This window comes from Nocardioides sp., assembly GCF_047602075.1.
Classification (GTDB): Bacteria; Actinomycetota; Actinomycetes; order Propionibacteriales; family Nocardioidaceae; genus Nocardioides.
Genome location: NZ_JASGIF010000001.1, coordinates 1,016,314 through 1,073,440, shown reverse-complemented (window position 1 = coordinate 1,073,440; position 57,127 = coordinate 1,016,314). Strand labels below are relative to the sequence as shown.

Below are 57,127 nucleotides of genomic sequence, written 5' to 3'. Positions count from 1 at the left end.
ACATGGCGCGCCACTCGAACGGCCCACCGATGGCCCCCGTGCTGAAGGCGACGGCGATCAACCGGTAGGCCACCGAGCTCATGAGTTGGGCCGACGGTTGATCGGAGCCGAAGGCAACGCCGACCTGGAGGTAGATCACGAGGTAGGCGACGGCCAGGACGCCGTGCGCAACGACTCCGGATCGGTAGCGGCGCTTCCATAGGCCGACGACCCGGTCGCCCAGGGTCCCGGTGGCGAACCAGCAGAGCGCCACGAGGGCATAGACGCCGAACAGGATGAACGTCTTCTCGTAGAACGCCAGCCCGAACAGAGTCCAGGCCAGCGTCACGACGAGCGGACGCCACCTCCCGGTGCGGAGGTACTCCAGATGGGCGTGCAACCCAAACGCCAAGGCGATCTGCAGGGGCAACTGGTTGATGCCCGCGGCAAACCAGACGCCGGCGGGCACCGTGAAGATGTAGAACAGGTATCCGGCGAGCAGGGCGAGCACGACCCGCGTCTCCCCGAACATGCTGCGCAGCAGGCGGAGCATGCCGACGGCTGCCACGACCTGCATCAGCACCAGGACCCCTGCCCAGACGGGCCAGCGATAGGGCGCCCAGGTCGCGAGAGCCTTGATGACGAGCCAGCCCGCAGGCATGACGTGACCGGCGTACACCCGGCTGACGAAGTCCCAGTCGAGAGGGTCGTTCATCCCTGCCGAGAGGAAAGCCAGGTCATCGAAGTAGAACCAGGATCGGCTCAGCGCCCAGACTCGGAACGCCACAGCGGCGAACACCAAGAGCAGCCCGAGACGGGTCACCCGCGAACTGGCTAGCGGGCGGACAGCCGCGCGGAGCAACGGGCGGGCTGACACTCGGGGGAGTATGTCACAGGGCCGAGTCGCCAGAGAGGCCCTTGTGGGCGGATCGCGCGGACCGCGTTTCCACGGTCAGGGCGGCGGACATCGCCGGCAGGTGGCTGCTACTCTCCCCCCAACCTGAGTGGGGGCTGGGAGGACTGAGGTGCCATGAAGAAGGTCTTGATCGCGTGGGTGCTGCTGCTCCTGGGCGCGTTCTTGTTAACCACCGCAGTGTTGGCCAGGTTCTGGGGGACCCCCAACTCGGAGCGAACTCCGCTGAACACCGACAACCGGACCTACCTCACCGGACAGGCACAGGTGCTCGACCCGGCCACCGGCAAGGTCAACGACAACCCGGTCAAGATCACCAACATCACCCAGGTCGACGCCAAACGGTCCTCGGACAGCGTGATCGTCTTCGTGACCGCGACCTGTGTGAACGTGGATGAGGACGACCCGGCCGACTGTCTACCGGACTCCGACCCTCGGATGATCAGCGTGAGTCAGTCCAACTTCGCCACGGATCGGCACACCGGCGAGGCCGTCAACGACTCGAAGTACGTCACGACCGACACGCCGATGGAGGGTCTCGTCAACAAGTGGCCCTTCAACCCCGAGCGGAAGACCTACCAGGTCTGGGACAGTCTGACCGCGTCCGCGCATCCCGCGGAGTACGTCGGCACCGACACCATCGATGGCCTGAAGGTCTACCAGTACCACGAGGTGATCACCGATGCCCCCATCGACCTGGGCAACAACATCGACGCGCTCTACAACCTCGACGAGACCTACTGGATCGATGCGCGCACCGGGGCCATCATCAAGCAGGAGCTGCACGACGTGCGGACGCTCAAGGACGGCGGGGACACTGCCCTCGACCTGACCGCACAGTACAGCGACAAGACCGTGTCCGCGAATGTGTCCGACGCCAAGGCCAACGCGAAGAAGCTGAACCTGGTCAGCAAGACGATCCCGCTGGGGGGCCTGGTGACCGGGCTGATCGCGCTGCTGGGTGGCGCCGCGCTGCTGCTGAGGGGTGGCAGATCGGCGTCCTCCGAGTCCGAATCGGAGACAGAGGACAGCTGAAGAGGTGGTGGCCCGGCCCAGGGCTACCTGGTCTAGACCGGCCCACCCGGCGCGCCGTAGACATGGCGGCTGCCGACCGGGACCACCAGTGGCCGTCCCGAGGCCGGGTCCTCGATCACTCGGGCAGTGAGTCCGAACACCTCCTGCAGCAACTCGGCGGAGATCACCTCGTCCGGGGCGCCGGCCGCGACCACCTGGCCGTCCACCATGGCCACCAGGTGGTCGCTGTAGCGCACTGCGAGGTTGAGGTCATGCAGGACCATCACGACGGTTCGACCGAGGTCGTGATGCAGCTGGTCGACCAGGTCGAGCACGTCGATGGCGTGCGCGAGGTCGAGATAGGTCGTCGGTTCGTCCAGCAGCAGGAGTCCGGTGCCCTGGGCGAGCACCATCGAGATCCAGACTCGCTGGCGTTGACCACCCGACAGCTCGTCGACCGGGCGGTCGGCCAGGTCCAGCATCCCGGTCAAGGACAGCGCCTGGGTCACCTCCGCTTGATCGCCAGATGACCATTGTCGGAACCAGGACTGGTGTGGATGGCGGCCGGTGGCTACCAGGTCTGCCACGGTCAGCCCCTCCGGCGCGACCGGTCCTTGCGGCAGCATGCCCAGCACCCGGGCCACGTCCCGCGTCCGCATCGAGGTGATCGCCTTGCCGTCGAGCAGCACTCGCCCTGAGCGCGGTGTCAGCAGTCGGCCGAGGGCACGCAGCAACGTCGACTTCCCGCAGCCGTTCGGCCCGATGATGGTGGTCACGCCGCCGGTCGGGATGGTGAGCGTCAGGCCGTCGACGACGACCAGGTCGCCGTACGCGAGCACCAGCTCCTCCGCGCTGAGGCGACTGGTGGGCTGCTCGTCGGTGGTCATCGGCCGAACCTCCGATTTGCCCGAATGATCAGGTACATCAAGAAGGGTCCCCCGATCGCCGTCGTCACCACCCCCACGGGCAGGTCGCCCGGGAGCAGGGTTCGAGCGGCGAGGTCGCTCCCGACCAGCATCAGGGCGCCCATCAGGGCCGACGCGACCAGCGGTGGGCGGGGTGTGCGCACCAGGCGTACGGCGAGCTGAGGTGCCACGAACGCGACGAACCCGACCGGCCCTACCGCCGCTACGCTGATCGCGGCCAACGCGACCGAGGTCAACAACAGCACGGCCTGACTCATCCGCACCCTCTCACCCAGCGCGGTCGCGGCGTCGTCGCCGAGCATCAGGGCGGACAGACCGAAGGCGGCGACGACGATGACGGCGGTCCCGCACGCCACGGCGAGGAGAACGGGTCCGGCATCGAGCCAGTCGACCTCTTCGAGCGATCCGTTGAGCCAGAGGTTGGCGCGGGCCACATCGTTGAGATCGGCAGAGACCAAGATCCACTCGGTCGCCGCAACCAGCAGCGCGTTGAGGCCGATGCCGACCAGGATCAGGCGGAAGCCCTCCACTCCGTTGCGCCACGACAACAGGTAGACCGCCACAGCGGTGACCAGGCCGCCGACCAGGGCGGCCAGAGGCAGCCCCCACCACACGGCGGCGAGTGCGCCGCCGTAGACGATCACCGCGACCGCGGCAGCGCTCGAGCCCGCAGTGATGCCGAGCATGTCCGGGCTGGCGAGTGGGTTGCGAGTGAGCGCCTGACTGATCGCTCCGGACGCGCCGAGCGCCAGCCCCACCAAGAGGCCGACCAGTGATCGGGGCAGACGAAGGTCGACCACGATGAACCGATCCACGGTGTCCCCGCCACCCAGCAGCACGCGGGCGACGTCCGTCGGCGGAATCGGAAAGTCCCCGTGGCTGACGTTGAGACAGAGCAGCACGAAGCCGACGGCGACCAGGACCAGGTTGACCACGATCATCCTCGGCCGCCACACCAGTGAGACCGGACCAACTCTGAACGCCGGGCGCGTGGACAAGGTGGTCACAGGGAGGCCAACTTCCGACGCCGCACCAGGGCGATGAAGCAAGGTGCTCCGACTACGGCGAGCACGAGCCCGACCTGCAGCTCGCCGGGACGAATCACCACGCGGCCGATGACATCGCAGGCAACCAGCACCAGCGCGCCGATCAGCGCCGAAGCGGGGATCAGCCAGCGATAGTCGGGCCCCATCACGATGCGTGCCAAGTGGGGCACCATCAGACCCAAGAAGGCGATCGGACCGCAGATCGCGGTCGCCGTGCCCGCCAGCACCGTGATCCCGACCACGCCGACCACCCGCTGCACCCACACCGTGCTGCCCAGTCCACGTGCGACATCCTCGCCGAGGGCAAGAAGGTTCAGGCTCGGTGCGCTGACCAGGGCGATGAGTAGCCCCAGACCGAGAAACGGTGCCATCGGCAGCCAGACGTCGAGACCGCGGCCGGCGACGGAGCCCACGATCCAATGACGGTAGGCATCCAGCGTGGCGCGGTCGGCCAGCACGATCGCGCTGGTCACCGAGCTGAGGAAGGCGCCGAGCGCACAACCGCCCAGGACCAGCGACAGCGGTGCGCTGCCACCGCCGCCGATCGAGGAGAGACCGAAGACGAGCGCGGTGGCCAGGAGTGCTCCCGCGAAGGCGAACCACACGTAGTCGGTCGGCCGGGTCAGCCCGAGAGTGTAGATCGCCACGACCACGGCGCAAGCGGCCCCTTCGCTCACCCCGAGGATGCCCGGATCGGCGAGCGGATTGCGGGTGTGCCCCTGGATCAGCGAACCACTGACGCCCAGGGCGGCACCGACGGACAGGCCGACCAGCACACGGGGCAGGCGCTGGTCACGGACGATGATGTCGGTGTCCGTCGGTGCGACGTCGTAGGCGTCGACGAGATGGGTCCACCACGCTGACCAGCCAGCGACGGGGTGGCTCACCAGGGTCTGCACGTCGGTCCAGCTCAGTGCCGACGGCGGGAGCAGGGCGTGGCCGATCTGTGCGATCGACATCGGTCGGGCACCGATGGCAACGCTGGCCAAGACGGTGACGGCCAACAAGACAAGCAGGGCTGCCAGGGCAGCGATCCGTCGTCGTCGGATCGCGGCCGGACCGCGCTGGATCGTGAATGGGGTGAACCCCTCGTCGACCGCGGTGGCGCGCCAGACCACCTCGGTCCGACACCACGTGTCGGCAAGCGTCGCGCGGTCAACCCGCCAGAGCGGCCGCAGCGTGCCCACGACGGTGACGAGATCGACCGTGCGGGCAAGTTGCCGGATCAGGCTGCGGCGTGCGCCGGTGGGGCCGCGACTGGCGCGGTCGCGGACGACCAGACCGCACCAACGCTGCCCGACGCTGGCCCCGCGGCGACCTCGACTCACCCCGAGGTTGACGATCCACCACCAGCTGATCGCCCCAGCAAGGACGCCGCCGAAGACGACCCGGTCGGCCTGCCCGCCGCCGTTCTCGTCGGCCAGCGCACGCAGGACCTGCAGCCCGAGCAGGACGGGCAGGATGTGCGCAGTCAGGTCGACCAGACCGGCGAGCACCCGCCTCGTGGGTGGCGCCGGCCCGCGCGGCACCTCCCGGCGTGTGTGGTCCTGCCGTGAGGGCCTGGCAGGTTCGAGCTCGGCGAGCGACGTCTCCAAGGGCCTCAGGCCGCCGCTTCGAAGACGTCGACCTTGGTGCCCGGGTCGCCGTCGGCGGCGTTGGCCAGCTGGGGCGCGATCTGGTCGAGTGCATAGAGCAGTGCCTGCGGGCCGCTGAAGGACATCGCGCCCGCGAGGGTCGAGTCCCAGCTGATGTAGACCGTGCGGCCCTCGGAGACCACGTCGAGCGAGGTGAACGATCGGTCGCCGGCGAGGTCGTCGGGAAGGGCTCCGAACACGACGAGAACGTCCTCGTCGAGGAGATCCAGGCGCTCGGTGCTGAGGTCGCCCTCGTGCTCTTGCGCCTCGAAGCCGAGCGCATCGAAGAGGGCACGACGCGGATCGCCCGCGGGCACCAGCCAGTGACCTTCGTCGCTGGGACCGTAGTCGACCACCAGCGTCTGACCCGCGAACTCGGGATGGTCGTTCTTGACCTCGTCGATCCTGTCCTCGACCTTGGTCACCAGAGCATCGGCCTCGTCCTCCAGCCCGAGCACCTGGCCGGTGATCCTCGTCTGGACATCCCAGGGCAGCGCATCGGTGCCGTACTCGGTGGGCTGCAGCACGGTGGGCGCGATGGCGGAGAGCTTCTCGTAGGTCTTCTCGCTGATCTCGTCCCAGGTCGCCAGCGCCAAGATGACATCGGGTCGGGCGGCGGCGATCTTCTCGTAGTCGATCTCGTCACCGAACGTCGGCAGCTCGGCGCCACCGGTCACCTCGGTGACCCAGGGATAGGTGGCGTACTCCTCGAACCAGTCCCGGATGCTGACCGGCACGAGGCCCAGCGCCAAGACGAAGTCCTGATCGTTCCAGCCGACGGTGACGATCCGCTCCGGCTCGGCGTCGATCGTGGTCGAGCCGAACCGGTTCTCCAGCGTGACGGGGAACGCGCCCGGTGTCGACGACTCCGTGGCGGGGTCGTCGGTGTCCGCCTTGTCGGTGGATCCGCACGACGCCAGCAGGACAACCACGGCGACGATGGCGAGGCAGGCAGGAAGGCGGGTGAGAGGCACGAAGTGTCCTTGCTGACCAGAGGGCTCGACAGAGAACGAGTAGGTAAGGCTAGCCTAACTCTGAACGCCCGCCTCCCGAGGTCGTGTCTCACGTTCGCGGCCCCGACGAGATGCTGGGGCTCTCAGCGTGGATCGTGGCCGTGCCACCGGGCGGCCATGATCGCGGTGCCCGGGGTGAGAGCTCCGCGGAGTCGGGACCAGCCGCCCCAGATCCGTTCGTGGCCGTCCGGCCACTCCGGCTCCAAGAACTGCTCGAGGAAGAACCCGGCGCCGGTCAGCAGGGCCACCCAGTCGCCGAGGGTGCGATGGTGCTCGACATAGCTGACCTGTCCGGAGTCGTCGTCGATCTCGACGTACGGCGTCCGGTCCCAGTAGGACTGCGAGGCGGTCAGCCCGTCTGAGCCGGGATCGTCGGGAAACATCCAGCGGGTCGGGTGGGTGATCGAGAAGGCGAAGCGCCCGGCGGGTCTCAACACGCGTGCGGTCTCGTGGACGGCGGCCTCGATGTCGGCGACGAACTGGAGCGCCCCGAAGGAGCAGAAGACCACGTCGAAGCTGTCGTCGGCGAAGGGCAGCTGGGTCGCCGTGCCGAGCACCGACGGCACGCTCACCCCGGTCTCCTGGTCGATCCGGCGCGAGTGCTGCAACTGCCGCCACGACAGGTCGAGGCCGACCGGCCAGCCGCCGTGGGTGGCCACCCACCGAGAGCATTGGCCGGCTCCGGAGCCGACCTCGAGCACGTCGCGCCCCGCGACATCGCCGAGCACGTGCGCCTCGGCCTCGGTCAGGCCCTCGGGTCCCCACACGAAGCCAGCGTCGCCGAGGAAGACGCCGTGGGTCGCCTGGTACTCATCGGAGTAGCGATCCCACTCGCTGCCGTTGGCGCGGCGGGACTCGTCCTCGTCGACGCTCCGACGCTCGACCCGGACCCGCTGCGGGAGGTGGTCGGCCACGGAGCGAGACTACGACCTCGGGCCGGGCGGTGGCGGGTCAGCCGCGGGTTGGACGTGGGCGCGCGCGGGCAAGTACGCTGGTCTGTGCGTCAGAAGTCTGCCCGCGTCCCAGACGGAGCGGACTCGTGCTCGCTATCGCCGGCCCCGGTCGGGGCACACGATCCATCGGTAGTGAAAAGGGCTTGTGGCGCGTCCGCACGACTCCCATCCACCCAAGGAACCAGATTCCCTTATGACGAGCAGCATCACCACCCCTCTGAGTGAGATCGACGCGCCCCAGGTGGCCGTCAACGACATCGGCTCGGAGGAGGACTTCCTCGCCGCGATCGACGAGACCATCAAGTACTTCAACGACGGTGACATCGTGGATGGCACCATCGTCAAGGTCGACCGGGACGAGGTCCTGCTCGACATCGGCTACAAGACCGAGGGTGTGATCCCCTCCCGCGAGCTGTCGATCAAGCACGACGTCGACCCGCACGAGGTCGTCAACGTCGGCGACAAGGTCGAGGCCCTGGTCCTCCAGAAGGAGGACAAGGAAGGCCGCCTGATCCTGTCCAAGAAGCGCGCTCAGTACGAACGCGCCTGGGGCACCATCGAGCAGGTCAAGGAGGAGGACGGCGTCGTCGAAGGCACCGTCATCGAGGTCGTCAAGGGCGGCCTGATCCTCGACATCGGCCTGCGCGGCTTCCTGCCCGCCTCGCTGGTGGAGATGCGCCGGGTGCGCGACCTGCAGCCCTATGTCGGTCAGACGCTCGAGGCCAAGATCATCGAGCTCGACAAGAACCGCAACAACGTGGTGCTGTCGCGCCGCGCCTGGCTGGAGCAGACCCAGTCCGAGGTGCGCCACGGCTTCCTCACCCAGCTCGGCAAGGGCCAGATCCGCAAGGGCGTGGTCTCCTCGATCGTCAACTTCGGTGCGTTCGTCGACCTCGGCGGCGTGGACGGTCTGGTGCACGTCTCCGAGCTGTCCTGGAAGCACATCGACCACCCGAGCGAGGTCGTCGCCGTCGGTGACGAGGTCACCGTCGAGGTGCTCGACGTCGACATGGACCGCGAGCGGGTCTCGCTGTCGCTGAAGGCGACCCAGGAGGACCCCTGGCAGCACTTCGCCCGCACCCACCAGATCGGCCAGATCGTGCCCGGCAAGGTCACCAAGCTGGTGCCGTTCGGTGCGTTCGTCCGGGTCGAGGAGGGCATCGAGGGTCTGGTGCACATCTCCGAGCTGGCCGAGCGTCACGTGGAGATCCCCGAGCAGGTCGTCCAGGTCAACGACGACGTGATGGTCAAGATCATCGACATCGACCTGGAGCGGCGCCGCATCTCGCTGTCGCTCAAGCAGGCCAACGAGACCGCCACCGCGAGCGACGTCGAGGAGTTCGACCCCACCCTCTACGGCATGGCGGCGACCTACGACGACCAGGGCAACTACGTCTACCCCGACGGCTTCGACCCGGAGACCGGCGAGTGGCTCGAAGGGTACGACGACCAGCGCGCCGCCTGGGAGGAGCAGTACGCCCAGGCCCACGCCCGCTGGGAGGCCCATGTCAAGCAGCAGGCCGAGGCCAAGCAGGCCGAGGTCGAGGCCGGCGAGGCGACGTCGTACTCCTCCAGTGGCGACGAGGTCGCCCCGGCCGAGTCCGGCGCCCTGGCGACCGACGAGGCCCTGCAGGCTCTGCGCGAGAAGCTCACCGGCGGCAACTGAGGCTGGCCGTCCGGGCCGACCCTGACCGCTTTCGCTGACCCGGCGTCAACCGACGCCGGGGCAGCGTCATTTCTGCGTCAGCGGCCGTAGCCGGTCAGCCGGACGTAACGCTCGCGGGAGCCGAGCTCGTCGTAGTGGTGCGTGGGACGGGTGCCCGACGGCACCGCGAAGGCCAGCGCGTCAACGTCGGGTCGCGAGCACACCCGGAGGCACCGGATCGTGTGTCGTTCGCGACTCCGCGGCCCTATCGGACCGAAACCCCGGAGACCTTGACTTTGTCCCGTCGTTACCGAGAGCATCAAGCCACCACAGGGTTGGCGCAAGTTCGCCCAAAGCGTAGGGAGAAGCAAATGTACAGTCTCGGGAGCCGCGTGAGGGCGCGGTGGCTTCTTGTGGGGATGGTCGTAGTCTCGGTCATCGCTGCCATTGCATGTGCGCAGGTGGGGGCGATCGACACAGCCCGCGCCAACTCAATGGCATTCGAAGCCGCAGCCGCAAGCGACGACGCCGCCACGCTCGCGAAGGAGACGGGCATGACGTTGGAGGATGCATCGGCTGCACTTGCTGATCAAGCGAAGTTTGGCGACTTGACCGCCCAGCTGCGGAAGCAATTCGCGGACGACTTTGCCGATGCATGGTCGGACTTGGGAGCAAACGGGGCGTCCAGGCATGTCGCCTTCGTTGGTGATGTTCCCGCGGGCGCGCAAGGTATGGTTGAAAGTTCTGGCCTAGAGATCGAGTTGCACAAGGACTATCCAGTGTCCGAAGCGACCCTCATTGAACGATCACAGGACATAGCACGTTTCCTTCATGAGGAATTGAGCGAGGAAGCGACGTTCTCGGTCGGTTTCGACGCCCTGGACGGGTCGCTTCATGTGACCCTTCCTGAGAGTTACCGCGAGGAGGCTGCTGTCAGAGCCGTTGAAGCCCAGGATGATGTCCAGGTTCTCTTCCAGGCAGCTGACCAGGTCGCGTCGCCACATACGAATCAGGGCCCCGGAAAGGTCGTATCTCAGCAGGTCAGGGTGCATGTGAGGGCTCGTTCTGGGTCGCGTGAGTGATGTCTGGTCGCGGCGGCGATGTCGTCGTACCCGGTCAGGCGCAGCAGGTTGAGCGCGGTGTTGCGCAGCGTGGCCATGACGCGGGGAAGGACGCCGGTGCGGACCTGGGAGCGGTCTTCGTCGTAGGTCACGTCGCGGACCCAGTGGAGCTTGTTCTCGATGGCCCAGTGGCCTTGGACCCAGGCGGCCAGGAGAGCGGGCGCGGCATCGCGAGCGTGGGCGGAAGTGATCAGGTAGACGACCTCGACGCTCTTCTTCCCTGCCTTGGTCACGGTGCGCCGGAGTTGAGCGACTTGAGAGACGCCGGTGAACTCGGGCCAGCCTGGCAGTGTCGGTGCGTCGATGACCTTGATGGTCCGGGTCGCGCGCCGTCCGTGACCACGGTCGGTCGAGCGGGCGCCGGCCGGGACCTTGTTCCAGGGCAGCTTCTTCAACGCTGCCAGGAGCTTGGGACGGTTCGCCTTGACCGTGAAGACGTAGTCCGCGCCCGCGTCGAGGATGACCTTCGCGGTGTCGTCTTGAGTGTGCATCGCGTCAAGGGTGATCACGCATCCGCGCAGGTCAGAGGGCGTGAAGGCAGCGAGCAAGTCGCGCACGGCCGGGATCTCGTTGGACTTCGCTTCGACCTGATGTTGGCCCACCACGACACCGGTGGCATGGTCGAGCGCTGCGATCAGATGAGGCGCCGAGGTCGCTGCCGACCTCGCGCCACGCACGGTCTTGCCGTCGATCGCGATCACCCGACGACCAGTGCTGTGACGGACTCGGCACCAGGCGTAGAGCGCCAGGGCAGCATCGAGTGCGGCCGCGTCCAGGCGAGCAAAGAGCTTGCGCAACGTCGACTCCACCGGTGCCGCATCCATACCGAACCGGGCGAGTTGGCCGGTGTCGAGGTCGGCAGCGAACTCGCCGATCGCGGCGAACGACTTCGCGCCCGCGACCACCGCGCACACTGCGACGGCGAGCATCCCGGCCAGGGGGAACCTGACTCCGCGAGGGTCACGCGGGTCGGGCACACGGGCAAGAGCGGTGAGCAGATCGGCGCGTTCATCGATGTTCGCGCCGGCCATTGGGGAAGATGGCATCGACGGGTGGGGCTCTCTGGTCCGGACGGTTGTGTGAGAACTCCCATCCCAGTCCCGCCGGCCCCATCCGTCACAGCCGCCACGCCGGTCTCACCCACACGTTTCCCCAGGTCACAGCCCCGCCAGCCGACCTTTCCGGGGCCCTGCGTGGTCAATAGGCACTATCTGCGTCGTGCGCTAGGTCGAGTGCCCGCAAAGCAGCGTACTGCTCTGGTTCTTCGCTACTACCTTGACTTGGACGACTCCCGGATCGGGGAGTTGATGGGCTGCTCTAGAGCCACCGTCCGCAGTCATATTCACCGCGGCCTACAGAGTCTTCGAGGGGCCATCAGCGAATGAGGAGGCTAAGTTGACGAGAGATCACGGGCGGCTAGAACGCGATCTTCGGGTCGCGCTGAGGAGCGTTGAATGGGATGACTGTGACACCGCCGAACTCAAATCGCGTATCGCGATGTCCATAGCCCGGGAAGCTCGAGGGAAACAACCCTTCCTTATGCCTGCGATCCTGACGGCGATTACGGTCGCGGTGATCATTTCAGTGGTGGCAGCGGTGGTTTCCGAGGGCGACAGACCCGCAAGTCCGGTCCCGGTCACTGGAGAGACTGACCCTGCCTTGAATCTCAGCACGTGGCGCGTCGGCGACGATCGGCGTCACATGATGGTTGCCGGTGTGGTTGCGATCGGTGACGGATGTGTATACCTCCGCTCAGCGACCGGCGAAAAGTACGACGTGGTCTGGCCCGCGGGGTGGGCAGTCGAGCGAGGCGGGACCGGCGGATGGATGGTGGTGTCAGCCGATAGGGGTGTCGTTGTGTCAATGGGGGATGAGGTTCGCGGAGCGGGGGGAACCTACTCTGGCGACTTGGCGTGTCATGTGCCCGGTGCCTCTCCAATGGTATTGGCCCTGGATGGCGCACCTGTCGTCTTCCACAGCAACTGATCGGTGGCCTCCTGTCTTGGTCAGCGGCCGTAGCCGGTCAGCCGGACGTAACGCTCGCGGGAGCCGAGCTCGTCGTAGTGGTGCGTGGGACGGGTGCCCGACGGCACCGCGAAGGCGTCGTTGCGGAGGTAGTGCGTGACCAGCCCGACGCCGGTCACGGTCGACAGGATCCGGGCGACGCTGGGGTGGTGGGACCGGGTGTGGTTGGCTGTGTGCGTCATGTCAGTAATCATGCGGTAGTCTGGTTTCTGCCACGAGTGGCAGGAATGCCATTGTGCATCGAATTCCTGCCACTCGGCCGAAAGGAGTCACCCATGCTCACCAACGTCGCGGTGCTGGCCACCGATCAGGTGGCCGCGTTCGAGCTCGGCCTGCTCTGCGAGGCGTTCGGGATCGACCGGAGCGAGGACGAGGTGCCGACGATCGAGTTCGCGGTGTGTGGACCGACTCGCGGGCCGATCCGGTGCGCCGGCGGCTTCTCGATCTCCCTCGACCATGGCCTGGAGCGGCTCGCCGATGCCGACCTGATCGGCATCCCGGCGATGCCCTGGAGCAGTACCCCCGACCCGGCGGTGCTGGAGGCGCTCCGGGCCGCCCACGACCGTGGCGCCAGGCTGTTCTCGGTCTGCTCGGGCGCCTTCGTGCTCGGTGCGGCGGGGCTGCTCGACGACCTCGAGTGCACCACCCACTGGAAGCACGTCGACGAGCTCGCCGCGCGATTCCCCCGGGCGCGGGTGGTGCCCGAGGTGCTCTACGTCGACTCCGGCCAGATCGTCACCAGCGCCGGCACCGCCGCGGGCCTCGACGCCGCTCTGCACATCTGGCGCCAGGAGTACGGCGCCGCCGTCGCGACCACCGTCGCCCGCAGGATGGTGGTGCCGCCGCAACGCGACGGCGGCCAGGCCCAGTTCATCGCCCGTCCGGTGGTCGAGTGTGCCGCCGAGACGCTGGGGCCGCTGCTCACTTGGATCACCGAACACCTCGAGGACGATCTCGGAGTCGAGACCCTGGCGGCCCGAGCGCACATGTCGGCCCGCACGTTTGCCCGGCGATTCCGCGAGGAGACCGGCACTACGCCGCATGCCTGGGTGACCGCCCAGCGGCTATACGCCGCCGAGGAGCTCCTCGAACGGACGGACCTCTCGGTGGATCAGGTGGCGGCCCAGGTCGGTTTCGTCAACGCCGCCACCCTGCGCCACCACTTCGCTCGCGCCCGAGGCGTCAGCCCCCAGCAGTATCGCCGCGCCTTCGCCTGCTGACAGCGCTCGACGATGACCTGGCGGTCGGCTTGCTAGTCGTCGGCGGTGCTGGCCGATAGGCAGTGACGACCGGCGAACGCCGCCGTGGTCGAGGTCGCTGTCCGGGTTGCTGGTGTTCTCGAGCTCTGCTCGGCCGGAGCGGTTCTGGTCGTCTGCTGCGGGGTTGTGGCGTTCTATGGGTGCTGGGTGCCGGCTCTACCGGTCACTCAGCCCCGACAACCGCGCACCAGACGGGTCCGAGCACCCACAGGCCCGCGGCAGATGAGCATCCGGCACGATGCCCGCCAGGAACCCGGCCGATAGCCGAGGCCGCTCAACAGGCAAAGCAGCAGAGCTAAGCACGCCGGACGCCCGGTCTCGTATCCTCACCCCATGCTGAAGGTCGAACCTGACTTGGGTCACGCGCTTGGGTTGTGTCGGGTCGTAGGCCTGTGACCTGTGGTGATGCGGTGGGTTTGGTGGGTTTCCACGCACTAACGGGGTCGGTTTAGGGTCACTGGATGGCGTTCATCCGACGGGTCCGAACGGCGTCGGGCGCGACGGCGGTGCAGGTCGCGGAGTACGCCGGCCAGGGCCGTCAGCGGATCGTGAAGCACCTCGGCTCGGCCCATACCGAAGCCGAGCTCGGGCTGTTGCTGGAGCAGGCCCGCGAACTGCTGGCCGATCCGTCACAAGGACTGCTGCCGCTCGAGGTCGAGCCAACGCCGGCGGTGGCTGGGCTGGTGCCCGAGGTCGGCGAGCCGCTCCTGTTCGACGTTGCCGGGCGTGACTCGGGTATCGAGGAGGACCGTGTTGCTCGGGGTGCTGGCAGGGACCGGCCCGGCCGGGTGGTGGCGACGGGGTCACGGCTGCTGTACGAGGCTCTCACGGCGGTCTACGACGAGCTGGGATTCGACGTGCTGGGCGACGAGACGTTCCGGAGCCTGGTGGTGGCGCGGATCGTGGAGCCGACCTCGCTGCTTGACAGTGCCCGGGTGCTGGCCGACCTGGGTGTTGCTGCGTCGTCGTATTCGACGATGAAACGCACCCTGCGACGGGTCAAGACCGCCAAGTACCGCGACCAGATCGCCGCCAGGTGCTTTGCCCATGCCCTCTCGGCCGGGGACGTCTCACTGTGCCTGTACGACGTGACGACGCTCTACTTCGAGGCCGAGAACGAGGACGCGTTTCGCAAAGTAGGCTACTCCAAGGAGCGTCGCATCGACCCACAAATCGTGGTCGGCCTATTGGTCGACCGGCAGGGATTCCCCCTGGAGATCGGCTGTTTCGAGGGCGACACGGCAGAGACGACCACGATCGTCCCGATCATCGAACAGTTCGCTGACCGGCATGGCATCGCTGACATGGTCATCGTCGCCGATGCCGGGATGCTCTCGGCGAAGAACCTCACCGCTCTGGACGGGGCTAACTTGAGGTTCATCGTCGGCTCCCGCACCACGAAGGCACCCATCGACCTGGCCTCCCACTTCCGCTGGCATGGGGACGCGTTCACCGACGGGCAGATCATCGACACCACCACACCCAAGAACGCCCGGGTCATCGACAACGACGAACTGGAAAGGGTCGAACCGATCTGGGACCGGCAGCAGCATCCGGGATCGTGGCGGGTGGTGTGGGCCTACTCGGCCAAACGCGCGGCGCGTGACAACAAGACGCTCACCATTCAGGAGAACCGGGCCAAGGACGTCATCGCCGGTGAGAAGAAGGCGAAGGCCACCCGGTTCGTCAAAACCAGCAAGGGCAAACCCACCCTGGACGAGGCATCACTGGCACGGGCTCGCCGGCTGGTCGGGTTGAAGGGCTACGTCACCAACCTCGACGCCACGACGATGCCCGCCGCCGAGGTCATCGCGAAGTACCACGACCTGTGGCACGTCGAGCAGTCCTTCCGCATGTCCAAAACCGACCTGCGCGCCAGGCCGATCTTCCACCACACCCGCGACGCGATCGAGGCCCACCTCACCGTCGTGTTTACCGCACTGGCCGTCGCCCGCGAGGCCCAGAACCGCACCGGGCTGGCGATCGGCAACATCGTCCGACAGCTACGCCCGCTGCGCAGCGCGACCATCGCGATCAACGGTGCCCGGCAGACCTTCAGGCCCGAAGTCACCTCAGGGCACCAAGAGATCCTCGACGCACTGAACTCGCCCGGCGTCACGCACTAACGCGTTTGGCCCAACTCAGGAGCTAAGCACGCCGGACGCCCGGTCTCGTATCCTCACCCCATGCTGAAGGTCGAAGGTCTGGTCGGGCTGGTGGTGCTGGCCCTGTGGATCTACTGCGTCATCGAGGTCATCGGCACCCGGGAGGACGAGGTCCGCAATCTGCCCAAGTTCGCCTGGGTGATCATCGTCCTACTCTTCCCGCTGGTTGGCTCGATCGCCTGGCTGGCATTGGGACGCCCGGAGCCCGGTGGCGCCACGAGGCGTCCTGACCCAGGAGCGACCGCCTATCCGGAGCACGACCGACCCGGCCGGATGCAGGCCAGCAACCCCGACGACGACGAGGCCTTCCTGCGCTCGCTGCGCGAGCGGGCCGAGGAGCAGCGCCGGCGCTACCAGGAGCAGCAGACCGACCCCGAGCAGGACCCGCCCGCCTGAGCTGAGGTCAGGCGGCCAGCTCGTCGGCATACACCCCGGCGCGGACCAGGGCGGCGTACTGCCCACCGAGGAGCAGCAGTTCCTCGTGGGTGCCCAACTCGACGACCCGGCCGTGGTCGAGGACGGCGATCTGGTCGGCGTCGCGGACGGTGGACAGGCGGTGGGCGACCACCAGCGTGGTCCGGCCCCGCGCAGCGACTTCGAGAGCCTCCTGGACGGCCCGCTCGGTGCTGTTGTCCAGTGCGCTGGTGGCCTCGTCGAGCACCAGCACCCGGGGGTCGCGCAGTAGCGTGCGGGCGATCGCCAGGCGCTGCTTCTCGCCGCCGGAGAAGCGGTGTCCTCGGGAGCCGACCACGGTGTCGTAGCCGTCGGGGAGGCTGCTGATCAGGTCGTGTACCTCGGCCAACCGACAGGCCCGCTCGATCTCGGCATCGGTGGCGTCCGGTCGGGCGTGCCGAAGGTTCTCCCGCACGCTGGCGTGGATCAGGTAGGTCTCCTGGGAGACCACTCCGACGGCCGCTGCCACGTCGGCCAGGGCGAGATCGCGCAGGTCGATGCCGTCCAGGGTGACCCGTCCGTGCCTCGGGTCGTGCAGTCGCGCGACCAGGCCGGCCAGGGTGCTCTTGCCGCTCCCGGTGGCGCCGACCAGGGCCAGGCTGGTGCCGGCCGGGATGTGCAGGTCGATCCCGTTCAGCACGGCCGCACCGTCGGGGTCGTAGCCGAACCACACGTCCTCGAAGCGGACCTCACCGGTCGGCTCGGCCAGCGCCCGAGGCTCCTCGGGATCGGCGATCTCGACCGGCAGGTCGAGGTATTCGAAGATCCGGCTGAACAGGGCCATCGAGGCGGTCACCGAGACACTCACGTCCAGCAGACTCAGCAGCGGCCGGAAGAGTCCGGCCTGCAGGCCGGTGAAGGCCACCAGGGTGCCGATCGTCATCCCGCCGGAGGTGGCCGGCAGCCCGGCCGCGAGGTAGATCACCGCGGGGATCGCAGCGAAGAGCAGGTTCATGGTGGCCATCCGCCACCGGCCCGCGAGTTGGGAGGCCACCTCGAGGCCGACCAGGCCGGCGCTGGTGTCCTCGAAGCGGGCGCTCATGGCCGGCCCAGCGCCGAGTGTGCGGGTCAGCAGTGCGCCACTCACCGACAGGCTCTCCTCGACCTGCACGTGGAGGTCGGCGAGCGCGGCCTGGCGCCGGGCAGTGACCTGCTGGCGCAAGCGGGCCACGCGACGAGTGAGCAGCACGGCGGGGGGTACGACGACCAGTGAGATCAGCGCCAACCGCCACGACAGGGCGGCCATCGCGACCGCCGTCCCGATCACGACGGTGGTGTTGGAGGCGATCGAGGTCGCGGTCGAGGTGACCACGCCCTGCATGCTGTTGATGTCGTTGGTCAGCCGGGACTGGACCTCACCACCGCGGGTGCGGGTGAAGAAGCCCAGCGACTGGCGCTGGAGGTGGCTGAACAGGTCGGAGCGGAGCCGATGCATCACCTGCTGACCGACCGTGGTCGACAGCCAGGTCTGTGCCACGCCGAGGGCGGCGCTGGTCGCGGCGGCGGCCATCATGGCCAGCACCAGCGTGAGCAGCAGCCGCACGTCTTGGGCGGGCAGGGCGTCGTCGATCACGTGCCGCACCAAGAACGGCTGCGCCAGTCCCACCAGGGAGCTGGCCACGATCAGGCCGATCACGGTGGCGAGTGAGGTTCGATAGGGGGAGAACAGGGCGACGATCCGGGTCAGCGACACCGGGAAGTCGACCAGCTGCTGTCGGTCGGCGGGATCCGGGCGACCCGTCCGGCTGGGGCCGCGTCCCTCGCGGCGTGGGATCTCGGGGCTGGCCATCTGACCACCTGCCCTTCTCGTGGGTGTCAATGTCGAGATCAGCTCATATGCTGGGGTTACCTCATAATGAGGAATTTCTCAAGTCGGCTATCCTGCCTGCCATGGGCGATCGCACCGGTGACCGGCTGATGGGGGCCGCGCGTCGGCTGCGCCGCCTGCTGTTCGAGGCGATGGCCGAGATCGGCGTGACGCCGGCTCAGGGGCGCGCACTGCGTCTGGTCACCGAGCTCGAGCCGGTCCGGCTCACCGCGCTCGCCGACCACCTGCACATCGCCCCACGCTCGACGACCGAGGTGGTCGACGCTCTCGAGACCGCTGGCCTGGTCGTTCGAGTGCCCGACCCGCATGACCGACGGGCCACCTGTGTGGAGGTGACCCCGGCCGGCCGGGTCCGGGCCGCCGAGTTGGACGAGATCCGCGATGCCGTCACCGAGGACTTCCTCACCCCTCTGTCGCCCTCGCAACGACAAGCGCTGGACGGGCTGCTGACCATGTTGGTCGAGGACTGAGCCTGATGCGGGTCGGATTGACCGGGGGAGTGGCGGCCGGGAAGAGCACCGTGTCGACCCTGCTGGCCGAGCTTGGCGCGGTCGTCATCGACGCCGACGTGCTCGCCCGCGAGGTGGTCGCGCCCGGGACGTCCGGCCTGGGCGAGGTCGTCGAGGCGTTCGGTGAGCGGGTGTTGACGGTCTCCGGCGAGCTGGATCGGCCGGCTCTCGGTGCCCTGGTGTTCGGCGACGAGGCGAAGCGTCGGACGTTGGAGGCGATCGTCCATCCGCGGGTCCGCGCCCGAGCGGCCGAGCTCGAGGCCGCCGCTCCGCCAGGCGCCGTCGTCGTGCACGACATCCCGCTGCTGGTCGAGACCGGCCAGGCCGATGCCTTCGATGCGGTGATCGTGGTCGACGTGCCCGTCGAGACTCAACTCGATCGGCTGGTGCGGTTGCGCGGACTCACACCAGACGAGGCGCGGGCCCGGATCGCCGCCCAGGCGACTCGGGAGCAGCGCCGCGCGGCCGCGACGTACGTCATCGACAACACCGGGACACTCGAAGACCTCCGCCACCAGGTGACGGAGGTCTTCGAGCTGCTGTCCGGTTCCGGCGCGGACAGCTGACAAGGAGCTTCAGGCGGCGAGGTCCGGATCGGCGAAGCGGCGCAGCTTGGCGAGCGCCTCGCGCTCGAGCTGACGGACCCGCTCGGCAGAGATCCCGTGTCGAGCGCCGATGTCGGCGAGCTTGTGCTGGCGGCCGTCCACCAGGCCATAGCGCGACCTGATGATGTCCGCGGCACGCTCGTCGAGCTGACCGACCAGGCTGTTCAGCCGGTCGCGCGACTCGACGTCGAGGACGGTGAGGTCGGGGCCGGGTGCGGTCTCCTGAGCCATCAAGTCGCCCAGCGAGGTGTCCCCATCCTCGTCGACCGGAGTGTCCAGGCTGACGTGGTCGCGACCCCAAGCCATCAGGTCCAAGACCCGCTCGACGGCCATGTCCAGCTCGGCGGCGATCTCGTGCGGCTCGGGCTCGCGGCCCAACTGCCGTTCGAGAGTACGTCGAGCGCCGCCGACCTGGTTGAGCTCCTCCACGACGTGCACGGGCAGTCGCACGACGCGGGCCTGCTGGGCGATGCCACGAGTGATGGCCTGCCGCACCCACCAGGTCGCGTAGGTCGAGAACTTGTAGCCCTTGGTGTAGTCGAACTTCTCGACGGCGCGGATCAGGCCGGTGTTGCCCTCCTGGATCAGGTCGAGCATCGGCATCTGGGCGCGGCCGTACTTCCTCGCGATCGACACCACCAGGCGCAGGTTCGCGGTGATGAAGGTGTCGACGGCCTTGCGGCCCTCCTCGGCCAGCCACTCGAGCTCTTCCTTGGTGGCGCGTCCCGGGGCACCGCCCTTGCGACGACCCCAGCGGCCCTCGGCGAGCAGCTGCTCGGCGAGCAGACCGGCTTCGATGGTCTTGGACAGCTCGACCTCGGTGGCCGCGTCGAGCAGTGGGTTGCGAGCGATCTCGTCGAGATAGAGACCGACGCTGTCGCGGCCCTCGATCTCGCGTGTGCGGGACGTTGCGGTGCTTGTTGCCATTGCGGCGTCCTCCTCCTTGGTGGAGTCCCGGTATGCGCCGGTTTCCACGGACAGTTCAACGTTGAGAACCCCGCAGAGATTCCCGGCGGGAGGCTCACCTGACCTGACGATCGGTAACCACCTGGAGTTGCCTCGAAACAGAACTTTCAGCGACTTCTCAGCCTGGGTCCGCCGGTCGACGGCGACGACCGGCGGACCAGGCTCAGCCTGGATCTACGAAGCGAGCCCCATCCGGTCCAGCATCCAGGCCAGCGCGAAGGCGCGGTCCCGCCACGCCTGGTAGCGCCCGGAGACTCCGCCGTGACCGGCCGCCATCTCGGTGCGGAGCAGGAAGTCCCGCCTCCCGACGGCGGTGGCCCGCAGCTTGGCGACCCACTTGGCCGGTTCGGTGAACAGCACCCGGGTGTCGTTGAGCGAGGCTTCGGCGAGGATCGGCGGATAGTCGATCGCCGCGACGTTGTCGTAGGGCGCGTAGGCGCGGATCGTCCGGTAGGCCTCCGGGTCGGCCTCGGGATTGCCCCACTCGTCGTACTCCGTCACGGTGAGCGGCAGGCTCGCGTCGAGCATGCTGGTGAGGGCGTCGACGAAGGGGACGTCGGCCACGATTCCGGCGAACAGCTCCGGGGCCTGGTTGGCGACGGCGCCGACGAGCAGTCCGCCGGCGCTGGCGCCCTCGGCGACCATCCGATCCGGAGTCGTCCAGCCCGAGTCGATGAGATGGCGCGCGCAGGCGACGAAGTCGGAGAACGAGTTCTGCTTGGCAGCGAGCTTGCCGTCGTCGTACCACCGCCGGCCCAGCTCACCACCGCCGCGCACGTGCGCCAGCGCGAAGGCGGCACCACGATCGAGCAGGGAGAGGCGCGCGACGGCGAAGTAGGGGTCGAGGGAGTGCTCGTAGGCGCCGTATCCGTAGAGGAGGAGGGGCAGCGGACCTTCCGCGGGCAGACCCTTGCGAGCGACCACCGAGATCGGCACCCGCTCACCGTCCTCGGCGGTGGCCCACAGACGGTGCTCCTCGTAGTCAGCGGGGTCGTAGCCGCCCAGCACCGGCGTCCGCCTCAGCAGCTGGAGCCTCCGACTGCGGACGTCGTAATCGTAGACCGAGGACGGCACGGCGAGCGACACATAGCCGAGGCGGACGGTGGGCTGGTCGAAGGCGGGGTTGCCGCCGGCGCCGACGGTGTAGACCTCCTGGTCGAACTCCACGAGGTAGTCGTCGGCCACGCCCTCCTCGCCGAGCTCGAGGATGCGCAGCTGGGTCAACCCGTTGCTGCGCTGATGCACCACCAGATGCCCGACGAAGGCGTCCACCGACTCCAGCCGAACCTCCGGGTCGTGGGCCACCAGGGGCCGCCACGCGTTGCTCGCCGTGAGGGTGATCGGCGCCGTCGAGATCTCGAAGTCCGGTCCGGTGGCGTTGTGCAGGACCAAGAAGACGTCCTCGCCGGCGAGGATCGCATGCTCGAGGGAGTACTCCACGCCCTCCTGGCGCTCGCAGAAGAGCTGGAGCCCACGCTCGGGGGCGTCGAAGTCGAGGAAGCGATACTCCGTGGTGGTCTTGGAGCCGGCCGCCACCATCAAGAAGCGCTTCGACCGGCTGCGGCCCACGCCGACCCAGAACCGCGCGTCGGGTTCGGCGAAGATCAGCTCGTCGTCGGACTGTACGTCGCCCAGCCGGTGTCGCCAGATCCGGTCTGGGCGCCAGGAGTCGTCGAGGGTGGCGTAGTAGAGCTCCTCGCCGTCTCGGGACCAGGTCACCCCGCCGGCGACCTGGGTGAGCTCGTCGGTCAGCAGATCTCCGGTCCGGAGGTCCTTGACGCGCACCGTGAAGCGCTCGTCGCCGGTGGTGTCGGTGCCGTAGGCGAGCAGGTGACCGTCCGGACTCACCGACGAGCCGCCCAGGGCGAAGAAGTCGTGTCCCTCGGCCAACTGGTTGAGGTCGAGCAGGAGCTCCTCACCGGGCAATGCCGGTTGGTCCGGCCCCAGGTCCTCCGCAGGCGCGGGCGGAGTCCAGTCCGTCTCGTCGCGGACTGGGACCCGGCAGCTGGCGCCGTACTCCTTGCCCTCGAAGCTGCGGGCGTAGTACCAGTAGCCGTTGTTGCGGGTGGGCACCGAGAGGTCGGTCTCTTGGGTGCGCGCCTTGATCTCCTCGAAGACGGCCTGGCGTAGGTCGGCGAGGTGTGCGGTGCGTGCCTCCGTGTAGGCGTTCTCCGCCTCAAGGTAGGCGATCACCTCGGGGTCGTCCTTGTCAGCCAGCCACGCGTAGTCGTCGGCGCGGGTCTGCCCGTGGTGTTCGGCGCTGACAGGTCGGCGGGCGGCCACGGGCGGTTGCATGAGGTGGAGCGTAGCGACGGGGTCGGTGGTGTCGCGAGAATGGCGGCCATGGCCTCTCCGCCGCAGGCACCGCGTGCGATCGACCTCAACGCCGACCTCGGCGAGGAGGTGACCGACGACGAGGGCCTGCTCGCGGTGGTGACCAGCGCCAACGTGGCGTGCGGCTATCACGCGGGCAACCCCGCGATCATGCGGGCGGTCTGTGCCGACGCGGTCCGGCTCGGGGTCTCTATCGGCGCCCAGGTGTCCTATGCCGACCGCCCACGGTTCGGTCGGGTCGAGCTCGACGTCGCCGTCGATCTGTTGACCGAGCAGATCCTCGACCAGGTCGGCACGTTGGTCGAGATCGCGGCCGCGGAGGGCGGCACCGTGCGCTACGTCAAGCCGCACGGTGCGCTCTACCACCGGGTGGCCCGTGACCCGGATCAGGCCGGTGCCGTCCTGGTCGGCTCGGGCGATCTGCCCGTGCTCGGCCTGCCCGGCGCCGTGGTCCTCGAGCTGGCACAGGCCTCGGGCCGGCGGAGCCTGCTGGAGGGCTTTCCCGATCGGGCCTACACCCCCGCGGGTGGGCTGGTGGCCCGCGACCAGCCGGGTGCCGTGTTCACCGACTCGGCGCTGATCGCCGCCCGGGCGGTCGAGCTCGCGGCCGCCGTGGACTCGGTGTGTGTGCACGGTGACACTCCGGGTGCCGTCGACCATGCTCGGGCTTGTCGGGACGCGTTGGAGACCGCCGGCTTCGAGCTCCACGGCCTGTGATCCGGCCGTCTCTCTCCACAGGCTGCGGCCAGGATCTGTGGAGAAGGGCCGGTCATCTGTGGACGCCCGGACGGGTTCTGTGGACGACACGCCGAAGACGGAGAACTCCTCGAAATTCCTTCCCGCCAACCCTTGTGTCGACCTCCGGCGAGGCGTAGAACTTCTCCTACCAACACCGCTTGCGGAGTTGGTGATCGGACCGGAGAGAAGATCCGCACGGAGGGTTCGCCCACCGCGTCGGCCCAGTGACGGGGCCGCGGGATTGGAAGGCCGGAGCGATCGATCGGACGTCACAGAGCCGATCACCCGAGGGGCTCCTGATGCTCATACCATCTGGAGCCCCTCACTCTATTTCTGGCCTTGTCTCTGGCCCGGCCGCGGATCCACCGATCGATCGAGATACCGATCGATCGGGATACTGGTCGATCGAGATACTGGGATCGTGGCGGGAGTGCTGGTGACCCATCCGGTGGGGGAGCACGCCGTCTTGGCGGAGACCGGTGACGTGGGCCGATCACTGTCCCTGGCGCGCTGGGCCAGGAGTGCCGGCGTCTCGGCGACCGAAGTGGTGCCGGCAGCGCGCACGGTGCTGTTCGCCGGAGTGGCCGACCCAGCCGGGCTCGCGGCAACACTCGCGGACTGGCCCGGCGACCCGCTCGACTCGACCGAGCACGAAGTCACCGTGCCGGTGGCGTACGACGGCGCCGACCTGGACTTCGCGGCCCGACGCTGGGGGATGACCAGAGCCGAGGCGATCGCCACCCATGCGGGCCTCGCCTTCGTGGTCGCATTCTGCGGCTTCGCGCCCGGCTTCGCCTACCTGACCGGGCTGCCGGTCGAGCTGGCGCTGCCCCGGCTCGAGACGCCGCGCACCAGGGTGCCGGCCGGGTCCGTCGCGGTGGCCGACCACTGGACCGGCGTCTACCCGTCGGCCTCCCCGGGAGGCTGGCGGCTGCTCGGCCACACTCCGATGACCCTGTTCGACCCAGACCTGCCCGCTCCCGCACTGTTGGCTCCCGGCACCCGGGTCAGGCTGACCGTGGTGGAGACGAGCGGAGAGCAGGTCCGGTGAGCCTGACCGTCACCCGCGCCGACGGCTTGGTCACCCTCCAGGACCGGGGTCGGCACGGCTATGCCCACCTCGGGGTGCCGGCAGCAGGCGCCCTGGACCGCCCGGCGGCCGCGCTGGCCAACCGCCTGGTCGGCAACACCGACGACGAGGCGGTGATCGAGACCACCCTGCTCGGCGTCGCCTTCACCACCGACCGCGCCCTCACCTTCTCCGTCACCGGCGCCCACGCCTCGATCCAGGCGAGCGGCCGAGCTCGACCGCATGGGGAGCCGGTGACCGTGCCAGCGGGAGCGACTGTGGAGATCGGTCCGGCCAGCGAGGGCGTGCGCACCTACGTCGCGGTGGCCGGCGGCATCGCCGTCGCTCCGGTGCTCGGCTCGCGGTCCACCGACACGCTGGCCTGGCTCGGACCACCACGGGTCGTCGCCGGCACCGTTCTGCCGGTCGGACCCGCTGGGAGGCCTCGACCCGTGGACGCCCCGGCGGCCAGCCGTCTGCGCACGACGATCCGACTGACCCTGGGACCGAGAGCGGACTGGTTCACTGACGAGGGGGTGCGTGCACTGACCCGAACGGCGTACGTCGTCGGGCCGGCGGCGAACCGGATCGGCCTGCGACTACGGGGCCGGGGGCTGACCCGGCGGCGCACCGACGAGTTGGCCAGTGAGGGGATGGTGGCCGGAGCGATCCAGGTGCCGCCGGACGGACAGCCCGTCGTGCTGTTGCGCGACCACCCCACGACGGGCGGCTATCCGGTCATCGGCGTCGTGGTCGAGGAGGACCTGGCCCACTGCGCGCAACTGCGCCCTGGTGACGAAGTGCGCTTCACGACTTCTCAGGGCTGAGGTCGGGGTCGGTCACCGAGAACGATCGCACCGGTCCCACCGGTGACTCCCGGGTCTCGAACCTGACCGTCACCACACCGCGACCGGATCCCCAGACCCACCCGGGCCCGAGCTCTCGATGCGTCACATCCATGCCGGGCGCCCAGGTGCGCTCGCGCGCGGTCGGGATGGTGGGCGTCTCCTCGGGCAGCTCGTCGTCCTCGCCGGTCTCCCCGAACAGGTCTTCCTGGATCCAGTCGGCGAGCCCGGAGACACCGACGCCGAGCAGCCGCACGCCGCCGGTGGTGTCGAGGTCGGTCAGCAGTCCGCAGGCGAGCCGGGCAATGGTCGCCGCGCGATCCGTCGGGGAGCCGAGGGTGGTCGATCGGTTGAGGGTGGTGAAGTCGTGCAGGCGGACCTTGATGGTGACCGTCCTGCCCGACAGGCCGTGCCTGCGGAGCCGCTCGGCGACCTCACGGGCCTGCCGGGTGAGCAGGCCCTCCATCAGGCGGCGATCGGTGAGGTCGGTGTCGTAGGTGCCCTCGACGCTGACCGACTTGGTCTCGCGCTCGGCCACCACCGGGCGGTCGTCATCGGCGCGAGCGAGCGCATGCAGGCCGAGTCCGTGGGCGCGACCGACCAGTCGGATCAGTTCGTCGGCGCTCACCGACTCCAGGTCGGCGACCGTGTGGATCCCTGCTCGCCGTAGCCGCTCGGCCGTGGCGGGACCCACGCCCGGGATCACCGAGACGTGCATCGGGTGGAGCAGGGCCTGCTCCGTGCCAGGGGGTACGACGACCAGACCGTCCGGCTTGTCCAGATCGCTGGCCACCTTCGCCACGAACTTCGAGCTCGCCACTCCCACCGAGGCGGTGAGCCCGTGGGTCACCTCGTGGACCCGCTCGCGCAGCTCCTCGGCCAGCATGGTCACGGTGGGCACCTCGAGGTCTGGCAGGTCCGCACTGGCCAGGTCGACGAACGCTTCGTCGAGGGAGAGCGGCTCGACCAGGGGAGACACCTCGCGCAGCGCACCCATCACCGCCTCACTGGCCTCGCGATAGGCAGGGAAACGGCCGCTCAGGAAGGCGGCATGGGGACATCTGGCCCTGGCCTCCCGGGTGGACATCGCCGACCGGATGCCATAGCGCCGCGCCTCGTAGGAGGCCGTCGCGACAACTCCCCGACCGCCGACCCCACCGACCACAACCGGCTTGCCCCGCAGGGATGGCTTGTCGCGCTGCTCCACCGCGGCGAAGAAGGCGTCGAGGTCGAGGTGCAGCACCGAGGCGGTGGTGCGCCTCATCGCGCTGTCCTCCCCAGCGGGTGCCCGCACGACATGGCGGCAACCTACCCGTCGGCGCCGACAACGTGCCCGAACGGCCCACCTGGCTGCGTTCGAGGTGTGGACAACGGCACCATTCACAGCGGGAGTGCGGACGGTCAGCAGGGCGTGCTCGCCGCGGTCAGGCTGCCTCCATGACAGCCCAGCGCTCGCCTTCCGGATCCACCCCCTCCCGACCCAACCTGATCGCACGGTGCCCCGAGGACCTGCTGGCCATCGTCCCGGTCGTGCTCGGCTTCCACCCCGAGGAGTCGATCGTGATGCTCACCTTCGGCCTGCCGCGGTGCTTCCACGCGCGCATCGACCTACCGCGCACCCCGCGAGATCTGGCCGAGGTCGTCGACGCACTGCTCGATCCGGTCCGCCGCCACGGTGTCCCCGAGGTGGTCCTCGTGCTCTACACCGAGTCCGGTCCCGCGGCGCGCCGAGCGTTCGACACTGTCCAGCAGGCATTGCGCCGAGAGGGTGTCCAGGTTCGCGATGCGCTGCGGGTGACCAACGGCCGCTGGTTTCCGGCCCTGGTCGGCACCCGCCCGCGGCGCGGCACGCCCTACGACATCTCGCACCACCCGTTCCTCGCCGATGCCGTCCTCCGCGGCCAGGTGACGCTCCCGTCCCGCGAGGCTCTCGGTCAGTCGATCGCACCAGATCCCGAAGCGATCGAAGCGGTTGTCAGCGCGTTGCAGGCGATCCCCGAGTCGGGCGACGGCTCCGATCAGGGTGCGTCCGACGAGCAGCACATCGAGGAGGTTGCTTGGCTGAGCGCCACCGTCGAGCAAGGGACGGCCGGCACCGACCTGTCGCCGGACGACCTTGCCCGGCTGCTGACGGACCTACGAGACGTCCAGCTGCGTGACCATGCCTGGTTCGCCCTCGACCACTCGCTCGCCGATGACCAGGTGCGCTTCTGGACCGAGGTGGTGCGGGCCGCGCCACCGGGCTACGTCGCCGCGCCGGCGGTGCTGCTGGGCTTCGCCGCCTGGTTGGCCGGGCACGGCGCGTTGGCCTGGTGTGCCGTCGACCGGTGCTTCGACGAGGCGCCCCGAGACGCGCTCGCCGGCGCCCTGACCGAGGCACTGATGCGCGCCGTGCCACCGTCGACCTGGGCCAGCGGCTCGGCAGTCGACCCGGAGTGATCAACCGCCCCTGGATCAAGCTGGTGCCGCTAGGGTCAGGCCATGGGAGAAGACGTCCCCGCCCAGGAGTTCTCGCGGGCAGATCGCACCAGGCACCGGGAGAAGGTGCGCCGCTGTCTCGATGTCTTCGAGCGGATGCTGCGGGAGTCGAGGTTCGACACCGACGACCCGATGACCGGTCTTGAGGTGGAGCTCAACCTGGTCGACTGGGAGGGCGACCCGGCGCTGAAGAACGCCGAGGCGCTGGAGGCGATCGCCGACCCGGACTTCCAGACCGAGCTCGGACAGTTCAACATCGAGATGAACGTGCAGCCCGCGAAGCTGCGCGAGGGCGGGCTGACCACCTTCGAGCAGAGCCTGCGCCGCAGCCTCAACGATGCCGAGCACAAGTCGTCTTCGATCGGCGCCCACCTGGTGATGATCGGAATCCTGCCGACACTCGCCGAGGGGCACATGGCACCGAGCTCGATCAGCGCCAATCCGCGTTACGCCCTGCTCAGCGAACAGATCCTCCAGGCGCGCGGCGAGGACATCACCATCGACATCGCCGGCCCGGCGGAGCGATTGCGCACCACCACCGACTCGATCCTGCCCGAGGCCGCCTGCACCAGCACCCAGTTCCACGTGCAGACCGCCCCGGAGGACTTCGCGGACTATTGGAACGCCTCCCAGGTCATCGCCGGCGTGCAGCTCGCGCTCGCGGCGAACTCGCCGTACCTCCTCGGCAAGCAGCTGTGGCAGGAGACCCGCATCCCGCTCTTCGAGCAGGCCACCGACACTCGCAGCGAAGAGCTCAAGGCTCAGGGGGTCCGGCCGCGGGTGTGGTTCGGCGAGCGGTGGATCACGTCGGTCTTCGACCTGTTCGAGGAGAATGTCCGCTACTTCCCGGCCCTGCTGCCGATCACCGACCCGGAGGATCCCGTCGCCGTGCTCGAGGCTGGCGGGATCCCTGCGCTGCACGAGCTCCGGCTCCACAACGGCACCATCTACCGCTGGAACCGTCCCGTCTACGACGTCCAGGGCGGGGTGCCGCACCTGCGCGTCGAGAATCGCATCCTCGGCGCCGGCCCGACGGTCTGCGACCTGATCGCCAATGCCGCGTTCTACTTCGGACTCGTGCGCTCCCTCGCGGAGGACGATCGCCCGCTGTGGACCCAGATGTCCTTCAGCGCCGCAGAGGAGAACTTCCACGTTGCCGCTCAGCTCGGCATCGAGGCGCAGCTCTACTGGCCGGGCATCGGCCAGGTGCGTGCCACCGAGCTCGTCTTGCGACGCCTCCTGCCGCTGGCCCATCAGGGGCTCGACTCGTGGGGTGTCGACTCGGCTGAGCGGGATCGGCTGCTGGGGATCATCGAGCAACGCTGCCTGACCGGCGTCAACGGCGCGTCGTGGTTCGTGGACAAGATGGCCGCCCGCAGCGACATGAGCCGCTATGACGCCCTGCGCGCCGTGCTGGCGGAGTATTGGGAGAACATGCACACCAACCAGCCGGTGCACACCTGGTCCTGACCGAGCACGCAGACCGAGTCCGCCGGCCGGTCAGCGCACGCGGGGTCGCTTCCAGTGCCTGTCGAGATCGCTGCGCGGGTCCCACCAGGCACACCGGGTGACGCTCACCCAGATCAGCGGCACGCCCGCCTCGTCGTACGCCATTCGGGCGGCGGGCAGCCACAGCGCGTCGAGCTCGTGCCAGCTGGGGTGACCCGAGCGGGTCAGCCAACACACCGGCGTGCCGGTCACCGCCCGGGCACGCAGCAGCAGTGCGGCCACCAGCTCGGCCCGCAGCGCGGTGTCCGTGGGCGCGGTCGGGATCGACCAGACCAGTCTCGGACCGCCCGGGACACCCAGGCTGAGCAGCGCCGGGAACGCCTTGCTGCGACCCAGGTCGCGCAGCTCGAACACCGAGGCACGCAGGCCGCGGCGAAGCCAGCGGGGGAGCGGCTCGGTGAGTCCGGCGGACACTCCGGTCGACACCGAACCAGCCTGCCGCACGACGGCCGAGGACGGTGGCCCCCCTCCACAGGCTGCGCGCCGACTCCGCGTTCGATACCGTGCAACCGTGGGCTCGACTGACGGGCCGCACGTGACGAAGGAGTGGTGGATGGGCACCGTCGTGGTGGGATACGTCTTGAAGCCGGAGGGCGAAGCGGCCTTGGTGCGCGCGATCGACGAGGCGAAGCTGCGCGGCAGCAAGTTGGTCGTGGTCAACTCCCACCGCGGTGGCGACGAGTTCGACGGCAGCGAGGCCCGCAAGGTCGAGGTGGCCATGGACCGGATCGGCAAGATGCTCGACGACGCCGGCCTGGCATACGAGATCCGTGAGATGGTGCGCGGCTTCGAGCCCGCGGAAGACCTGATCAGCATCGCCGAGGCGAACGGCGCCGAGCTCATCGTGATCGGGCTGCGCCGCCGGTCGCCGGTGGGCAAGCTCATCTTGGGCAGCAATGCCCAGCGCATCCTGCTCGATGCGCACTGTCCGGTGCTCGCGGTGAAGGCCTCGGACACCGAGTGAGCCCCACCGAGGTGAGTCCGGCCGGGCGTCGGGCGCGTGACCTCGGCATCGTCATCGGTGGCCTGCCCGTCGGGCCGAACAACGCGATCACCGACGTGTCCGGAGTGCGGGTCGGACACTGCACCCTGATCCAGGGCGACGGCCGGTTGGTCCCGGGCACGGGACCGGTGCGCACCGGCGTCACCATCGTCGAGCCCCGACCCCGGATCTGGGAGACCCCCATCGTGGCCGGCTTCCACCGGCTCAACGGCAACGGCGAGCTGACCGGAACACACTGGATCCGCGAGTCGGGGCAGCTCACCACGCCCATCGGGTTGACGAACAGTCACTCGGTCGGCACGGTGCGTGACGCCATCGCCGCCCAGATCCACCACGAGCGTGGGGACGGCGCCTACTGGTGTCTGCCGGTGGTCGGTGAGACCTACGACGGCCTACTCAATGACATCAACGGCTTCCACGTCGAGCCGGCACACGTGGCGGCGGCCTTCGCGGCACTCGCGGCGGGACCGGTCGCGCAAGGTGGTGTCGGTGGCGGCACCGGCATGATCTGTCACGAGTTCAAGGGTGGGATCGGGAGCTCGTCTCGCCAGGTAGCGCTGGGGGACCGCAGTTACACCGTGGGTGTCTTGGTCCAGGCCAACCACGGCCGCCGGGCTCGGCTCCGTGTCAACGGTGCCCCGGTCGGCGAACGGATCGGCTCCGACGTCATCCCGTCCGCACACGACGAGGCCGCCCGAGCAGCCGGCAGCGGATCGATCATCGTGATCGTCGGCACCGATGCGCCGCTGCTCCCGCACCAGTGCGACCGACTGGCGCAACGAGCCACCCTCGGCATCGGCCGCACCGGCGGCACTGGCGAGACGCTCAGCGGTGACCTGCTGCTGGCGTTCTCCACCGGCAACGACCTGCCACCTGCGGCGGGGGTGGTCGACCAGCCCTATGACGAGCTGACCCTGCGCGCCGTGCCGCAGTCAGCCCAGGATCTGCTCTGCGACGCGGTCATCGACGCCACCGAGGAGGCGATCCTCGACGCGATGCTGTGCGCCACCACCATGACCGGTCGCGACGGCATCACCGCCCACGCGCTCGACCCCGACCTCCTGCTGGCCGCCCTTGCCCGCTAAGCGCACCGGCGTCGCGTGGGGAACAATGGGGCCATGTCGTTCCAGATGACCGGATTGCCGGAAGCCGATGACGTCCTCGACCACTACCCCTTCGCGGTGGTGGTCGGCATGATGCTCGACCAGCAGTACGGCATGGAGCATGCCTTCCGGGGCGGCTGGAAGGTGCTCGGCCGTTTCGGCACCCTCGACCCGGCGGCGATCGCGGCGGCGGACCCCGAGGAGTTCAAGACGCTCTGCAGTCAGCCACCGGCGATCCATCGGTTCCCGGGCTCGATGGCGGCCAGGCTGCAGGAGCTCGCCGGGCTGGTCGAGTCGAAGTACGACGGCGATGTGACGCGGCTCTGGACCGAGGCGACGACCGGCGCCGAGCTGTTGAAGCGGGTCCAAGAGCTGCCCGGCTTCGGCAAGCAGAAGGCGCAGATCTTCGTCGCGCTGCTGGCCAAGCAGGTGGGCGTGCGACCTGACGGCTGGGAGAAGGCCGCGGGGGACTACGCCTTGGAGGGCTATCGGTCGGTGGCGGACGTCGTCGACGAGGCCTCGCTGCAGAAGGTCCGTGACTACAAGAAGCAGAAGAAGGCGGCGGCGAAGGCTGCCGGCTGAGCCAGTCCTTCACGGGGACGGGACGCTCCCGTCCGGCCCTTCCAGACTGGCACGGGTGGTGATGCGGGAGGTTCACCGACCCCGTGGCAGAATGTGACCGCGGCTCTTGACATCACCGGGCTTTGCCGCGCCCCCACGCCGTTTCGGAGAGGTGTTCGTGTCCCCGAGCCCCAGCAAGACCACCGCCAAGGCACCGGCCAAGAAGGCCCCGGCGAAGAAGGCGGCTCCCGCCAAGGCAACCGCTGCGCCAGCCAAGAAGACGCCGGCGAGGAAGGCGGCTCCCGCCAAGGCGGCGGCGAAGAAGGCGCCCGCCAAGAAGGCCGGCTCCGGCAAGGCACCGGTCGAGCTGAGCAACCTCGAGGTGGCCGCCCCGGCCGCTGCCGTCGGTCCTGACGGCAAGAAGGTTCTCCCGGACATCGACGACAAGCAGTTCGAGGCGGACGTCGCCAGCGACCCGACCATCGTCGAGGACGAGCGGCAGGCGTTCGTCGTCTCCGCCGCCGACGACACCGACGAGCCCGAGCAGCAGGTCATGGTCGCCGGCGCGACGGCGGACCCGGTCAAGGACTACCTCAAGCAGATCGGCAAGGTGCCGCTGCTCAACGCCGAGATGGAGGTCGAGCTCGCCAAGCGGATCGAGGCTGGCCTGTTCAGCGAGGAGAAGCTGGCCAAGGGCGGCAAGATCAGCGACAAGGTGCTCGAAGAGCTCGAGTGGATCGCCGAGGACGGTCGCCGCGCCAAGAATCACCTCCTCGAGGCCAACCTGCGGCTGGTGGTCAGCCTCGCCAAGCGCTACACCGGTCGCGGCATGCTGTTCTTGGACCTGATCCAGGAGGGCAACCTCGGCCTGATCCGCGCGGTCGAGAAGTTCGACTACACCAAGGGCTACAAGTTCTCGACCTATGCCACCTGGTGGATCCGGCAGGCGATCACCCGCGCGATGGCCGACCAGGCCCGCACCATCCGGATCCCGGTGCACATGGTCGAGGTCATCAACAAGTTGGCCCGCGTCCAGCGGCAGATGCTGCAGGACCTGGGTCGCGAGCCCACCCCGGAGGAGCTCGCCAAGGAGCTCGACATGACTCCCGAGAAGGTCATCGAGGTCCAGAAGTACGGCCGTGAGCCGATCTCCCTGCACACCCCCCTCGGCGAGGACGGCGACTCCGAGTTCGGCGACCTGATCGAGGACTCCGAGGCGATCGTGCCGGCCGACGCGGTCAGCTTCACCCTGCTGCAGGAGCAACTGCACGCCGTGCTCGACACGCTCTCGGAGCGGGAGGCCGGCGTGGTCTCGATGCGCTTCGGACTGACCGACGGGCAGCCGAAGACGCTGGACGAGATCGGCAAGGTCTACGGCGTGACGCGCGAGCGGATCCGCCAGATCGAGTCCAAGACGATGTCGAAGCTGCGCCACCCGAGCCGGTCCCAGGTCCTCCGCGACTACCTCGACTGATCCCCACTCAGCCAGCGGCAACCAGGGTGACGGCGAGGCCGCAGAGGGCCAGACCGGCGGCCTGGCCCCGGTGGATGTGCTCGTGCAACACCAGGGCGGCCAGCAAGACGGTGCCGGCGGGGTAGAGCGCGGTGAGCACGGCGGCGATGCTCAGATAGCCGATGTTGCTGGCGACCAGGAAGGCGAACGTCGCGACTGCGCCCAGGCAGCCGCTGACCACGCCGACCAGGGCGATGCGCTGTCGGGGCACCCAGTCGCCGCCGACAGCGACCGCGGTCGCGATCACCGCGATCGCGGCGACCGCTTGGTTCAGCGCCAACGGGAACAGTCCCGCCTCGGGCGGGATCTGGGCGAGGATGGCGAACAGGCTGCCGAAGCCGAGCCCGGCCAGCACACCGTCGAGGAGACCGCCGCGCGGCTCCCGGTCGGTGCCGGCCTGAGGAGCCTCGCGAGAGACCAGCCAGATGCCCGGACCGGCGGCGATGATGCCGGCCCACACCGGCGGAGCCGGCCGCTCACCGAGGACCAGTGCGATCATCACCGGCACCAGGGCGGCCCCGACTCCCGACACGGGCGCGACCACGCCCATCCGCCCGGCCGCCAACCCGCGATACAAGAACGCGGTGCCGCTGCCGTTCGCCACCCCGGCCGCCACCGCCCAGCCGAAGTCGCCGAGGGTCGGTGACCCGGGGGTGAGCAGTCCGACCGTCAGCAGCACCACACAGGTGCCGACCTGCGCCACGAAGGCGACCGGCCAGGCGCCGGCACGTTTGGAGACGAGCCCACCGAGGAAGTCGGAGAGGCCGTACGACGCCGCGGCGAGCAGCGACAACAAGACGCTCATGTCAAGCCCACCCCGATGACGAACGTGGTCGCCGCCAGGACGCCGGCGACGAACTCGATCAGGATGCTCCAGCCGACCGCCTTCAACGCGGCCTTCGTCGACGGCCAGGCGTCAGCCGCGCCGACGCGGACCCGCTCGGCGATGTACACCCCGACCGGGAAGCCGACCAGCGCACCCACGACCGGGACCACGAAGAAGCCGACGATTGCGAAGATCGCCCCGATCAGCAGCGTGGAGTTGGGCACGGTCTGCTTGAGCTGGCGGCCGGGCAGGAGGTACTTCACGACCGAGCCGATCACCAAGAACAGCGTGGCGACCGCTGCGACCGTCCAAGCAGTGGCGGTGCCGTCCTCCGCGGCCCACGCCAGCAGGGCGATCAGGATCAAGATCGAGCCGGGCAGGACGGGGACCACGATCCCGGCCAGGCCGACCAGGATCGCGATGCCGGCGGCAAGGTCGGCCAGGGTCACGGCGTCACCATGTCATAGGGGTGTCATCGAGGTCACAAAGCGACGGCCCCGGACCGAGTGGTCCGGGGCCGTCGACGCTGAAGAATTTGGTCAGTGTTCGTCGTCCGGCGCCGTCTGCGGTGTGTCGGCGAGTCGGGCGGTCTCGTCGTGGAAGACGGCCGAGATCTCGCGCAGCTTGTCGCCGTGCTCACGGGCGTGGTGTGCGCAGAAGTGCAGCTCGAGGCCATTCTGCAACTGGACTCGGAGGTAGGCCTGCGCCCCGCAGCGGTCGCAACGGTCGGCAGCACTCAGTGCTGCTGAGTTGGGCATAACAGCGGTGTTCACGTCGCCCCCTTTCTTGGCTCGGTGCCTGGCTCAACGTTATCGGTCGCTCCGAGATTCCCGTCCGGCTGTTGCGCTGGACACCTCCATGAAACCACGGACACAGTCCTCCGGTGCACGATTTCCACCGGTGAAGACGCCACTCGCGCGAGCGGGTGGCGTGGTGACACCGTAACCCCCGGCTGGTCAGGCCGCTTGCAGGCGTGGCGACGCGGGCGCGCGGCGTGTCGCAGGTAGATTCGACCGGGTAGCCGCCCCGTGGTGAGTGCAGGAGCCGATCATCGCCGACAACACCTACAACGCCGCCCACCTCCTCGTGCTGGAGGGGTTGGAGGCTGTCCGCAAACGCCCGGGGATGTATATCGGATCGACCGACACCCGCGGGCTGATGCACTGCCTGTGGGAGATCATCGACAACGGCGTGGACGAGGCGCTGGCCGGCGCCGCTCAGCGCATCGAGGTCACCTTGCACCGCGACGACTCCGCGGAGGTGTACGACGACGGTCGGGGCATCCCGGTCGACAAGGAGCCGAAGACCGGCCTGCCCGGCGTCGAAGTGGTCTATACCAAGCTGCACGCGGGCGGGAAGTTCGGCGGCTCGTCGTATGTCGCGACGGGCGGCCTGCACGGTGTCGGTGCCTCCGTGGTCAACGCACTGTCGGCCCGCCTCGACGTCGATGTGTCCCGGCCCCCCGCCCAGCAGGGGATCTCTTTCCGGCACGGCCTGCCCGGGATCTTCGACGGGGACGGCCCCGACGCACCCTTCCAGCCGAAGTCAGGGCTGACCAGGAAGGGCGGTCGGGTCGCCAAGACCCGCACCGGCACCCGAGTGCGCTTCTGGCCGGACCGCAAGATCTTCACCCGCGACGCCACCTTCGTCTTCGACGAGCTCGCCCAGCGTGCCCGGCAGACCTCCTTCATCGTGCCGGGTCTGGAGTTGGTCATCCGAGATCTGCGCGGCGAGACGCCGGTGGAGGAGAAGTTCCGCCACGACGGCGGAATCGCGGAGTTCGTCGAGTTCCTCGCCCACGACGAGCCCGTCACCGAGGTGGTCCGGCTGCAGGGCCAGGACACCTTCACCGAGACCGTGCCCCTGCTCGACGACAAGGGGCACATGACCCCCCAGGAGGTCGAGCGGGAGCTCTTCGTCGACGTCGCGGCCCGGTGGGGGACAGGCTACGACACCGAGGTCCGCTCCTACGTCAACGTGATCGCCACCCCCAAAGGCGGCACCCACGTCAGCGGCTTCGAGCAGGCGGCCACCAAGACCTTCAACGAGGCGATGCGGGCGACCCGCGCGCTCAAGGCCAACGACACCGACGTGATCAAGGACGACGTCCTCGAAGGCCTCACCGCGGTGGTGACCGTGCGGCTGGCCGAGCCTCAGTTCGAGGGGCAGACCAAGGAGATCCTCGGCACCCCCGCCGCGCGCACCGTCGTACGCCGTGTGGTGGCCCGCGAGCTGAAGCGCTTCTTGACCTCGACCAAGACCAAGGAGAAGGCGCAGGCTCGGCGCCTGATGGAGAAGGTCGCCGGTGCCTCCAAGACCCGGATCGCCGCGCGCCAGCACAAGGAGACCCAGCGCCGCAAGAACGCCCTGGAGTCCTCGGCGCTGCCGGCCAAGTTGGCCGACTGCCGCACCGGCGACACCGACCGGTCCGAGCTGTTCATCGTCGAGGGCGACTCGGCGCTGGGCACGGCCAAGCTGGCGCGGAACTCCGAGTTCCAGGCGCTGCTGCCCATCCGCGGCAAGATCCTCAACGTTCAGAAGGCCTCGGTTGGCGACATGCTCAAGAACGCCGAGTGCGCCTCCATCATCCAAGTGGTCGGGGCGGGGTCCGGGCGCACGTTCGACCTCGACGCGACCCGCTACGGCAAGATCATCTTCATGGCCGACGCGGACTCCGACGGTGCCCACATCCGCTGCCTGCTGGCGACGTTGTTCTTCAAGTACATGCCCGAGCTGATCGAGAAGGGCCGGGTCTACTCCGCAGTCCCTCCACTGCACCGCATCGAGTTGTCCAACCCCAAGAAGGGAATGGACAGGTTCGTCTACACCTATTCCGACGACGAGTTGCAGCGCAAGCTCGCCGAGCTGTCCCGCAAGAACGTCCGCTGGAAGGAGCCGGTCCAGCGCTACAAGGGTCTCGGAGAGATGGACGCCGACCAGCTCGCCGAGACCACCATGGATCCACGCCACCGCACCCTGCGCAAGTTGACCGTCGACGATGCCGACGAGGCCGCCACGGTCTTCGAGTTGCTGATGGGGGCGGAGGTGGCGCCGCGCAAGGAGTTCTTGGTCCAGGGTGCCTACGACGTCGACATGGAGGCGCTGGACGCCTGAGCGCGCCGCGGATGCGGTCGGCCCTCCACGGTTCCAGGCTCAGAGGTGCTGGGTGAGCAGGCCGGTGTCGACGTCGTACAAGAAGCCGCCGACCTTGACCTCGTCGGGCACCAGCGGGTGGCTGCGGATGCGGCGCACATCCTCGGCGAGCGCGGCGAGTTGGTCGTCGATGACGTGGAACTCGTGCCAGCTGGCGTCTTGGCCGGCGGAGGCGGAGATCCGCTCCTGGATCTCGGCCTCGGTGTTGGACGACATCGCGCAGCGGGTGTGGGGGACGACCAGCACTCGGTCCACGCCGAGCAGGTGGACGGCGAGCACGAGTGCCTCCAGGGCCTGCGGAGTGACCCGCCCACCGGGGTTGCGGAAGATCTTCGCGTCGCCGGCCTTCAAGCCGAGCATGGCCAGAGGATCGATCCGTGAGTCCATGCAGGTGACCAACGCGATGCCTGCATGGGCGACGCCGTCGAAGCCGCCCAAGGCGAAGTGCTCTGCGAAGTCCTGGTTGGCCCTGAGGAGGTCGTCGAAGTCGCCCACGTCGTTCACGGTAGCCGACCCGGACTGCCGGACGTCTGGCGTGGCCCTAGATCGGGCCGATCCGGCGACCGGCGTCCGGCGGTGGGGTGCCACAGGCTTCGCGAGCCCGAGCGGCGGCCCCGGCGGGCAACGGGGACGAGGAGCCGCCGCGGACGTGGACGCCCAGCACCTCCTCGGTGGCCCGGAGCCTTCCCTCCGCCCACAGCTCGTGCCAGATCCAGAGCAGCTTCGCCGTCACTCCGATGATGGTCGACCGCACCTCCAGATCGGTGTCGGCGGGCACCTCGTCGAGGTAACGGACGTGGGCCTCGACGGTGTAGAGGGAGGCGTCCTCGACAGCCCGGTAGTCCCGGTCCAGGCCGACGGCCTCCATGACGGCGTCGGTCGCATGTCCGAACGCCAGCACGTAGTAGGCCTCGGAGAGATGACCGTTGTAGTCGATCCAGGCGTCCTGGACCGGCTCGCGCCACACCGAGAAGCTCACCGGAGAACGTCACACCCTGCCCAGGGCTCGCAGCACCGCGATCACGCCGCGGTCGCGCTCGGCAACGAGCTCGTCGATGGTCCGGGCGTCGGCCTCACGTTGGCAGCCTTCGACGACGGCGTCGCGCAGCTCGCTAGTGAGCTCGGGTGCCTGGAGGCGGGTCCAGGGCGAGAGCAGTGACGGGCCGAAGTGGTCGAGCATGTGCGACATTCCGCCCTGCCCGCCGGCGAGGTGGAAGGTGAGCATCGGTCCTTGGATCGGCCAGCGCAGGCCCGGGCCGTCGGTGATGGACAGGTCGATCTGCTCGACGGTCGCCTCGCCGGTGGCGACCATGTGCAGCGCCTCGCGCCACAGGGCCTCTTGGAGGCGGTTGGCGATGAACCCGGGAACCTCGTGGTCCATGGTGATGACCGATTTGCCGGCGTGCCGGAAGAAGTCGGAGGCCCACGCGACCACGTCGGGTGAGGTCGCGGTGCCGCCGACGACCTCGACGAGCGGGATGAGGTACGGCGGGTTGAAGGGGTGGCCGACCACGGTGCGCTCGGGGTTCTTGCACCGCACCTGCATCTCGGTCATCGCGTAGCCGGAGGTCGAGGAGGAGATCACCACATCGGGGGGCGTCACGGCATCGATGTCGGCGAGCAGGGTGCGCTTGAGCTTCGAGATCCTCGGGCGCGCTCTCCTGGACGAAGTCGGCCCCCGCGCAGGCGGTCGCCAGGTCGTTCTCGACCACCAGGTTGTCGGCGGCAGCCCCGTCGGCCAGGCCCAGCTCGGTGAGCGCCGGCCAGGCCAGGTCGACGAGTCTGCGCAGCCGGGGCTCGGCGTCCTCGGCGGGATCCCAGGCCATCACGCGATAGCCGCGGGCCAGGAAATAGGCGGCCCAGCCGCCACCGATCACGCCCGCGCCGACACAGGTGATCGTCCGGACCTGGTCGGGGGATGGTCGGCTCATCGCGACGTCAGCGCGAGGATCTCGCGGCCCTCATCCGGGGTGGCCACCTTGGCGCCCATGCTCTCCACGATGATCCTGGCTCGCTCGACGAGCTGGGCGTTGGTTGCCTTCACCCCGCGGCTCAGATACAGGTTGTCCTCGAGCCCGACGCGGACGTGGCCGCCCAGCAGGATCGACTGGGCCACCCACGGCATCTGCATCGGGCCGAGCGCGAAGGACGCCCACACCGCGCCCTCGGGCAGTTGCGCGACCATCGCGGCCAGCGTCAGCGGGTCGGGCGGCGCGCCGTAGGGGATGCCCATGCAGAGCTGGTACATCGCCGGGGCGTCGATCAGGCCCTCCTCGACCAGCTGCCTGGCGAACCACAGGTGCCCGGTGTCGAAGATCTCCATCTCGCAACGGACTCCGAGCTCCTGGATCTTCTTCGCGCCCTCCCGGAGCATGTCGGGGGTGCTCACATAGACCAGGCTGCCCTCACCGAAGTTGAGGCTGCCGCAGTCCAGCGTGCAGATGTCGGGAAGCAGCTCCTCGACATGCGGGAGCCGGTCGACACCACTGACCAGATCGGTGCCCTCGAGGAAGGTGGTGGGGTCGTGCGGGTCGAGCACCAGGTCGCCACCCATCCCGGCGGTGGTGTTGATGATGACGTCGACGTCGGAAGCACGGATGCGCTCGACGACCTCGCGGTAGTACGCCACCTTGCGGGAGCCCTTGCCCGTCTCGGGCTCGCGGACATGGATGTGCACGATCGTCGCGCCGGCACGCGCAGCCGCGATGCCGGACTCGGCGATCTGCTCCGGCGTCACCGGCACGTGCTCGGAGCGACCGACGGTGTCGCCAGCACCCGTCAGCGCGCAGGTGATCATGACGTTCCGGTTCACAGCGAGGACTCCTTCGTCGAGGGTTGGGTGGGGGAGACGGCGTCCAGCAAGGTATGGAGGCCGAGGTAGCTGAGGTCACGCGCCTGGCGATCGACCAGGAAGTCCGCATAGGGCCATTGCGAGGTCTTGACGACGATGGCGCCGGCGCGCCGGTCGGTCGCCGCGAACTGGCCGCGGCTCCCGTCGGCAGTCACCCGGTGCCCGTCGTCGTCCATCGGCCACCAGTGGAAGCCGAAGCCGGCATGGGTGGTGATGCTGCTCGGCAGGCGACCCACCGCCACGAAGGGGTACGTCGGTCGGACGGCGGCCTCCACCCAGTCCTCGTCGAGCAGCTGACTGCCGTCGAAGGTGCGGCCGCGGACCACCAGGCCGGCCACCCGGGCCCAGTCGCGCGAGGTCGCGGCAAGGCCGCCGCCGGCCAGCGCGACCCCCGAGCCGTCGACGGCTACGTAGGCGTCCTGGCCGCAGCCGAGGGCCTGCCAGAGGCGAGCGACATCGTCGGAGTAGGGGAGCCCGGTCGCGCGCTCGCGCACCCAGTCGAGCACCTGGGAGTCGGCCGTGCAGTAGGCGAAGCGGGTGCCAGGGGCGACGCCGGGCCGCACCTGGGTCAGCAGGGCACGGGAGTCCCCGCCGCGGGCGAAGCACGCCAGCAGGTGGGGAGCGAGGCCCTGCGGATCGCGGTAGTCCTCGCCCCAGGCGACGCCGGTCGTCATGGTGAGGAGGTCGAGGACGGTGGTGCCGTCGTAGCCGGAGCCCGCGAGTTCGGGGACGTGGCTGGTGGTCTGGTCGGTCAGGGCCAGCGACCCGTCGCGCACGGAGAGGCCGATCAGGTGGGCGAGCACCGACTTGGTCATCGAGGCGCCGAGGAAGAGCGTGTCGGCGCCCAGCCCGTCGGCGTACCACTCGTGCACGACCGCGCCCTCCGCGAGCACGAGGAGCGAGGTCGAGTAGGTCTCCTCCACCCAGTCGCCGAGTGTTCGCGTGCTTCCCGCGCCGACGATGTCGACCTCCAGCGTGCGCGGGATCGAGGGCAGGTCGGTGCCCTGGACGGCGGGGATGACGACGGCCCGCTTCCAGGCGGGGTCACGGTGCGGGTTGGTGAACACCAGATCTGCGAGCCCGGTGCTCGCGGCGGTGGCAGGCACTGGCGTCAGTCGATCCTCGGGCTCTTGGAGAGGAGGTTGCGGGTGTAGTCCTCTCGCGGGGTCTCCATGACTGTGACCACCGAGCCTGACTCGACCACGCGTCCCGCTTGCAGGATCTGCACCCCTGCCGCGATCGACCGCACCAGCGCGAGGTTGTGGGTGACGAACAGCATGCTGATGCCGCGCTCCTTCCGGAGCCCCTCGAGCAGGGCGACGATCGAGCCTTGCACCGAGACGTCGAGGGCCGAGGTGATCTCGTCGCAGATCAGCACGTCCGGTTCTGCCGCGAGGGCTCGGGCGATCGCCACGCGCTGCCGCTCGCCGCCGGAGAGCCGACTGGCCTGGTATTTCAGCATCCTCGGCCCGAGGGCGACCTGGTCGAGCAGGTCGACCACTCGATCCGTGGCTTCCGTGCCCGAAGCGATCCCGAACAGCTCCATCGGTCGTTTGACGATCTGCTCGATGGTCAGCCGTGGGTTCAAGGAGAGATACGGATTCTGGAAGATGTACTGCAGCCGCTTGCGGTTGACGGCGCTGCGCTGGCGCGCGCTCTTGGCCAGTGAGTCGCCCTCGAAGTTGATCGAGCCGGTCCAGTCCTTGTGCAGGCCCCCGACCGACCGCGAGATAGTGGTCTTGCCGCTGCCGGACTCTCCGACCAGGGCGACCACCTCGGCCTTGGCCAGGTCGAAGGACACGTCGTACACGACCTGCTTGTGGCCGTAGAAGACGTTGAGGCCCTCCACAGAGAGGATGATCTCCCGTTTCCGCTCGGGGTCGGCGTCCGGCACCGTGCCGCGTGAGATGTCCCAGCGGCCGATCTCCTCGGCGCGCACGCAGCGCACCTGGTGATCGGTGCCGATCTGGCGTAGGTCGGGGACCACCTCCCGGCAGTCGTCGATGGCGAAGGAGCAGCGGTCGTTGAACCGACAGCCGGCCGGACGTGCTCCGGGAGCCGGCGTGCGACCCGGGATGCCGGTGAGCGCGCGGGCCTGGCTCAGGTGTGGGATCGAGTCGAGCAGAGCGCGGGTGTAGGGGTGCGACGGCTGCCTGAACATCGTCTCCTTCGGGCCGAGCTCGACGATCTGGCCGGCGTACATCACCGCGACGCGGTCGGCGATGTTGGCGACCACCGCTAGGTCGTGGGTGACGTAGAGCGCGCTGACCCCGTGGGTGCGGCACAGCTGGGCCATGGTGTCGAGCACCATCGCCTGGGTGGTCACGTCGAGGCCGGTGGTCGGCTCGTCGAGCACGAGCACCTTCGGCTTGGGCAGGAACGCCATCGCCAGGGCGACGCGTTGCACTTGGCCGCCGGAGAGCTGGTGGGCGTAGCGGCTCAGGAACTCGTCGTCGTTGGGCAGCCCGACCTCGGCCAGGCCGTCGCGAGCACCCTGCAGCCGGGACTCGGCCGTGCCGACCTTCCGCAGCTCCAGCAGCTCGACGATCTGTCGGCCGATCCGGATCGCCGGGTTGAGCGCGGACGCCGGGTCTTGGGGCACGTAGGCGATCTCCTCGCCCCGGACCTTGCGCACCTCCTGCCACGGCATCGTGAGCACGTCGCGGTCCTCGAGGAGCACCTTCCCGGAGGAGATGAAAGCGCCCGCCCGTGAGTAGTTGAGCAGCGAGGTGCCGACCGTCGTCTTGCCCGATCCGGACTCGCCCACGAGGCCGACGACCTCGCCGGGCTTCAACACGATGTCGATGTCGTTGACGACGTCGACGTCCTTGCCGGTGAGCATGACGCTGAGGTCCTCGACGACGACCCCGCCGACCTTCTCGACCGGGCTCGTGTCCGCTGTGGTGCTCATCAGTTGTCACCTCGATCGGCAACCTGGGCGATGCCGTCTGCCATCAGGTTGGTGCCGACCGCGAAGATCGCGATCACCAGCACGGGGGCGAGCACCGCCCATGGCTGTGTTGCGAGGCCGAGCCGGTTCTCCTGGATCATCAGGCCCCAGTTGGCAGCACCGGGGTCGGTCGAGAACCCGAGGAAGCCCAGGGCACCGACCAGGCCGATGGAGTAGGTGAGCCGCAGGCCAGCCTCGGCGAGCAACGGGGCGTTCATGTTGGGGAGCACCTCGGCCAGGATCACCCGAGTCCGCTTCTCGCCGAGTGCCTCGGCGGCGATGACGAAGTCGCGTGACACGATGCCCAGCGCCACGCCGCGGGCCAGCCGGGCGACACGCGGGGCGTGCGAGACCCCGACGAGCACGATGAGGATCCAGGCGGAGGGTCGCTCGATGGCGGTCAGCACGACCAGCGCCAGCAGGATCTGCGGGAAGGACAAGACCACGTCGTTGAAGCGCATCAGCACCTCGTCCCACCAGCCACCACCGTAGGCCGCCACGACACCGATCGCGATGCCCAGCACCATCCCGAGCACGGTGCCGAGGACCGCGATGAGCAGGATCTCCTGGCCGCCGTGCATGACTCTGCTCCAGACGTCCTGACCGAGGTAGTCGGTGCCGAGGAGGCCAACGCTCTTGCTGAAGGGCGGGCCGGCCACCTCGTTCTCGCCGTACGGCGAGAGGTACGGCGCGATGATCACGAAGGCCACCAGCAGCAGGGTGATGCCCAGCCCGACGGTGAACCGCTTCTGTCGCAGGGCCTTGCGGAACGTGGACGGCTCCGCGGGGTCGATCGCCGGAGGCGGGGGGGCAGCTTCGGGAGGTGCAGCGTCGATGGTCATGACGAGATCGCCGTCCTCGCTCGGGGGGTCAACAAGATGGACAGGAGGTCCGCGATCAGGTTCACCACGACGTAGACGCCGGCGATGATCATGCTGAGTGCCTGCACCACCGGCACGTCGTGGTTGCGCACCGCGTCGACGAGTTGGAGGCCGATGCCTGGGTAGGCGAACAAGGTCTCCACGACCACGACGCCACCGGCCAGGAAGGCGAGTTGGAGGGCGATGACTTGGATGCCGGGCACGATCGCGTTGAGCAGCGCGTGCTTGCGCATCACCACCTTCTCCGGGATGCCCTTGAGCCTGGCCAGCTCGACGTACTCGCTGTCGATGACCTCGAGCAGCGAGGCCCGCACGATCCGCGAGACGTACGGTGACACCCACAGCACCAGGGTCAGGGTGGGCAGCACCATGACCTTCCAGTTGTCCCAGGGATGCCCCGTGGCCGAGCTGATCGTGACCGCCGGGAAGATCTTGAAGACCGACGTCGCGAACAGCGCGATGAGCAGCACGCCGATGACGAACTCTGGCAGTCCGGCCATGGTGAGTAGGATCGTCTGGATCACCGTATCCGGCCGTTTGCGCCGGTAGTGCACCGAGATCATCGCGACGATGAACGACAGTGGGATCATCACGATGGCCGCCAAGAGCACCAGCATCGCCGAGTCCTGCACGCTGCTGGAGATCAGCTCACTGACCGGGCGCCCACTGGCCAGTGACGTGCCGAGGTCGCCGGTGACCAGACCACCGAGCCAATCGAGGTACTGGCCGACCACCGACTTGTCGGAGTTCAGCAGCTTCTCCAGCTCGGCCACCCGGCCGGGGTTCGCGTTGTAGTCGCGACCGAGGATGGCCCGGATCGGGTCGCCCAGGGTGGCCGTGGCCAAGAAGACCAGGATCGACACCAGCCAGAGGGTGAGCACGGCCAGGCCGAGCCGCCGGGCGATCCAAGCGGCCCAGGCTGCCGCACCGTGCCGTCGCTTCGGTGGCGCGACCTCCGCCAGCGGGTCGTGGAGGGCAGCCGACACGTCGGTCATCGCGTGCGCCTACGCGATCGATACCTTGTGGAACTTGTACGAGCCGAGCGGGAGGTACTTGCTCGGCTCGAGACCCTTGACGTTCTGGCCGTAACCATCCACCTGCTGACGGAATCCCCAGATGATCAGGCCGCCCTCGTTCCACTCGATCTCCTGGGCCTGGTGCAGTAGTGCGATGCGCTTGTCCTCGTCGAGCTCCTGGGCTGCCTTGTTGACGAGGTTCCGGTGCTTCGCGTTGTTCCAGTGGGTCTCGTTGTAGGTGCCGCCCAACTTCGGCGGGAAGGTTCCGACGACGGCCTGGGGAATGTAGTTGCGGGTGTTCCAGAAGTCCTGCGCGAACGGGTAGGACAGGTAGTCGTCGTCGTAGAACGGCGTCTTCTTGGTGACCTTGACGTCGACCCCGGCGAGTTTGGCCTGTTGCACGAAGAGGTTTGCCGCGGCCGGAGCCACCGAGCCGATGTCGTCTCCGGTGAACAGCTCGACCTGGAGACCCTCGTGACCGGCCTGCTTGAGCAGTGCCTTGGCCTGGTCGATGTCCTGCTCGCGCTGCGGCAGGTGGCTGGCGTAGGCGACGTCGAACGGTGCGTAGAGGTCGTTGCCGAGGCTGCCGTAGCCGCTGAGGGTCTGGTCGATCATCTGCTGACGGTCGACGATCAGGCGCATCGCCTGACGTACCCGGACGTCGGAGAACGGATCGGTGTCGACCCGCATGGTGAACGGCACCCACGCGCCTGTCTCGGAGACGAGCACCCCGCCACCGGCACCCTTGATGGTGTCGATGAGGTTGTAGGGCAGGTTGTCGATGGTGTGGATCTGACCTGCCTGCAGCGCGTTGACCTTGGCGCTGTCGTCGGCGAAGTCCTGAATCTGCAGCTCGTCGACGAACGCGGCATCGCCCCAGTAGTCGGCGAACTTGGTGAACGTGCTGCTCTTGCCGGGCTCGAAGGACTTGTAGGCGAAGGCGCCGGTGCCGATCGGGTTGTCGGGGTCGAACTTGCCACCCGGGATGATGCCGACGGTGTACTCGGCCAGCAGCGAGTCGAGGATCGCGTAGGGCGTCTTGAGCACGAGCTTGAGCGTGGTGTCGTCGACCACCTTGGTGGACTGGAAGTCCAGAATCTGCGCCAGCTGGCCGCCACCGGAGAGTGGCCCGTTCGGGTCGGCGACACGCTGGAGGCTGAGCCAGGCGTCCTCGGCCGTGACGTCCTTGCCGTTGTGGAAGGTGACTCCCGAACGCATCTTGATCATCCAGGTCTTGCCGTCGGCAGAGGACTCCACCGACTCCGCGAGCGCAGGCTCGAGCTCGTAGTTGCTGTTCCAGAAGAGCAACGGCTCGTAGAGGTTGTTCACCCGAGCGATGTCGGGATTGGTCACCGGAGCGTGCGGATCCAAGGTGTCCTTGCTGCCGCCGCCGGTGGCGCCGTGGATGAGGACGCCCCCGGAGCTCTGCGCCCCTCCGCCCCCTCCGCCACTTCCGCCTCCGTCGCCTCCGCAGGACGACAAGAAGCTGCTGCCGGCGACGGCGGCGACGCCGAGTCCGGAGTACTTGAAGAGCTGACGACGGGAGAGCTCGGTGTTTCGGCTCGAGTTGTGGTTCACTTCGTGACTCCCTGTTGCATAATGCGAACGGCCGATAGGGTGATCTGCGCAACATAGGGGCGTTGGGATGCGCAGGTCAATGACTGCGCGGAAAAGGAAACAGAGTTGTCACACAGCTCGGAGGGTCGTCAGGCATCCGGACGGGTCCAATCCGTCGAGCGTGCCGCGGCGCTGCTTCGTGCGGTCGCGGCGGCACCGGGCTCGGCCGCATCTGCGACCGCGTTGGCCGAGGCGGTGGGCCTCAATCGCACGACGACCTGGCGCATCCTGGCCACCCTCGAGGACCAGCGACTGGTCACCCACGACCGGGAGAGCGGCACCTATTCGTTGGGGTTCGGCCTGATCGACCTGGCCGGCCGGGCCGACGGTGTCCCCCTCGTCCGGGCGGCTCGGGCGGTCTTGTGGCGGCTGTCGTCTCAAGCGCGCGAGACCGCCTCCTTGGCGCTGTTGCGCAACGGTGTGCTGAGGTACGTCGCCGAGGTGGCGGCCGGCGGGGTGGTGGCCGCGGGCTGGCAGGGCCGGGCGGTGTCCATGCACGCAACGTCGACGGGGAAGGTCCTGCTCGCCTACTCCGACCCGACCGAGGTTCGCACGCTCCTGCAGTTGCCGCGCGGCGGTCGGCTGCCACGCCATACCCCGACCACGGTGACCTCGCTCGCCGCGCTCGAGAAGGAGCTCGCCGTGGTCCGACAGCGCGGCTTCGCCGTGTGTCGAGGCGAGTTCGAGAGCTCGGCCTGGGGGGTCTCGGCCCCGGTGCTGGACATGAGCGACCGGCTGGTCGCGGTCGTCAGCATCTGGGGACCCAGCGAACGGCTCACCGAGGACCGTTTCGATGCCCTCGGCGCGATCGCGGTGGCGGGCGCGGTCGAGATCAGCGGACGCGGTGCACAGGCAGGGAGGGCGTCGTGACCTACGACTTCTCCATGACCGACGAGCAACGCAGCATCGTCGAGGTGACTCGCGCCTTCGTCGAGCGTGAGCTGTCCCCTCACGAGGAAGAGGTCGAGCGCACCGGGTCAGTGCGTCCGGAGCTGCTGACCGAGATCAAACGCAAGGCCCTGGCTGCCGGGCTCTACGCGGCCAACATGCCCGAGTCTGTGGGCGGGGCGGGCCTGGACACGGTCACCTTGGTGCTCGTCGAGAAGGAGTTGGGCAAGACCAGCTATGCGTTGCACTACACCGGCGTCGCCAGGCCGTCGAACATCCTGCTTGCCGGGACACCCGAGCAGCGGGAGCGCTACTTGCTCCCGTGCGTGCGGGGGGAGCGGGTCGAGTGCTTGGCGATGACCGAGCCGGAGGCGGGATCCGACGTGCGGGCCATCCGCACGCGCGCGATCCGCGACGGCGACGGCTGGCGGATCCACGGGACCAAACACTTCATCAGCCACGCCGACGAGTCGGACTTCGTCATCCTCCTGGCCCGCACCGGCACCGACGAGACCGGCCGCGGGACGATGTCGATCTTCCTGATCGACCTCGACACCCCGGGGGTGAGCCTGCACGCCGGCTACCGCAACGTCTCCCATCGTGGCTACACGAACTCGACCATCCAGTTCGACAACGCGTTCGTCCCGGCCGACTGCCTGCTCGGCGAGGAGGGCGAAGGGTTCGCCCTCGCGGGGACCTGGCTCGCGGCGACGCGTCTCCAGGTGGCGGCCACCTGCCTGGGTCGCGCCGAGCGCGCCCTCGAGCTGTCGATCGCGCACGCGGCGAACCGGGTGCAGTTCGGCCAGCCGATCGGCCGTTTCCAAGGAGTCGGGTTCAAACTGGCCGAGATGACGGTCGAGCTGCGCGCCGCAGAGCTGCTGACGCTCGACGCGGCCTGGCGGGTGGACCAGGGCACCGCCACTGACGCCGACATCGCCATCGCGAAGCTGAAGGCGACCGAGATGCTGGCGATGGTGGCCGACGAGGCGATCCAGATCCACGGCGGGATGGGTCTGATGGACGAGCTGCCTCTCGAGCGAATCTGGCGAGACGCCCGCATCGAGCGGATCTGGGACGGAACCTCGGAGATCCAACGCCACATCATCTCGCGGTCGCTCCTGCGGCCGAGGGGCGCGTGAGTCGATGGACGACGGCTCTGCTTCGGTCCGGACCGTCCGGAAGGGCGGCATCCTCGAGGTGACCTTGGACCGGCCGCCGGCCAATGCCATCGACCTCGCGACCAGCCGGACGATGGGCGAGGTCTTCGCCGCCTTCCGGGACGATCCGGCACTCCGCGTCGCGATCCTGCGCACGGAGGGCGACAAGTTCTTCTGCGCCGGGTGGGATCTCAAGGCCGCCGCAGCCGGTGATGCGGTCGACGGCGACTATGGCGTGGGCGGATTCGGGGGGCTCCAGGAGCTCCCCGACCTCAACAAACCGGTCGTCGCCGCGGTCCACGGGATGGCCGTGGGCGGCGGCTTCGAGCTGGCACTGTCCTGCGATCTGATCTACGCATCCGAGAGCACCCGCTTCGGGCTCCCGGAGATCCAGGCCGGCACCCTCGCCGACGCCGCGACGGTCAAGCTCCCCAAGCGGATGCCCTACCACGTCGCGATGGAGCTGCTGATGACCGGACGCTGGATGGCCGCCGCGGAGGCGGCCCGTTGGGGTCTGGTCAACGAAGTGCTCGAGGACGACGAGGCGGTTCGTGCCCGAGCCTGGGAGGTCGCCCGACTGCTGGCGTCCGGACCACCCCTGGTCTTCGCCGCGATCAAGGAGACCGCCCGCGCCGCGGAGTCGCTCGGCTTCGACGAGGCGATGGACCTGATCACCTCGAGCTCGCTCCCGACCGTCGCGACCCTGTACGGCTCGGAGGATCAGGTGGAGGGCGCCCGCGCGTTCGCCGAGAAACGACCACCCCGATGGAAGGGACGCTGACCTCCATGCCAGACGACGCCGTGACCGCGGGACCCGACCGCACCCGACTCCCGCTCGACGTCGACACCGCCAACCGACCGATCCATCCGGTCCGACCGCACTCGGGGTCGCCCAACGTCGTGGTCGTGCTGATCGACGACATGGGATTCGGCGCCTCCTCGCCGTACGGCGGTCCCTGCGAGATGCCGACCGCACAGCGCCTGGCAGATGACGGGCTGCGCTACACCCGCTTCCACGTCACCTCCTTGTGCTCGCCCACCCGGCAGGCGCTGATGACCGGCCGCAACCACCACTCGGTCGGGATGGGCGTGACCTCGGAGATGTCCACGCCAGAGCCCGGCTACCACGGCTATCGGCCGGCCAGCGCCGCGACCATCGCGCAGATCCTCGGCGGCAACGGCTACTCCACCGGAGCGTTCGGCAAGTGGCACCAGACCCCGCCGGTGGAGGTCAGCCCCTCGGGCCCGTTCCACCGCTGGCCGATCGGCGAAGGGTTCGACTACTTCTACGGCTTCATGGGTGCGGAGATGAACCACTGGTACCCCCAGCTCTACCAGGGCCGCTATCCGATCGAGCCTGATCGGCTGCCCGAGGATGGCTATCACCTCTCCGAGGACCTGGTCGACAAGGCCATCGCCTGGGTGGAGAACCAACAGGCCATCACCCCGGACCGACCGTTCTTCGCCTACGTCGCGCTCGGTGCGACGCACGCCCCCTTCCACGTCGCTCCGCACTGGCGGGACAAGTACGCCGGCCGCTTCGACACCGGTTGGGACGCCCAACGGGAGGCCACCTTGGCCCGGCAGAAGGACCTGGGCATCGTGCCCGTCACGACCGAGCTGGCGCCCTGGGCTGACGGGGTGCCGCACTGGGACCAGCTCGACGAGACCGAGCGCCGGGTGGCGGCGCGGTTCATGGAGACCTACGCCGGCTTCGCCGAGCACGCCGACGTGCAGATCGGCCGGCTGGTCGACGCCCTCGACGGGCTCGACGTGCTCGACGACACGCTGTTCCTCTACCTCCTCGGCGACAACGGCGCGTCGGGCGAGGGCGGCCCGCGCGGCACGTTCCGCGAGCATCTGGTGGGCCACGGCATCCAGGACGACACCGCCGACATGGCGGACCGGCTCGACGCCTTGGGCGACCCCACGACGTACGCCATCTATCCGGTCGGCTGGGCGCTGGCGATGAACACGCCGTACCCCTGGACCAAACAACTCACCCACCTCGGCGGCACCAGGGACGGGATGATCGTGCGCTGGGGCAACGGCATCTCGGCACGCGGCGAGATCCGGCACCAGTGGCACCACGTCATCGACGTGCTCCCGACGATCCTCGAGGCGACCGGCCTGCCGGCGCCCGAGACCTACCAGGGGATCGAGCAGCAGCCCATCGAGGGCACCAGCTTCCGCTACTCCTTCGACGACCCGGACGCGGCGGATCGCCGCACGACGCAGTATTTCGAGATGATCGGCAACCGGGCGATCTACCAGGACGGGTGGACGGCGGTGACCCGGCACGGCATCCCGTGGGAGATGGTCGACACACCCGAGCGGCCCTTCGACGACGACGTCTGGGAGCTCTACGACCATGCCGCCGACTGGAGCGAGGCTCGCGACCTGGCCGAGGAGCACCCCGACCGGCTGCGCGAGCTCCAGCAGGTCTTCGAGCAGGAGGCCGAGAAGCACCACGTCCTCCCGCTGGACGACCGGGTCACCGAGCGCGAGAACCCGGAGGTGGCGGGTCGCCTCGACCTGCATCAGGGGCGCTCGACGCTGAGCTTCGGCCCGTTGGCCGGTCGGCTCACCGAGGAGGCGGCTCCGAACGTCAAGAACCGCTCGCACGTGATCACTGCCGACATCGAGGTCGATACGGGGACCGACGGTGTCGTCGTCGCGCAGGGCGGCCGGTTCGGTGGGTGGTCGCTGTACTGCGTGGAGGGCGTGCCGGCGTATGCCTACAACTTCGTGGGGCGCGACCTGACCGTGGTACATGCCGCCGGGCCGATGCTGCCGGGCCGGCACGACCTGGTGGTCCGATTCGCCTACGACGGAGGTCCGCCCGGCAGCGGTGCCGAGGTGACTCTCGTGGTCGACGGTGTCGAGGTCGGCTCGGGCCGGATCCCCGCCACGACGGCGTACTACTTCTCCTTCGACGAGACCTTCAACGTCGGCGTGGACCGCGGCACCCCGGTGGTCGACGACTACCCGCCGGTGCACAACCGCTTCGAGGGTCTGATCCACCGGGTGCGCTTCGACCTGGCCGACGTCACCGACCCGGGCACCGACGAGGGCCGGCAACGGGGCGTGATGGTCCACCAGTGAGCGGGTGCTGTTCTCCCTCGCGGGAGCCCGGAGCGTCGGAGCGTCACGGGGACCTCGTCACGGAGCGGGGGACTAGTACGCCGATCGCGGGCGGCCTCCTCGCGGGACTGGTGGCACTGCCCGGGGGACGGGTCCTGGTCGGCAGCGAGGACCCGGACCATCCGGAGGAGTGGCCCGTGCGCGAGGTGGAGGTGGCGGCGTACCAGATCGGTCGGTGCGCGGTGAGCAACGCAGAGTACGCCCGGTTCGTCGAGGCGACCGGACATCGCAGCGATGCCGAGCGCTACGGCTGGTCGTTCGTGTTCGGCGGGCTGCTGCCCGACGACTTCCCGCCCACCCGCGGGGTTGCGGCGGCGCCGTGGTGGCGAGAGGTGGCCGGTGCCGACTGGGCACACCCCGAGGGGCCGCACTCCTCGGTGGCCCAGCGGCTCGACCATCCGGTGGTGCACGTGTCTCGCCGCGACGCCGAGGCGTACGCCGCCTGGTGCGGGGCGCGGCTGCCGACCGAGACCGAGTGGGAGCATGCCGCCCGTGGGGGACTGGTCGGCCAGCCGTTCCCGTGGGGCTCGGAGCTCCAGCCGGGCGGCGAGCACCGGATGAACGTCTGGCAGGGCACCTTCCCGAGCCAGAACACCGCGGCCGACGGGTGGCGCGGCACCTGCCCGGTCGACGCCTTCTCGCCCAACGGCTACGGCCTGCACAACACCACCGGGAACGTCTGGGAGTGGTGCGCCGGGGCATGGTCCGACCTCGACTCGACCGATGCAGCTGGAGTCAGCAGGGGTGGGTCCTACCTGTGCCACGCGTCCTACTGCCGCCGATATCGAGTCTGCGCCCGTCAGCCACATGCCGCCGACTCGAGCGTCGGCAACCTCGGCTTCCGAATCGCCGCGTCTGTCGCGGTTCCGTAGAGGGTGGCCTAGTGCCTTGTCGCGGCCAAAGGGCGGGATAGGGCGGCGTCCAGGCGCGTGCATCGCAAGGCGCCGGAGCGAAGCCAACCGCTGTTGTCTTGCGAGCGACGGCAACGCGGCGAGGTGCGTGCCTGGGGGTCGCGGTAGACCGTGAATTGGTTGCGACAGGGCACTAGTGTCGCGCCCATGGCTCTGACCAGGCGCGCGCTGCTGGGCGGCTCGGCCGTTGCGGTGGCCGGCCTCGGAGTGGGCGGGGCGCTGGTCGAGCGTGACGTGCTGCCGGGCCGGCCCTGGCTCCACGAGCGGCTCGGACTGAACGGACCCGACGGCACCATCCCGGACGTGGCGGTCGGGCCGACCGCCACCGGGACGGTCCAGTCGACGTTGGTCTCGCCTCGGCCGGCCTATCGCGTCCTCTACCCACCGGGGTCGAGGATCGGTGACGCGCTCCCGGTCGTCATCTGCCTGCACGGCGCGCGCAGCAGCGCTGCGGGCTGGTCGGACCTGGTCGGGTTGCCGCAGTTCCTGGCGGCCTCCGGACACGCGATGGCGCTGGCGTTGGTGGACGGCGACAGCTCCTACTGGCAGGCGCACGAGGGCGGCGACTACGGCCGGATGGTTCTCGAGGAGCTGCTGCCGGTCCTGGGTCGCCGCGGCTTGGAGATCGATCGTCCGGCGTGGCTGGGCTGGTCGATGGGCGGCTACGGCGTCCTCCGGCTCTCGGCGGAGCGGCACCGGACCGGCGACGCGAACGGACCGGTCCTCGCAGTCAGCCCAGCCCTCTGGCCGTCGTACGACGACACCGCGCCGGGTGCCTTCCAGGACCGGGCGCAGTACGACGCCGCGACGGCGCTCCTCGACGACGTGCCCGTCACCACCACCCGGGTGGACTGCGGCACCGGCGACCCGTTCTACCGCAACGTCGTCGACTTCACCGACGGCCGCGACCTCACCGTGAGCTTCGAGCGCGGCAGCCACGACGCGGGCTACTGGACCCGGGTCCTGCCCGACCAGCTCGACTGGCTCGCCGCCCGGCTGGGGTGAGGGTCAGCCACCGGTCGAGCGGAGCACCTCGGCGGTGTCCAGCCCGCGGGTGGCGGCGGAGCGGAAGAGCACGAGGGCGAGCAGGCCGGCGACCGCAGCGCAGACGGCGGCGCCGAGGAAGACGGTGTGCTCTTGGGCGATGCCGGCGACGCGCAGCAGGTCGTTGAACTCCTGACACCGGGAGCCGCCGTCGCACACCTCCCGGATCGGCGGGATGTCGGCCTGCTCGGCGTAGTAGCGGCGCAGCCCGATCGTGGTCAGCACCGAGATGCCGACCAGCATCCCGACCATCCGGGCGACCACGACCAGCGCGCTGGCCAGGCCGTGCGACTCCTCGGCGCTGCTCGCGAGGGCGGCGGCGTTGACGGGGGCGAGTGCGAGCCCGAAGCCGAGGCCGCCGAGGACCAGCGGCACGGTCGCGACGGCGTGGTCGAGGGCATGGACGTCCCAGCGCGACATCCACACGAAGCCGATCGCGGCCAGCGCCATCCCGACAGCGGTGACCGCTCCGGCCGGCCGGGTGCGGGTCAGGTAGCCGCCGACCACCGCCCCGATCGGCAACGCGATCAAGAAGCGCACCAGCACCAGGGCCGCGTCGAGCTGCGAATCGGGATAGACGGTGGTGCGCGCGAAGATCGGGATGTCGATAAGGGCCGCGATGAGCGAGGCACCCACGAAGAAGCTGACCAGCAACGATCCCCACGCCGGAGTAGCGGTCATCGCCCCGTGCGGGATGAGCGGGGCGGCCGCACGACTCAGGTGCCGGGCGAACAGCAGCGCGGCCACGAGCGAGCACGCGAGATACCACCGGCCGCGGTCGGAGAAGACCTGCACCTCCGGGTCGGCGGTCGCGAACGCGAGGATCACCCCCGCGAGAGCCACGGCGAGCAGCAGCGCACCGACCAGGTCGGCCTCGACCAGAGCCCGTCCCCACCCGCGCAGATCCAGCAGCGGTCGACGCGCGGTGAGACAACGAAGCAGGAACAGCACTACGGCCACGAGAGCGATCGCCCCGATCGGCGTGCCCCAGCGACCACCGCCGGTGAAGGGCACGAACAGCTCGCCCCAGGTCAGGTCGCGGCGCAGCGACTCTGGCTGGGCGAGGACGACCGTCAGCGCCGCCACGGCCACGAGCAGGAGCAGCAGGCCGAGGGCGTCGAAGCGGCCGGCGCGACGACCCGGGGCCGCCTCGGATCCCGCCAGCGCTCGGATCCCGGCGGCGAGCACCAGTCCGACGGCGAGGTTGACGGCGAAGATCGCCCGCCAGTCGGCCACCGCCAAGACCGCGGCGCCGAAGAGTGGGCCGAGGACGCTGCCGATCTCCTGGACCCCCGAGACCACGCCGAGTGGCAGCCCGCGGCGCTGGACGGGGTAGAGGTCCGCCACCAGCGCCAACGTCGCCGGCACCAGCCCGCCACCGCCGACCCCCTGCAGGAAGCGGCCGGCGACCATGCTGGGCAGGTCGTAGGACAGTGCGGTCAGGAAGGAGCCGACGGCGAAGACGAGCAGCGCCAGCACCAGCACCGGCACCCGCCCGCGCAGGTCGGCGATCCGGCCGATCAGCGGCAGCATGGCGACGTACCCCAACAAGAACCCGGAGACGATCGGCGCGGCGCGTTGCAGCTCGTCGATCGCGATGCCGACGGTGCTCATCATGTCCGGCAGGGCGAGCACCACGACATAGGTGTCCGCCGCCGCGAAGGCCACCGCGACGGAGGCGAGCGCGAGCAGGATCCGGCCAGACGAGCCTGCCCCGGTCACCGGATCCTCGTCACGGCGCGCTGATCTCCTTGGTGGTGCCGTAGGCGTCGAAGGTGACCGTGTAGGTCATCGCATCGGTCTTCGGATAGAAGACCCCGGTCAGCTTGGCTTCCCGCAGCTCGCCCTGGTCGGTGATCTCGTAGGCGACGTCGAAGGAGTCGCCCGAGGAGCTCGGGATGACCTTCCGCATCGCCTCGCCGGGCACCTTGCCGGTGTAGACGGTCAGGATCTCGTTGTTGTCGGCGCCGCCGCGCTCCGAGTCGCCCTTCTTCAGGTCGGTGGTGATCGGCAGCAAGGAGGAGAAGCCGGTGCCGGGGGCCATCAGTGCGGCCGGATCGGGTGCGCCGTACTCGCTGGGGTCGACGTCCGACCAGCCGACGGTGAGCGGGATCTTGGCGAAGACCTTGCCGCCCACGGCGATGACCGGGACCGGCACCTCGGTGCCTGCGATCACCACGGTGATGGTGCCGTCGAAGGCGGGCGCGTCGGTCCCCGTGCCCTCGGCGGAGACCAGCCCGGTGACACCCTCGGGCAGGTCCTGGGTGGTCAGCGAGAGCTGGAGCCCGGAGGTGTCGTCGAGCTTGCCCTGGGCCACCTTCATGACATCCCCAGGGGAGGCTGCGTGCTCGGACGTGTCGTCCTTCTTGCTGCAGGCGGCCCCGGTCAGGGCGACCACCGCGACGACGACCACAGCAAGGCTGCGCCGGGCCCAGGGAGTCCTCCACGACATGGCCGTCAGCCTGCCACACCGGTGTCGGCGCCCACTTGCAGCGCCACGGGTCCGGCGCACCCGGCGATCGGCTGGCTTCCCGGCACGCCGGAGCCGTCGCGCTTGCCGGTCGGCTCGGGCAGGTCGACCGGCGCTCCGCTGGTCGCCGCGGCCCGTGCGGGGCTCGCGCCGGCCCACGCGAAGACCAGCGCGTCCTCACCCTTGAGGAAGCGGTGGCAGCGGACGCCGCCGGTGCCGCGGCCCTTGGGGGGGTACTCCGAGAACGGGGTGACCTTGACCGCGCCGGCGTCGGTGCCGGGCAGAGAGGAAGCCGAGCCGGCCACGCTGACCAACACGTCGTCTGGGCCGCGAAGCGCGCCGAACCAGACGACCCGCTCGCCCGACGCGATGCGTACGCCGGCCATGCCGCCGCCGCCGCGACCCTGCGGGCGGACCAGCTCGGCGCCGAAGTGCAGCAGCTGGGCGTCGGAGGTGACGAAGCAGAGCGTCTCCTGACCGGTCGCCAACTCGACCGCGCCGACGACCGCGTCGCCGTCCTTGAGCGAGATCACCTCCCAGTCGTCCTTGTTGGTGAGCACCTCGGGGTTGACTCGCTTGACCACGCCGTTGCGGGTGCCGAGCGCGAGGCCAGGCCCGTCGGTGCGCAGCGTCGTCAGGCCGAGCGGCCGCTCGTCGGCGTGCAGGCCGACGACCTCGCTGACCGAGACGCCGCCCACCAGGTGGGGGTCGTTGGCCGTCGCCGGCAGCTGTGGCAGCTCCAGCACGCTCAGCCGGAGCAGGCGGCCGGCGCTGGTGAGCAGGCCCACCTCGCCGCGAGCCGTGGCTCGCACGGCGGAGACCACCACGTCGTGTCGACTGCGTGCCCCTCCCGACCCCGGCGTCTCGTCACCGGAGCTGCGGGCGAGCAGCCCGGCGGACGACAGGTAGACCAGGCAGGGATCATCGGCGACTTCGAGTGGCACGGCAGTCGCGATCGGCGCTCCCGCCGACTCCAACAGGACGGTCCGACGCGGGGTTCCGAAGGTCTTCG

55 protein-coding genes and 1 pseudogene (2 of these 56 running past the window's edge) are annotated in these 57,127 nt (G+C 69.1%); 26 read left to right on the top strand and 30 right to left on the bottom strand.

The annotated features are described in order from the left end of the window. Window positions 1-802, bottom strand: partial view of a hypothetical protein gene (locus tag QM714_RS05525; RefSeq protein ID WP_415098368.1) — the 5' portion only. The gene continues 962 nt to the left of window position 1, outside the view; the window shows 802 of its 1,764 coding nt (coding positions 1-802); the start codon lies at window positions 800-802; its stop codon lies off the left edge, out of view. Window positions 803-1,009: 207 nt separating this feature from the next. Between QM714_RS05525 and QM714_RS05520 the strand changes: the two genes are divergently transcribed. Next, on the top strand, window positions 1,010-1,927 hold the full coding sequence (locus QM714_RS05520; RefSeq protein WP_415098366.1) for a DUF3068 domain-containing protein: 918 nt from the start codon (window positions 1,010-1,012) through the stop codon (window positions 1,925-1,927). 32 nt (window positions 1,928-1,959) lie between these two features. Here QM714_RS05520 and QM714_RS05515 read toward each other — a convergent pair whose 3' ends face one another. The 5 genes from QM714_RS05515 to QM714_RS05495 form a co-directional block, all read right to left on the bottom strand. After that, complete coding sequence (locus tag QM714_RS05515; RefSeq protein ID WP_415098364.1) at window positions 1,960-2,793, bottom strand: ABC transporter ATP-binding protein; 834 nt, start codon at window positions 2,791-2,793, stop codon at window positions 1,960-1,962. Then, window positions 2,790-3,788 (bottom strand): FecCD family ABC transporter permease, encoded by a 999-nt coding sequence (locus tag QM714_RS05510; RefSeq protein ID WP_415098362.1) that lies wholly within the window; start codon window positions 3,786-3,788, stop codon window positions 2,790-2,792. The genes QM714_RS05515 and QM714_RS05510 overlap by 4 nt, the downstream gene beginning before the upstream one ends. Window positions 3,789-3,835: 47 nt before the next feature. Beyond that, window positions 3,836-5,407: an iron chelate uptake ABC transporter family permease subunit gene (locus tag QM714_RS05505; RefSeq protein ID WP_415098360.1), complete on the bottom strand. Its 1,572-nt coding sequence runs from the start codon at window positions 5,405-5,407 to the stop codon at window positions 3,836-3,838. Window positions 5,408-5,478: 71 nt separating this feature from the next. Beyond that, window positions 5,479-6,486 carry an ABC transporter substrate-binding protein gene (locus tag QM714_RS05500; RefSeq protein WP_415098358.1) on the bottom strand — a complete coding sequence of 336 codons (1,008 nt, stop codon included), beginning with the start codon at window positions 6,484-6,486 and terminating at the stop codon, window positions 5,479-5,481. Window positions 6,487-6,608: 122 nt separating this feature from the next. After that, the gene (locus QM714_RS05495) at window positions 6,609-7,439 is read right to left on the bottom strand and encodes a class I SAM-dependent methyltransferase (protein WP_415098356.1); all 831 of its coding nucleotides are present in this window, start codon (window positions 7,437-7,439) and stop codon (window positions 6,609-6,611) included. A 232-nt stretch (window positions 7,440-7,671) separates the two neighbouring features. Between QM714_RS05495 and rpsA the strand changes: the two genes are divergently transcribed. After that, entirely contained in the window at window positions 7,672-9,144 is a 1,473-nt protein-coding gene (gene rpsA / locus QM714_RS05490; RefSeq protein WP_415098354.1) for a 30S ribosomal protein S1, read from the top strand. 77 nt (window positions 9,145-9,221) lie between these two features. On the opposite strand, the gene QM714_RS05485 is transcribed toward rpsA, so the two are convergent. Beyond that, on the bottom strand, window positions 9,222-9,347 hold the full coding sequence (locus tag QM714_RS05485) for a hypothetical protein (RefSeq protein ID WP_415098352.1): 126 nt from the start codon (window positions 9,345-9,347) through the stop codon (window positions 9,222-9,224). A 147-nt stretch (window positions 9,348-9,494) separates the two neighbouring features. Between QM714_RS05485 and QM714_RS05480 the strand changes: the two genes are divergently transcribed. Then, the gene (locus QM714_RS05480) at window positions 9,495-10,205 is read left to right on the top strand and encodes a hypothetical protein (RefSeq protein ID WP_415098350.1); all 711 of its coding nucleotides are present in this window, start codon (window positions 9,495-9,497) and stop codon (window positions 10,203-10,205) included. On the opposite strand, the gene QM714_RS05475 is transcribed toward QM714_RS05480, so the two are convergent. Then, complete coding sequence (locus tag QM714_RS05475) at window positions 10,157-11,275, bottom strand: ISAs1 family transposase (protein WP_415098348.1); 1,119 nt, start codon at window positions 11,273-11,275, stop codon at window positions 10,157-10,159. The two genes, QM714_RS05480 and QM714_RS05475, sit on opposite strands and share 49 nt — an antisense overlap. 21 nt (window positions 11,276-11,296) lie before the next feature. On the opposite strand from QM714_RS05475, the gene QM714_RS05470 reads away from it, so the two are divergent. Both QM714_RS05470 and QM714_RS05465 read left to right on the top strand, forming a co-directional pair. After that, window positions 11,297-11,629 carry an RNA polymerase sigma factor gene (locus QM714_RS05470; protein ID WP_415098346.1) on the top strand — a complete coding sequence of 111 codons (333 nt, stop codon included), beginning with the start codon at window positions 11,297-11,299 and terminating at the stop codon, window positions 11,627-11,629. A 10-nt stretch (window positions 11,630-11,639) separates the two neighbouring features. Beyond that, window positions 11,640-12,230, top strand: a complete 591-nt coding sequence (locus QM714_RS05465; RefSeq protein WP_415098344.1) for a hypothetical protein — start codon at window positions 11,640-11,642, stop codon at window positions 12,228-12,230. 20 nt (window positions 12,231-12,250) lie between these two features. Here QM714_RS05465 and QM714_RS05460 read toward each other — a convergent pair whose 3' ends face one another. Further along, window positions 12,251-12,451: a hypothetical protein gene (locus QM714_RS05460; RefSeq protein WP_415098342.1), complete on the bottom strand. Its 201-nt coding sequence runs from the start codon at window positions 12,449-12,451 to the stop codon at window positions 12,251-12,253. A 93-nt stretch (window positions 12,452-12,544) separates the two neighbouring features. On the opposite strand from QM714_RS05460, the gene QM714_RS05455 reads away from it, so the two are divergent. The 3 genes from QM714_RS05455 to QM714_RS05445 all read left to right on the top strand — a co-directional run bounded on the left by QM714_RS05455 (window position 12,545) and on the right by QM714_RS05445 (window position 16,089). Next, a complete protein-coding gene (locus tag QM714_RS05455; RefSeq protein ID WP_415098340.1) occupies window positions 12,545-13,489 on the top strand; it encodes a helix-turn-helix domain-containing protein in 945 nt (314 codons plus the stop codon). A gap of 500 nt (window positions 13,490-13,989) precedes the next feature. Further along, window positions 13,990-15,654: an IS1634 family transposase gene (locus QM714_RS05450; RefSeq protein ID WP_415096759.1), complete on the top strand. Its 1,665-nt coding sequence runs from the start codon at window positions 13,990-13,992 to the stop codon at window positions 15,652-15,654. A gap of 60 nt (window positions 15,655-15,714) precedes the next feature. After that, window positions 15,715-16,089 carry a PLD nuclease N-terminal domain-containing protein gene (locus QM714_RS05445; RefSeq protein WP_415098338.1) on the top strand — a complete coding sequence of 125 codons (375 nt, stop codon included), beginning with the start codon at window positions 15,715-15,717 and terminating at the stop codon, window positions 16,087-16,089. Between the two features lie 7 nt (window positions 16,090-16,096). On the opposite strand, the gene QM714_RS05440 is transcribed toward QM714_RS05445, so the two are convergent. Then, window positions 16,097-17,935: an ABC transporter ATP-binding protein gene (locus QM714_RS05440; RefSeq protein ID WP_415098336.1), complete on the bottom strand. Its 1,839-nt coding sequence runs from the start codon at window positions 17,933-17,935 to the stop codon at window positions 16,097-16,099. 101 nt (window positions 17,936-18,036) lie between these two features. Here QM714_RS05440 and QM714_RS05435 point away from each other — a divergent pair, with 101 nt between their 5' ends. Further along, window positions 18,037-18,444, top strand: coding sequence for a MarR family winged helix-turn-helix transcriptional regulator (locus QM714_RS05435; RefSeq protein WP_415098334.1), 408 nt, complete (start codon window positions 18,037-18,039; stop codon window positions 18,442-18,444). 5 nt (window positions 18,445-18,449) lie between these two features. Then, the gene (coaE, locus tag QM714_RS05430) at window positions 18,450-19,049 is read left to right on the top strand and encodes a dephospho-CoA kinase (protein WP_415098332.1); all 600 of its coding nucleotides are present in this window, start codon (window positions 18,450-18,452) and stop codon (window positions 19,047-19,049) included. 9 nt (window positions 19,050-19,058) lie between these two features. Here the strand turns inward: coaE and QM714_RS05425 are convergent, their stop codons facing one another. Together QM714_RS05425 and QM714_RS05420 are read right to left on the bottom strand one after the other, a co-directional pair. After that, entirely contained in the window at window positions 19,059-20,015 is a 957-nt protein-coding gene (locus QM714_RS05425) for an RNA polymerase sigma factor RpoD/SigA (RefSeq protein ID WP_415098330.1), read from the bottom strand. A 213-nt stretch (window positions 20,016-20,228) separates the two neighbouring features. Beyond that, on the bottom strand, window positions 20,229-22,349 hold the full coding sequence (locus tag QM714_RS05420; RefSeq protein ID WP_415098328.1) for a S9 family peptidase: 2,121 nt from the start codon (window positions 22,347-22,349) through the stop codon (window positions 20,229-20,231). A 48-nt stretch (window positions 22,350-22,397) separates the two neighbouring features. On the opposite strand from QM714_RS05420, the gene QM714_RS05415 reads away from it, so the two are divergent. The 3 genes from QM714_RS05415 to QM714_RS05405 all read left to right on the top strand — a co-directional run bounded on the left by QM714_RS05415 (window position 22,398) and on the right by QM714_RS05405 (window position 25,022). Continuing rightward, entirely contained in the window at window positions 22,398-23,105 is a 708-nt protein-coding gene (locus QM714_RS05415) for a 5-oxoprolinase subunit PxpA (RefSeq protein ID WP_415098326.1), read from the top strand. Between the two features lie 442 nt (window positions 23,106-23,547). Next, window positions 23,548-24,177: a 5-oxoprolinase subunit B family protein gene (locus QM714_RS05410; RefSeq protein WP_415098324.1), complete on the top strand. Its 630-nt coding sequence runs from the start codon at window positions 23,548-23,550 to the stop codon at window positions 24,175-24,177. Continuing rightward, window positions 24,174-25,022, top strand: a complete 849-nt coding sequence (locus tag QM714_RS05405) for a biotin-dependent carboxyltransferase family protein (protein WP_415098322.1) — start codon at window positions 24,174-24,176, stop codon at window positions 25,020-25,022. Before QM714_RS05410 ends, QM714_RS05405 begins: the two co-directional genes overlap by 4 nt. Here the strand turns inward: QM714_RS05405 and QM714_RS05400 are convergent. Then, window positions 25,003-26,304, bottom strand: a complete 1,302-nt coding sequence (locus tag QM714_RS05400) for a DNA polymerase IV (RefSeq protein ID WP_415098320.1) — start codon at window positions 26,302-26,304, stop codon at window positions 25,003-25,005. The genes QM714_RS05405 and QM714_RS05400 overlap by 20 nt on opposite strands. 173 nt (window positions 26,305-26,477) lie before the next feature. Between QM714_RS05400 and QM714_RS05395 the strand changes: the two genes are divergently transcribed. Then, window positions 26,478-27,479: a DUF4192 domain-containing protein gene (locus QM714_RS05395; RefSeq protein WP_415098318.1), complete on the top strand. Its 1,002-nt coding sequence runs from the start codon at window positions 26,478-26,480 to the stop codon at window positions 27,477-27,479. Window positions 27,480-27,521: 42 nt separating this feature from the next. Then, window positions 27,522-28,988: a glutamate--cysteine ligase gene (locus QM714_RS05390; protein WP_415098316.1), complete on the top strand. Its 1,467-nt coding sequence runs from the start codon at window positions 27,522-27,524 to the stop codon at window positions 28,986-28,988. A 30-nt stretch (window positions 28,989-29,018) separates the two neighbouring features. Here the strand turns inward: QM714_RS05390 and QM714_RS05385 are convergent, their stop codons facing one another. Continuing rightward, window positions 29,019-29,453 carry a hypothetical protein gene (locus QM714_RS05385; RefSeq protein ID WP_415098314.1) on the bottom strand — a complete coding sequence of 145 codons (435 nt, stop codon included), beginning with the start codon at window positions 29,451-29,453 and terminating at the stop codon, window positions 29,019-29,021. A gap of 127 nt (window positions 29,454-29,580) precedes the next feature. On the opposite strand from QM714_RS05385, the gene QM714_RS05380 reads away from it, so the two are divergent. From QM714_RS05380 to QM714_RS05365, 4 genes are all read left to right on the top strand, one after another. Next, entirely contained in the window at window positions 29,581-29,991 is a 411-nt protein-coding gene (locus QM714_RS05380) for a universal stress protein (RefSeq protein ID WP_415100991.1), read from the top strand. Continuing rightward, window positions 29,988-31,115 carry a P1 family peptidase gene (locus tag QM714_RS05375; protein ID WP_415098312.1) on the top strand — a complete coding sequence of 376 codons (1,128 nt, stop codon included), beginning with the start codon at window positions 29,988-29,990 and terminating at the stop codon, window positions 31,113-31,115. Before QM714_RS05380 ends, QM714_RS05375 begins: the two co-directional genes overlap by 4 nt. Before the next feature lie 33 nt (window positions 31,116-31,148). Then, window positions 31,149-31,715: an HhH-GPD-type base excision DNA repair protein gene (locus tag QM714_RS05370; protein WP_415098310.1), complete on the top strand. Its 567-nt coding sequence runs from the start codon at window positions 31,149-31,151 to the stop codon at window positions 31,713-31,715. A gap of 157 nt (window positions 31,716-31,872) precedes the next feature. Beyond that, a complete protein-coding gene (locus QM714_RS05365; protein ID WP_415098308.1) occupies window positions 31,873-33,168 on the top strand; it encodes an RNA polymerase sigma factor in 1,296 nt (431 codons plus the stop codon). Between the two features lie 7 nt (window positions 33,169-33,175). On the opposite strand, the gene QM714_RS05360 is transcribed toward QM714_RS05365, so the two are convergent. From QM714_RS05360 to QM714_RS05350, 3 genes are all read right to left on the bottom strand, one after another. After that, window positions 33,176-34,012, bottom strand: coding sequence for an EamA family transporter (locus QM714_RS05360; protein WP_415098306.1), 837 nt, complete (start codon window positions 34,010-34,012; stop codon window positions 33,176-33,178). Next, window positions 34,009-34,482: a DUF456 domain-containing protein gene (locus tag QM714_RS05355; protein WP_415098304.1), complete on the bottom strand. Its 474-nt coding sequence runs from the start codon at window positions 34,480-34,482 to the stop codon at window positions 34,009-34,011. The genes QM714_RS05360 and QM714_RS05355 overlap by 4 nt, the downstream gene beginning before the upstream one ends. Window positions 34,483-34,572: 90 nt before the next feature. Beyond that, on the bottom strand, window positions 34,573-34,791 hold the full coding sequence (locus tag QM714_RS05350) for a hypothetical protein (protein WP_415100989.1): 219 nt from the start codon (window positions 34,789-34,791) through the stop codon (window positions 34,573-34,575). Window positions 34,792-35,068: 277 nt separating this feature from the next. On the opposite strand from QM714_RS05350, the gene QM714_RS05345 reads away from it, so the two are divergent. Next, the gene (locus QM714_RS05345) at window positions 35,069-37,147 is read left to right on the top strand and encodes a DNA gyrase/topoisomerase IV subunit B (protein WP_415098302.1); all 2,079 of its coding nucleotides are present in this window, start codon (window positions 35,069-35,071) and stop codon (window positions 37,145-37,147) included. A 39-nt stretch (window positions 37,148-37,186) separates the two neighbouring features. On the opposite strand, the gene QM714_RS05340 is transcribed toward QM714_RS05345, so the two are convergent. From QM714_RS05340 to QM714_RS05295, 10 genes and pseudogenes are all read right to left on the bottom strand, one after another. Then, a complete protein-coding gene (locus QM714_RS05340) occupies window positions 37,187-37,681 on the bottom strand; it encodes a beta-class carbonic anhydrase (protein WP_415098300.1) in 495 nt (164 codons plus the stop codon). Window positions 37,682-37,727: 46 nt separating this feature from the next. Next, window positions 37,728-38,165 carry a thioesterase family protein gene (locus QM714_RS05335; protein WP_415098298.1) on the bottom strand — a complete coding sequence of 146 codons (438 nt, stop codon included), beginning with the start codon at window positions 38,163-38,165 and terminating at the stop codon, window positions 37,728-37,730. Window positions 38,166-38,174: 9 nt separating this feature from the next. Further along, on the bottom strand, window positions 38,175-38,789 hold the full coding sequence (locus tag QM714_RS05330) for a 3-hydroxyacyl-CoA dehydrogenase NAD-binding domain-containing protein (protein ID WP_415098296.1): 615 nt from the start codon (window positions 38,787-38,789) through the stop codon (window positions 38,175-38,177). Window positions 38,790-38,886: 97 nt separating this feature from the next. Next, a pseudogene (locus QM714_RS05325) lies at window positions 38,887-39,117 on the bottom strand (3-hydroxyacyl-CoA dehydrogenase NAD-binding domain-containing protein); the annotation flags it as partial. After that, the gene (locus QM714_RS05320; protein ID WP_415098294.1) at window positions 39,114-39,998 is read right to left on the bottom strand and encodes a 3-keto-5-aminohexanoate cleavage protein; all 885 of its coding nucleotides are present in this window, start codon (window positions 39,996-39,998) and stop codon (window positions 39,114-39,116) included. The pseudogene QM714_RS05325 and the gene QM714_RS05320, both read right to left, overlap by 4 nt. Beyond that, entirely contained in the window at window positions 39,995-41,143 is a 1,149-nt protein-coding gene (locus QM714_RS05315) for a serine hydrolase domain-containing protein (RefSeq protein ID WP_415098292.1), read from the bottom strand. The genes QM714_RS05320 and QM714_RS05315 overlap by 4 nt, the downstream gene beginning before the upstream one ends. A 5-nt stretch (window positions 41,144-41,148) precedes the next feature. Further along, window positions 41,149-42,948 carry an ABC transporter ATP-binding protein gene (locus tag QM714_RS05310; RefSeq protein ID WP_415098290.1) on the bottom strand — a complete coding sequence of 600 codons (1,800 nt, stop codon included), beginning with the start codon at window positions 42,946-42,948 and terminating at the stop codon, window positions 41,149-41,151. After that, window positions 42,948-43,829, bottom strand: coding sequence for an ABC transporter permease (locus tag QM714_RS05305; protein ID WP_415098288.1), 882 nt, complete (start codon window positions 43,827-43,829; stop codon window positions 42,948-42,950). Before QM714_RS05305 ends, QM714_RS05310 begins: the two co-directional genes overlap by 1 nt. Next, window positions 43,826-44,863: an ABC transporter permease gene (locus tag QM714_RS05300; protein ID WP_415098286.1), complete on the bottom strand. Its 1,038-nt coding sequence runs from the start codon at window positions 44,861-44,863 to the stop codon at window positions 43,826-43,828. Before QM714_RS05300 ends, QM714_RS05305 begins: the two co-directional genes overlap by 4 nt. 9 nt (window positions 44,864-44,872) lie before the next feature. Next, window positions 44,873-46,462, bottom strand: coding sequence for an ABC transporter substrate-binding protein (locus QM714_RS05295; protein WP_415098284.1), 1,590 nt, complete (start codon window positions 46,460-46,462; stop codon window positions 44,873-44,875). A 105-nt stretch (window positions 46,463-46,567) separates the two neighbouring features. Here QM714_RS05295 and QM714_RS05290 point away from each other — a divergent pair, with 105 nt between their 5' ends. The 6 genes from QM714_RS05290 (at window position 46,568) to QM714_RS05265 (ending at window position 53,606) form a co-directional block, all read left to right on the top strand. After that, entirely contained in the window at window positions 46,568-47,371 is an 804-nt protein-coding gene (locus QM714_RS05290) for an IclR family transcriptional regulator (RefSeq protein WP_415098282.1), read from the top strand. Continuing rightward, entirely contained in the window at window positions 47,368-48,528 is a 1,161-nt protein-coding gene (locus QM714_RS05285; RefSeq protein ID WP_415098280.1) for an acyl-CoA dehydrogenase family protein, read from the top strand. Before QM714_RS05290 ends, QM714_RS05285 begins: the two co-directional genes overlap by 4 nt. 4 nt (window positions 48,529-48,532) lie before the next feature. Then, window positions 48,533-49,327, top strand: coding sequence for an enoyl-CoA hydratase-related protein (locus QM714_RS05280; RefSeq protein WP_415098278.1), 795 nt, complete (start codon window positions 48,533-48,535; stop codon window positions 49,325-49,327). Window positions 49,328-49,332: 5 nt separating this feature from the next. Then, on the top strand, window positions 49,333-51,651 hold the full coding sequence (locus tag QM714_RS05275; RefSeq protein ID WP_415098276.1) for an arylsulfatase: 2,319 nt from the start codon (window positions 49,333-49,335) through the stop codon (window positions 51,649-51,651). A gap of 110 nt (window positions 51,652-51,761) precedes the next feature. After that, entirely contained in the window at window positions 51,762-52,562 is an 801-nt protein-coding gene (locus QM714_RS05270) for a formylglycine-generating enzyme family protein (protein ID WP_415098274.1), read from the top strand. A gap of 186 nt (window positions 52,563-52,748) precedes the next feature. After that, entirely contained in the window at window positions 52,749-53,606 is an 858-nt protein-coding gene (locus QM714_RS05265; RefSeq protein ID WP_415098272.1) for an alpha/beta hydrolase, read from the top strand. Window positions 53,607-53,609: 3 nt separating this feature from the next. On the opposite strand, the gene QM714_RS05260 is transcribed toward QM714_RS05265, so the two are convergent. The 3 genes in view from QM714_RS05260 to QM714_RS05250 are tightly spaced (at most 10 nt apart) and all read right to left on the bottom strand, a layout consistent with a single transcriptional unit that may run on beyond the window. Further along, window positions 53,610-55,367, bottom strand: a complete 1,758-nt coding sequence (locus tag QM714_RS05260; protein ID WP_415098270.1) for an MFS transporter — start codon at window positions 55,365-55,367, stop codon at window positions 53,610-53,612. A 10-nt stretch (window positions 55,368-55,377) separates the two neighbouring features. Next, window positions 55,378-56,097: an LppX_LprAFG lipoprotein gene (locus QM714_RS05255; protein WP_415098268.1), complete on the bottom strand. Its 720-nt coding sequence runs from the start codon at window positions 56,095-56,097 to the stop codon at window positions 55,378-55,380. A 5-nt stretch (window positions 56,098-56,102) separates the two neighbouring features. Further along, a protein-coding gene (locus QM714_RS05250; protein WP_415098266.1) for a DNA gyrase/topoisomerase IV subunit A crosses the window boundary here: on the bottom strand, window positions 56,103-57,127 show its final stretch. The gene runs 1,447 nt beyond the window's last position; 1,025 of the gene's 2,472 nt are visible here — the last part of the coding sequence; the start codon falls outside the window, past its right edge; it ends in the stop codon at window positions 56,103-56,105.

Coding starts and splice junctions, on each gene's coding strand:
- QM714_RS05520 (WP_415098366.1), top strand. CDS start 1,010: ATGAAGAAGGTCTTGATCGCGTGGGTGCTGCTGCTCCTGGGCGCGTTC.
- QM714_RS05515 (WP_415098364.1), bottom strand. CDS start 2,793: ATGACCACCGACGAGCAGCCCACCAGTCGCCTCAGCGCGGAGGAGCTG.
- rpsA (WP_415098354.1), top strand. CDS start 7,672: ATGACGAGCAGCATCACCACCCCTCTGAGTGAGATCGACGCGCCCCAG.
- QM714_RS05480 (WP_415098350.1), top strand. CDS start 9,495: ATGTACAGTCTCGGGAGCCGCGTGAGGGCGCGGTGGCTTCTTGTGGGG.
- QM714_RS05475 (WP_415098348.1), bottom strand. CDS start 11,275: ATGGCCGGCGCGAACATCGATGAACGCGCCGATCTGCTCACCGCTCTT.
- QM714_RS05460 (WP_415098342.1), bottom strand. CDS start 12,451: ATGACGCACACAGCCAACCACACCCGGTCCCACCACCCCAGCGTCGCC.
- QM714_RS05455 (WP_415098340.1), top strand. CDS start 12,545: ATGCTCACCAACGTCGCGGTGCTGGCCACCGATCAGGTGGCCGCGTTC.
- QM714_RS05450 (WP_415096759.1), top strand. CDS start 13,990: ATGGCGTTCATCCGACGGGTCCGAACGGCGTCGGGCGCGACGGCGGTG.
- QM714_RS05445 (WP_415098338.1), top strand. CDS start 15,715: ATGCTGAAGGTCGAAGGTCTGGTCGGGCTGGTGGTGCTGGCCCTGTGG.
- QM714_RS05440 (WP_415098336.1), bottom strand. CDS start 17,935: ATGGCCAGCCCCGAGATCCCACGCCGCGAGGGACGCGGCCCCAGCCGG.
- QM714_RS05435 (WP_415098334.1), top strand. CDS start 18,037: ATGGGCGATCGCACCGGTGACCGGCTGATGGGGGCCGCGCGTCGGCTG.
- coaE (WP_415098332.1), top strand. CDS start 18,450: ATGCGGGTCGGATTGACCGGGGGAGTGGCGGCCGGGAAGAGCACCGTG.
- QM714_RS05425 (WP_415098330.1), bottom strand. CDS start 20,015: ATGGCAACAAGCACCGCAACGTCCCGCACACGCGAGATCGAGGGCCGC.
- QM714_RS05420 (WP_415098328.1), bottom strand. CDS start 22,349: ATGCAACCGCCCGTGGCCGCCCGCCGACCTGTCAGCGCCGAACACCAC.
- QM714_RS05415 (WP_415098326.1), top strand. CDS start 22,398: ATGGCCTCTCCGCCGCAGGCACCGCGTGCGATCGACCTCAACGCCGAC.
- QM714_RS05400 (WP_415098320.1), bottom strand. CDS start 26,304: ATGAGGCGCACCACCGCCTCGGTGCTGCACCTCGACCTCGACGCCTTC.
- QM714_RS05395 (WP_415098318.1), top strand. CDS start 26,478: ATGACAGCCCAGCGCTCGCCTTCCGGATCCACCCCCTCCCGACCCAAC.
- QM714_RS05390 (WP_415098316.1), top strand. CDS start 27,522: ATGGGAGAAGACGTCCCCGCCCAGGAGTTCTCGCGGGCAGATCGCACC.
- QM714_RS05380 (WP_415100991.1), top strand. CDS start 29,581: ATGGGCACCGTCGTGGTGGGATACGTCTTGAAGCCGGAGGGCGAAGCG.
- QM714_RS05370 (WP_415098310.1), top strand. CDS start 31,149: ATGTCGTTCCAGATGACCGGATTGCCGGAAGCCGATGACGTCCTCGAC.
- QM714_RS05360 (WP_415098306.1), bottom strand. CDS start 34,012: ATGAGCGTCTTGTTGTCGCTGCTCGCCGCGGCGTCGTACGGCCTCTCC.
- QM714_RS05350 (WP_415100989.1), bottom strand. CDS start 34,791: ATGCCCAACTCAGCAGCACTGAGTGCTGCCGACCGTTGCGACCGCTGC.
- QM714_RS05310 (WP_415098290.1), bottom strand. CDS start 42,948: ATGAGCACCACAGCGGACACGAGCCCGGTCGAGAAGGTCGGCGGGGTC.
- QM714_RS05305 (WP_415098288.1), bottom strand. CDS start 43,829: ATGACCATCGACGCTGCACCTCCCGAAGCTGCCCCCCCGCCTCCGGCG.
- QM714_RS05300 (WP_415098286.1), bottom strand. CDS start 44,863: ATGACCGACGTGTCGGCTGCCCTCCACGACCCGCTGGCGGAGGTCGCG.
- QM714_RS05280 (WP_415098278.1), top strand. CDS start 48,533: ATGGACGACGGCTCTGCTTCGGTCCGGACCGTCCGGAAGGGCGGCATC.
- QM714_RS05275 (WP_415098276.1), top strand. CDS start 49,333: ATGCCAGACGACGCCGTGACCGCGGGACCCGACCGCACCCGACTCCCG.
- QM714_RS05265 (WP_415098272.1), top strand. CDS start 52,749: ATGGCTCTGACCAGGCGCGCGCTGCTGGGCGGCTCGGCCGTTGCGGTG.
- QM714_RS05255 (WP_415098268.1), bottom strand. CDS start 56,097: ATGTCGTGGAGGACTCCCTGGGCCCGGCGCAGCCTTGCTGTGGTCGTC.